Consider the following 57153-nt stretch of genomic DNA (forward strand, 5'->3'; position numbering starts at 1 on the left):
CCGCGCGCGGCCCCCGCGACGCGCAGCCCCGGCGGGCCGTCGGGCCCCGGCACGAAGGCCGCCAGGTCCGCATCCCACACCGGCCGCCCCCGGTGATGGGCGGCAAGCTGCACGTTCGGGTTCCACCCGCCTGCGACACCCAGCACGCCGCAGTCCAGCCAAGCCGTGCCGCCCGGTCCCGTCACCGCGATCGCCCTCAGCCCCTTGCGTCCGCGCGTTCCCGTCACGACATGCCCTGCCCAGGTCCTGTAATCCCCAAGGCTTGTGGCCCCGGCGCGCGTGTCGATCACGCCAAGACACGGCACCCCCCGCGCCAACAGCGACATCGCCGTGCGGTGCCCGTCATCGTTGTTGGTGAAGATCGCCACCGGGTCGCCCGCCCGCGCCTGCGGCGTCACCCCCCAACGGTTGGCATAGGCGCGCAGCGCACCGGCCAGCAGGACGCCGGGCCGGTCGTTGTCGGCAAAGGGGATGTGTCGCTCCGTGGCCCCCGCGCACAGCACCGCATGCCGCGCCGTGATCCGCCACAGGGTCTGGCGCACGCGCGTGCCGGGGTCGGGCAGGTGGTCCGACACCCGTTCCACCGCGCCGAAGATGCAATGGTCATAGGTGCCGAACACGGTCGTCCGGGTGAGCACGCGCACGTTGGGCAGCGCGGCCAGTTCCGCCGCGACCGCCGTCACCCAGTCGGGCGCGGGCCGGTCATTCAGCGCGATCCCTTCGCCCAGAAGTCGCCCGCCGAGGCGGAAATCCTCGTCCGCCAGCACGACCTGCGCACCCGCCCGACCTGCCGTCAGCGCGGCCATCAGCCCCGCCGCCCCGCCACCGATCACCAGAAGGTCCGGGTGCAGATAACCGCGGTCATAAGCGTCGGGGTCGGGCAGCCCCGACAGCGCGCCAAGCCCCGCCGCGGCCCTGATCGCGGGTTCATAGAGCCGCTCCCAGAAGGCGCGCGGCCACATGAAGGTCTTGTAATAGAACCCCGCTTTCAGCAGCGGCGCCACCAGGTCGTTCACCGCCATCAGGTCGTGGCGCAGCCCGCCCAGATGGTTCTGGCTGGTCGCCTCCAGCCCGTCGAACAACTCCGCCACGGTCGCGCGCGTGTTCGGCTCGGCCCGCGCGCCGGTCTGCAGCGTTACCAGCGCGTTCGGCTCTTCCGGCCCTGCCGCGAACACCCCGCGCGGGCGGTGATACTTGAAGCTGCGCCCGACAAGCTGCACGCCGTTCGCCAGCAAGGCCGAGGCGAGCGTGTCGCCGGGATGCCCCGTATAGCTGCGCCCGTCGAATGTGAAGCCCAGCGTGACGCTGCGGTCCACCAGCCCGCCCGCGATCCGGGTCATGGGCGGCCCCCGCGCACCACGTCGCGCGCCAATTCCGCGCCGAGGATCTCGTGGGTCACCGTATCGCGCGTCACCACCAGCCACGACCGGTCGCCCTGTTCGTGGAACCACAATTCCCGGTGCACGCCCGCCGGGTTGTCGCGCAGGTAGACATGGTCGCTGAATGCGTCCTCCGCGTGCTCCGCCATGCCGTCGGGCCGCGCCAACAGCGATGCATCGCCGAGATAGGTGAACTCCTGCGCGTCGCGCGGGCCGAGCAGCGGGTGGGGGATCAGCATGGGGTCGCCTTCAATGCAGGTTGGGCTGGGCGCCGACGCCCTTTTCGTCGATGACATGGCCGCGCGCGAAACGGTCCAGCCGATAGGCCGCGGCGGTCGGGTGCGGATCGCCCGTCGCCAGCAGATGGGCGAAGGCGTGGCCCGAGGCCGGGGTCGCCTTGAACCCGCCGTAGCACCAGCCCGCGTTGAGGTAGAGCCCGCCTACATCGGTCCGGTCGATGATGGGTGAGCCGTCCATGGACATGTCCATGACGCCGCCCCATGACCGCAACAGCCGCGCCCGCCCGATCATCGGCATCAGCGCCATGCCGCCTTCGATCACGTCCTCGACCACCGGCAGGTTCCCGCGCTGCGCGTAGGAATTGTAGCCGTCGATATCGCCGCCGAACACGAGGCCCCCCTTGTCGGACTGGCTGACATAGAAATGCCCCGCTCCGAAGGTGATGACACCGGGGATCACGGGCTTCAGCCCCTCGGTGACGAAGGCCTGCAAGACGTGGCTTTCGATGGGCAGGCGCATCCCCGCCAGCGCCATCACGCGGCTGGTGTTGCCCGCGACCGCCACGCCGACCTTGCCCGCCGCGATATACCCGCGCGTGGTGTCCACCCCCCGCACCGCGCCGCCTTCGATCCTGAAGCCGGTCACGGCACAGTTTTGGATGATGTCCACCCCCAGCCGGTCGGCGGCGCGGGCATACCCCCACGCCACCCCGTCGTGCCGCGCCGTGCCGCCGCGCGGCTGCCACAACCCGCCCTTGATTGGGAATCGCGCGGCGTCGAAGTTCAGGAACGGCGCCATGGCGCGCACCGCGTCGCGGTCCAGCAGCCGCCCCCCCGCGCCGGTCAGGTGCATCGCGTTGCCCCGCCGGCGGTAGGCGTCGCGCTGCGCATCCGTGTGGAACAGGTTCAGCACGCCGCGCTGCGAGACCATCGCGTTGAAGTTCAGCGTCTGCTCCAGCCCCTCCCAGAGCTTCATGGAAAACTCGTAGAACGGCTGGTTGCCGGGCAGCAGGTAGTTCGACCGGATGATCGTCGTGTTTCGCCCGATGTTGCCGCCACCCAACCAGCCCTTTTCCAGCACGGCCACCCTGCGCTGCCCATAGACGCTGGCAAGGTAGAAAGCCGTGGCCAGCCCATGCCCGCCGCCGCCCACGATCACGATGTCATAGGCGGGGTCCGGGTCCGGGTCGCGCCACATGGGTCCCCAGCCCGTGTGGCCGCGCAGCGCCTCGCGCAGCAGTCGCATCCCTGAAAACCGCATGCTTCCGCCTCTCGCCGTTTCGGGGTGTTCTACCCGGCGCGATGGCGCTACGCTTTCATGAAAGCGTCATTTTCTTGCAGGTATATGCCATGCCCCGCCGCATCGGCTTCGTGCTGGTTCCCGGTTACGCGCTGATGAGCACCGCCGCCGCGATGGAACCGCTGCGGGCAGCGAACCTGTTCGCGCCCGCGCCGCTTTACGACATCGTGCCGCTGTCGGTCGCGGGCGGGCCGGTGCGGTCCTCGCTGCCCGCGCAGATCGACACCGCGCCGCTGTCGGCGGGGCCGTTCGACATCGTCTTCGTGGTGGCGGGGGGCGATCCACTTGCCCACAGGGACCGGCGGCTTGACGATGCACTGCGGCGGCTGGCCGGGCAGGGCGTGGCGCTGGGGGGCATTTCCGGCGGTGCGGCGCTACTCGCGCGGGCGGGTTTGATGGAGAACCGCCGCTTCACGGTGCATTGGCATCACCTCGATGCCGTGCGCGCGCTGCGGGGGCCGTTCGCGGTGGACCGGCGGCTCTACGTCATCGACCGGGACCGCTATACCTGTGCCGGGGGGACTGCGCCGCTCGACATGATGCACGCCATCATCGCGGCGGATCATGGCGCCGGGATGGCGCGGCGCGTGGCCGAATGGTTCATCCAGACCGAGATCCGCGCGCCCGACGCGCTCCAGCGCGCGCGCGCCGATCATGGCCCCCTGTCGCCGCCGGTGCGCGATGTGCTGGAGCTGATGGACAGTCATCTGGCCGATCCGCTGGACCTTGGGCAACTGGCGGCGCTGGCCGGCCTGTCGCCGCGCCAGTTGCAGCGTCGCTTCCGGGCGGAGACGGGCGCGACGGTCATGGCCCGGTATCGGGCGCTGCGGCTCGACCGTGCGCGGGACCTGCTGACGGGGTCGCGGCTGCGCGTGGGCGACATCGCCGCAATGACCGGCTTCGCAAGCCCCGCACATTTGTCGGCGGCCTTCGCCGCGCGTTTCGGCGTGCCGCCGCGGGCGGCACGGGCCTGATGCCGGATCGGCCCCGGGCAGAGGCCCCGGCGCAAGGCCGGGGCGGCGGTGCGCGGTGTGTCGTCGGCGCGTCAGGCCAGCAGCGCCGCAACCTCGTCCCGCGACGGGATGGATGCCGCGGCCCCGCGCCGCGTGGTGGACAGTGCCGCGGCGGCGGCGGCGAAGTGCAGGGCGGCGTCCATCTTCTGCCCCTCGGCCAGTGCCGCGCCAAGCGCGCCGTTGAAGCAATCCCCGGCGGCCACGGTATCGACCGATGCGACCCGGAAGACTGGCACCACCCCGCGCCCGCCATCGCGGGCCTGCCAGACCAGCCCTGCCGCCCCGCGCTTGACCACCGCGGTTACGGCGCCGCGATCTAGCAGGGCCGCTGCGGCGGCGAAGGCACTTGTTTCGTCCACCGGGGCGATGCCGGTGAGGGCCTCGGCCTCGGTCTCGTTCGGGGTGACGATATCCGCCGCCGCGATCAGTGCGCCGATATCCGCCGACGGAACGGGCGCGGGGTCGAGGATCGTCACGGCCCCCGCCGCGCGCGCGGCCCGCAACGCGGCCCCGGTCGCGGTCAGGGGCGTTTCTAGCTGGAACAGCGCCACGGCGTTGCCCGCGAAGACCGCCGGGTTCGGCCCCGCCGCGTTCCAAGTGCCGTTCGCCCCGGCGATCACCGTGATGACGTTCTGGGCATCGGTATCCACATGGATCAGTGCCATGCCCGTCGCTTCGCCCGCGACGGTCACGAGATCGCCGGTCCCGACCCCGTAGCGCGCCAGTTCCGCCCGCGCGAGATCGGCGAACCCGTCATCGCCCACGGCCGCCACGAAGCGCACCGGCCCCCGCGCCAGCCGCGCCGCCGCCACCGCCTGGTTGGCGCCCTTGCCCCCCAGCCCGGTGGCGTGGCCCGTGGCATGGGCGGTCTCGCCGGGCCGGGGCAGGTGGGGCACATAGGCGGTCAGGTCGATATTCACCGATCCGAAGACGGTGACGGCGGGGCGGGCGGTTGTCTGGGGCATGGCCGGTCCTTGGCGTGTGTCTTGGGCGTGACCGACCCTATCGCGCCCGCGCGGCGTGGACTATACCCCACGCCACGCCCGGCACCGCGACACGACCGGGCCGCGATACCAACGGGAGGAAACCCATGAAACTCATCCGCTTCGGCGAAAGGGGCGCGGAACGCCCCGGCGTGATCGACGCCACCGGCACGATCCGCGATCTGGCGGGCGTCGTGCCCGACATCGCGGGGCCCGTCCTGTCCGATACAGGGCTTGCGGCGCTGCGCGAGATCGACACGGACAGCCTGCCCGCGGTGCGCGACGGGGTGCGCGTCGGCCCCTGCGTCGGTGGGGTGGGCAAGATCATCGGCATCGGGCTGAACTATTCAGACCATGCCGCCGAAGCCGGGATGCCCGAACCCGCCGAGCCGATCCTGTTCATGAAGGCGGCATCGTCGCTTTGCGGCCCGAACGACCCGACGCCGCTGCCGCCGGGGTCCGAAAAGCTGGATTGGGAGGTCGAACTGGCCATCGTGATCGGCACGACCGCGCGGAACGTGACCGAGGCCGACGCGCTGGCACATGTGGCGGGCTATGCCGTGTGCAACGACGTGTCGGAACGGGGCTGGCAGCTGGGCGGCACCGGGCAATGGGTCAAGGGAAAGAGCTTTGACAATTTCGCGCCGCTGGGGCCGTGGCTCGTGACGCGCGACGACGTGCCCGATCCGCAGGACCTGTCGCTCTGGCTCGATGTGAACGGGGTGCGCGCGCAGACCGGCAGCACGGCGAAGATGATCTTTGGCGCGGCGCATCTTGTCAGCTACGTGAGCCGCTTCATGACGCTGCATCCGGGCGATGTCATTACCACGGGGACGCCGCCGGGCGTCGGCATGGGCATGAAGCCGCCGCGTTATCTGAAGGTCGGGGACGTGGTGGACCTGGGGATCGACGGTCTGGGCGCACAGCGGCAGGAGATCGTGGCCGACCGGGTGGTGTGATATGTCCGGTTCGCGACGGCTGCATCATTCGCCTCAGCCGCGCACAGCGGAACCCGAACGGGCGCGATGATCCGGCCCGTCTCAGTGCGAATGTTCGCCACAAGTACGCAAGCAAAACGCCTGTCCGGAAGAACCGGGCAGGCGCATGTCGTGGCGGTATCAGCCGACCAGTCCGCCGTCTTCGCGCCAGACGGCGATGACGCTGGAGCGGGGCAGGCCCTCGCCATCGGGGAAGGATCCGCCCGGGTGCTGGATGCCCACGAACATGGTCTTGCGATCCGCCGACCAGCACAGGCCCGTCACCTCGGACCCGTTGGGGCCGGTCAGGAAGCGTTCGATCTGCCCCGACACCGGATCGCCCACGAGCATCTGGTTGTTGCCCATGCCCTCGAACTCGCCCTCGTTGCTGTCGTCGCCATCGGTCTGGATCCAGACCAGTCCGGCGCTGTCGAACATCATCCCGTCAGGCGAGTTGAACATGTTGCCCGGGTTCACGTTCGCCGACCCCTTGTAGGCGCCTTCCGCGGTGACCGGGTTGCCCGCCATCACGAACAGGTCCCAGCGGAACGCGGCAGTCCCGTGGTCGTCATTGGCCGGGAACCAGCGCACGATCTGGCCGTAATTGTTGGCCTCACGCGGGTTGGGGCCGTTCACCGGGGTCGGGTCGCCGCCTGCATTGGGCTGCACGCCACGATTCTTGTTGTTCGTGAGCGCCGCATAGCCTTCGGCCGCCAGCGGGTTGACCTGCACCCATTCCGGGCGGTCCATTGTCGTGCCGCCCGCGGCCGAAGCGGCCATGCGGGTGAAGATCAGGATCTCTGCCGCGTCCATGCCGGTCGTCTCCGGCGTCAGGGCTAGCCATTCGCCCGTACCGTCCGCGTGGAACTTCGCCACGAAAAGCGTCCCATCGTCGAGCAGGTGATCGGTGGCACCGCCGGGTGTATAGACCCCGTTTGATACGAACTTGTAGAGATACTCGCCCCGCTCGTCGTCACCCATATAGACAACCACGCGCCCGTCGGGCGCCAGCGTCACGGCGGTGTTCTCGTGCTTGAAACGCCCCAGTGCCGTGCGCTTGACCGGGGTCGAGGTCGGGTCGGACGGGTCGATTTCCGTCACCCAGCCCTGGCGGCGCGGTTCGGCGGGGTTCTTCGAGATGTCGAAGCGCGCATCGAACTTGTGGTAATCGTAGCCCCAGCCGTCATGGCCGATGCCGTAGCGGTCAAAGTCGTCCGGCAGCGCCGCCTCGGGATCGGTCGACCCGAAGTAGCCGTTGAAGTTTTCCTCGCAGGTCAGGTAGGTGCCCCACGGCGTCGGGCCCGACCCGCAGTTGTTCATCGTGCCGAGCGGGGCCATGCCTTCGGGGTCCGCGTCGGTCTTCAGCAGGTCATGCCCCGCCGCCGGACCGGCAAAACGCATCGGCGTGTTGTGGTCGATGCGGCGGTTCATCGGGCTGTCCACGACGATCTCGTACCCGCCGCCGTCCTTTGGGGCCACTTCCATGATCGTGACGCCCTGGATGCGCTGGAGCATCAGCACGTCGTCGGCGGATTGCGGCACGCCGTCGGACGCGGGCAGGTTGGTCTTGAGATTGGCGTATTCGTGGTTGACCGCGATCACCTCGCGCCCGTCGACCTTGAACAGCCACATCCCGTCGGTGTTTTCGCCGAAGATATGCTGTGCGGTTTCCGCGTCATGGCCCGACGCGGGATCGAAGCCGTTGCCGCCCGATGTCAGCGGATCGCCCCAGCGTGCCACGGTGGACCATGCGTAGCCTTCAGGGACGTGGACGGTGAAGTCTGTCGCGATCCCGATGGGCGTGAAGGCGAAGCGCGAGGCCGCCTGCGCCTGTGCCGAGGTGGAGGACATGAGGTTGCCCACCCCCATCACAGCCGCACCCGACCCGAAGGCGAGCACGCCGCCGAGGAATCCGCGCCGCGAGATCGCTTCTTCGACGACCTGGTCGAAATCGTTGGTCTCAGGGCGGGGATATTTCAGTTCGTCCCACTCGTCCGCGGAAAGTTCGCGGGGATCGATGTCTTTCATGGCTGGTTCTCCCACTGGCTACGTTACCCCCGGAGCGTAGTGCGCCCACATGGCAATCTTGTGATGGTCGGGAATGAAACCGCACACTCCCGCAGGAAGTGTGCATGCCATGCCGCAAGATCGGCAAGAGAATTCGGCGCCGCACCCGTTCCGGGCCGGGGGTGCGTCACGGCACCAAGGACGGGCCGTCGGAAACGCGGACGGGCGTGGGTGCCGCCCGCCGCAAGGGGCAGGCGGCAGCGATGTCAGGCGAAGGTCTTGTCCATCGCGGCCGTGACCGCGGCGACGATCTCGTCAGCCTCGTCCGTGGTCAGGCACAGCGGCGGCGCGAAGCCTGCAATGTCGCCTTCGGGCATGGCGCGGGCGATCACGCCTTCCGCCAGAAGGTTCGACACGAAGCGCGCGCCGATCTTCTCGCTCGCGTCGAAGAACCGGCGGCTGTCGCGGTCGGCCACGAACTCGATGGCGGCCAGCATGCCCTCGCCGCGGATCTCGCCGACGTTGGGGTGCTCGCCGACGGCCTCGGTAAGGGCCTTGCGGAAATAGGTGCCCGTGGTGCCCGCGTTCCACACCAGCCCCATGTCATCGATCAGCTTCAGGTTGGCGATCCCAGCCGCGGCCCCGATCGGGTGCGCCGAATAGGTCCAGCCATGTCCCAGCGGGCCGTTCTCGTCGCAGCCCTTCACCAGCACGTCCCACATGCCCTCGGCCACGATGGACCCCGACAACGGCGCATAGGCCGAGGTCAGGCCCTTGGCGATGGTGATGAGGTCGGGCTTCATCCCGTAATGCTCGGACCCGAACATGGACCCGAGCCGCCCGAAGCCGGTCACGACCTCGTCCGCCACCAGAAGGATGTCGTGGCGCTTCAGCACTTCCTGGATCTTGTCCCAGTACCCGGCGGGCGGCGGCACGAGGCCGCCGGTACCCAGCACCGGCTCCCCGATGAAGGCGGCGATGGTGTCGGCGCCCTCGCGCGCGATCAGCGCCTCCAGCTCGGCCACGCAATGGTCGGTGAAGGCTTCTTCCGACATCGAAAGGTCAGGCCGGCGGTAGTAGTACGGCGCCTCCGTGTGGATCACCTGGCTCAGCGGCAGGTCGAACTTGTTGTGGAACGCCTTCAGCCCCGTGAGCGACCCCGTCACCAGACCAGAGCCGTGATAGCCGCGCCAGCGCGAGATGATCTTCTTCTTCTGCGGACGCCCCAGGATGTTGTTGTAGTACCAGATCAGCTTGACGTTGGTTTCGTTGGCGTCCGACCCGCCGAGCCCGAAATAGACCTTGGACATGCCCTCGGGCGCGCGGTCGAGGATCATCTTGGACAGGGTGATCGACGCTTCGGTGCCGTGCCCGACATAGGCGTGGTAATAGGCCAGCTCGCGCGCCTGTGCGGCGATGGCCTCGGCGATCTCCTGTCGCCCGTAGCCCACGTTCACGCAGTAAAGCCCCGCGAAGCCGTCCAGCAAGCGGTTGCCGTCGCGGTCCTCGATGAACACGCCGTCGCCGCCCTGGATGATGCGGGCCATGGATTCGCCGCGCACATGGGTGCCGAGATGGGTCGAGGGGTGGAAGAAATTCTCGCGATCCCACTTGCCGAGCTGGTCGTTGGTCAACATGGTTCGTCCTTTCTGGTGTCTGGTCTGCGGGCGGGTTCAGGCCCAGTCCCGGCACACGTACTTGATATCGGTGAAGGCTTCCAACCCGCTGCGCGCCCCTTCGCGCGCAAGGCCGGACTGTTTCATGCCGCCGAACGGGATCGGGGCGCCGGTGACCTTGGTGCGGTTGACCGCGACCATGCCGAATTGCAGCGCCCGGCTGAGCCGGAAGATCCGGCGCGGGTCCCCGCTGTGGACATAGGCCACGAGCCCGTATTCGGTGGCGTTGGCGCGGGCGACCGCCTCGGCCTCGGTGTCGAAGGGGGCGATGGCGGCGACGGGCCCAAAGGTCTCTTCCGCAAAGATCTTCGCGTCGGCGGGCACGTCCACAAGCACCGTGGGTTCATAGAAGAGCGGCCCAAGGGCCGACCGTTTGCCGCCCGCCACGCAGCGCGCGCCAAGGGCCAGCGCGTCGGCGACGTGGTCTTCCTGCTTTGCGACGGCGTTCTCGTTCATCAGCGGGCCAAGGTCGCAATCGTCCATGCCTGGACCAAGCGTCAGGGCCGCAACCCGGTCGGCGAAGCGCGCGCAGAACGCTTCATAGACGGACCGTTCGACAAGGAAGCGGTTCGCGCCAAGGCAGTCCTGCCCGGTGGTGGCGAACTTGGCCTTCACGGCCTCGTCCACCGCGCGGTCGAGATCGCAATCGGCGAACACGAGGAACGGCGCATGCCCGCCCAGTTCCAGAACAAGCCGCTTCACCGTGTCGGCGGAGCGGCGGTAAAGATGCCGCCCGACTTCCGTCGAGCCGGTGAAGGACAGGGCGCGGACGCGGGGGTCGGTTAGCCATGGCTCCACCACCTCGGGCGCGTGTCCCGTCACCACGTTGAACACACCGGCAGGCAGGCCCGCGCGGTCGGCAAGCTCGGCCAGCGCCAGCGCGGAATAGGGCGTTTCGGCAGATGGATGCACGACCACGGTGCAGCCCGCCGCCAGCGCCGCGGCGGCCTTGCGGGTGATCATGGCCGAGGGAAAGTTCCACGGCGTGATGAGGGCCGCAACGCCCACGGGTTCGCGCCACAACTCCATCTCTGCATCGGGCAGGTGCGAGGTCACGCCTTCGATGTTCGGGCGGCGGGCTTCCTCGGCATAGAATTCGAGGAAGGAGGCGGCATAGCCGATCTCGCCACGCGCTTCCGACAGGGGCTTGCCCTGTTCGGCCACCATGATGAGCGCGAGGTCCTCGCAATGAGCGATCATCAGGTCATGCCAGCGGCGCAGGGCGCGCGCGCGGTCCTGCGGCAGCATCACCGACCAGGCGTCGAACGCCGTCTGCGCCGCGTCCACGGCGGCCGCGCTCTCGGCCTCGGACAGGCGCGCGACATGGCCGATGCAGGCGCCGTCGGCGGGATCGGTGACGGGGAAGGTCGCACCGGACGCCGCGGCCACCCAGCGGTTGCCGATATAGGAAAACGACCGGATCAGTTTCGGATCGGAAAGGACGACGCCTTTCGGGCGGCCAAGCCGTTCGATCATGCTCATGGGGGCTGTCCTGCAGATGGTGTTGCGATGGACGCAGCCTACACCGCGGCGGGCAGAGGTTTCGTCCGAACACGGGCCCGCGCGCCGAAGCTTCCTTCGGAAGTTTCCGCCTTGCGGATCAATCCTTCTGGAGACCGAGCAATTGTGCCAGCGGCAGGTCGCCCGACTTGACGTGCTTCGTGACGACATAGGTGAAGTAGCGCGCCATCCCGATGGGGGATTCGAGCAGCGTGTCGATCAGGCGCTGATAGCTGTTGATGTCGGATGTCACGACCTGCATCAGGTAATCGACCCCGCCGCCGATGGCCCAGCAGCCGACGATCTCGTCATGGCGGGCGACCGCGGCCTCGAACAGCCGGAAGCTCGCGGCCTTGTGGCTGTCCAGTTCCACGACGACGAATACCACGACATGGGCCGACACCAGCGACAGGTCGATATCGGCGCGGTAGCCACGGATCAGCCCCGCGTCCTCCAGACGTTTCAGCCGTTCCCAGCAGGGCGACGCGGACAGGTTCACCCGCCGCGCAAGCTCGGTCTTGGAGATACGCCCCTCGGACGCGAGGACGCGCAGGATCTGGATGTCGCGAGGGTCAAGCTGCACAGGCACAGGTCCGGTTACGGTCGGCGGAAATCCTTGTCAAACCTATCCGCGCGCGCGACATTGTGCCATGTCAATTTGGCCGCCAGATCCGTCGACGCTGGAACGCCCCGCCTATCACTCGCTCGCCATGTGCCTGATGCGCGCGATCGACGCCGACGAATTGCGCCCGGGCACACGGTTGCCCACGCAGCGCGCGCTGGCGTTCGAGCTGGGCCTGAGCGTGCAGACCGTCAGCCGCGCCTATGAGCAGCTTACCCGGCTGGGCATCATCACCGGTCATGTCGGGCGGGGCAGTTTCGTCGCGGCCCGGCAGACCGACGCGTCGCTGCCATGGCAGCGGCCGCCGGGCACCGATGCGCTGATCGACTGCGCGATGCTCACGCCGGTGCTGGGCGCGCCGCAGGCGGCGGCCATGTCACGGACCCTGCGCGACATGGGCGGCGATATCGGCGAAGGCGTGCTGTTCTCGTTCCGTCCGCGGGAAACCCTGCGCGACCATTGCGCCGCTGTGCTGCCATGGCTGGCGCGCTGCGGACTGGACCTGGACGGGCCGGAGCGCGTCTTGCCCACCAACGGCAGCACCGCGGCGATGACCTGTGCGCTGATGACGGCGCTGAAACCGGGCGATCTTCTGGTGGCCGACGCGATGGGGCACCACACCTTGCCGTCACTCGCATCCGCGCTGGGGCTGAAGCTGGAGGGGCTGGACGGCGACGCGCAGGGTATCCTGCCGGACGCCTTCGCGCGGATCTGCCGCCAGACGCGGGTGCGGGCCATCTATCTGATGCCCGCCGGTCTTGGCCCGACCGCCACGCCCATGGATGGGGCGCGGCGGCAGGCCATCGTGGACATCGCGCGGGCGGAGAACGTGTGGATCATCGAAAACGATGCCTGGGGGCCGCTCGACCCCGACAGGGGTCCGCCGATCGCCGGGCTCGCGCCCGAGCGGACGTTCTATTTCACCGGCCTCACGAAATGCCTGCTGCCGGGCCTGCGGATCGGCTGGCTGGTGACGCCCGACGGCATGATCCATGCCGCGCGGACCCGGCATCTCGTGTCGAACTGGATGGCGACGCCGCTGATCGCCGATATCGCCACGCGTTGGATGACGGATGGCACGGCGGCGGCGCTGCTCGATTGGCAGCGGGCGCAGCTTGCGCAGCGCAAGGCACTGGCTGCGCGGCTGCTGGCCAACGTCGCGCACCGGGTTTCACCCGCCGGGATGCATGTCTGGCTGCCGCTGCCCGACCGCTGGCGCGAAGATGGCTTCGTCACGCTGGCGCGCACCAACGGGGTCGGTGTCGCCGCCGGGGCCAATTTCGCGGTGCCCGGCACCGTGCATCTGCGCGGCGTGCGAATCTGCCTTGGCGCGGGGTCCGAAGCGGATATCGATACGGCGCTGCGGATCGTCGCGCGCCTCGTCGATGTCGCGCCCGAGGACGCGTTGCTGGCAATCTGAGCGCTTCTGTATCGGCAGCGGTCGTGCAGACCGTGCAGATTGTCATGGTTCAATATTCCAATTGACTTGATTCAAGTCGTTTCAGACGGTTTGCGGATGACGGGCGGGCTGCCGATTTTGCGTGAAAGGCCCGGGGCGTCGCGGCTGTGACCGGCTTCCGGTGCGGGCCTGCGTTCGACCGGCACAACCGCTGAGACACGGCAGACGCCGCCCGCGACAACAGGAAAGGTGCGTTCGATGAAACGATCAAGTCTGCTGGCGGGAACCGCCGCCGTTGCGATGCTGGCCGGTGCGGCCGCGGCCGACACGTGGCGCTATGCCTTCGAGGAGTCGCTGCAGGAGGTGCAGGGCCAGTTCGCGCAGAAGTTCAAGGAACATGTCGAGGCGAATTCGGATCATACCGTCCAGCTCTTCCCCTTCGGCACGCTGGGCGAATCCGCCGACATCATGGAACAGGCGCAGGCGGGCATCCTGCAATTCGTGAACCAGTCGCCCGGCTTCACCGGCGCGCTGATCCCCGAGGCGCAGGTGTTCTTCGTGCCCTACCTGCTGCCCACGGACCAGGAACACCTCGCCGCCTTTTACGAGGAAAGCAAGGCGGTCAACGAGATGTTCCCGCCGCTCTACGAAGAGCAGGGGCTCGAGCTTCTGGTGATGTATCCCGAGGGCGAGGTGGCGATGACCACCAAGGAACCGGTGCAGACCTGCACCGATCTCGACGAGGTCAAGTTTCGGGTGATGACCAACCCGCTGCTGGTGGAAAGCTACCGGGCGTTCGGTGCCACGCCGACGCCGCTGCCATGGGGCGAGGTCTATGGCGCGTTGCAGACCAACATCATCCAGGGGCAGGAGAACCCGACATTCTTCCTGTATTCCACGAAGATGTACGAGGTGACGGACCACATCACCTATACGGGCCACAACGTGTTCACGACCGCGCTGATGGCGAATGACGATTTCTACGAAGGGCTCGGGGACGAGGACCAGCAACTGATCCAGGACGCGGTAGAGGTCGCCTATGACTTCATCGTCGAATACCAGGAAGGACTGGCCGAGCAGGAGCTTGCCAAGATCAAGGAAGCCAAGCCCGAGATGACCGTCACGGTGCTGTCCGAAGAGGAACGCGCCTGTTTCGTGGAGGCTGCGGCCGACGTGGAAGCGACCTTCATCGAGATGACCGGCGACAGCGGCGCTGCGATCCTCGAACAGATGAAAGCGGATCTGGAAGCCACGGCACCCTGAGCCAGACCCGTCCGCGCCCCGCCGGTTCTGTCGGCGGGGCCACCTCAACGCCCGTGCGAAAGGACCCGCCGTGGCCGAAAAGTCGCCCAGTGACCAGACCAGTGACGAACACGCGTCGAGCCTTCCGGGTATCCTCGGCACGATCGACAGCCTGATCTCGCGCGTGGAATCGGTGATGCTCGCGGTCGGCGTCCTGCTGATGGCGACGAATACCATCGCCAACGTGATCGGGCGCTTCGTGTTCCAGAGCAGCCTGTTCTTCTCGGAAGAACTGAACCGCATCCTGATCATCCTGATCACCTTCGCGGGCATCAGCTATGCCGCGCGGCAGGGCCGCCACATCCGCATGTCGGCGATCTACGACGCGATGCCGCCCGCCACGCGCAAGGCGATGATGGTGGTGATCGCGCTGGTGACCTGCGTGTTCATGTTCGGGCTGTGCTATTTCTCGGCAGCCTATATCGGCACGCAGGCCAGCCGGGGGCGGCTGTTGCCATCGCTCCAGATCCCCGTGTGGTGGACGCTGGTGTGGGTGCCTGTGGGGTTCTTCATGACCGGGATGCAATACCTGCTAACTGCCATCAAGAACCTGACGCAGAAGGACATCTACCTGTCCACGCGGGTCCTGGAAGGATACGACAATGACGAAATCGAGATCTGAGGGGACCGCACCATGGCACTGACGATCTTTTCGGTCATGATCGTTCTTCTGCTCCTCGGGTTTCCGATGATGATCCCTCTCATCACCGGGGCCTTCGTGGGCTTCTACACGATGCTGGGCGGTTTCTCGCAGATGGAAACCATGGTGCAGCAGTTCATGGCGGGGATCCGGCCGGCCTCTCTCATCGCCGTGCCGATGTTCATCTTCGCCGCCGACATCATGACGCGCGGGCAGTCCGCGGCCCGGCTGATCGACATGGTCATGTCCTTCGCGGGCCACCTGAAGGGCGGGCTGGCGATTTCCACCGCGGCGGCCTGCACGATGTTCGGCGCGGTGTCCGGGTCCACGCAGGCGACCGTGGTCGCGGTGGGCGGGCCGCTGCGTCCGCGCATGCTCAAGGCGGGCTACAAGGACAATTTCGTTCTGGCGCTGATCGTGAACGCGTCGGACATCGCGTTCCTGATCCCGCCCTCCATCGGCATGATCATCTACGGGGTCGTGTCCAACACCTCGATCTCGGAACTGTTCATCGCCGGGATCGGGCCGGGGCTGCTCATCCTTGTGCTGTTCTCGATCTACGCGGTGATCTACGCCATCCGCAACGACGTGCCGACCGAACCGAAGTCGACATGGGGCGAACGGTTCGCGGCGATGCAGCGCGCGGTCTGGCCGCTCGGGTTCCCGGTCATCATCATCGGCGGGATCTATGGCGGCGTGTTTTCCCCGACCGAGGCGGCGGCGGCTTGCGTGTTCTACGCGCTCCTGCTGGAGGTCGTGGTCTTCCGGTCGATCAGCCTGGCCGATGTCTACAGGACGGCGCAATCCACGGGGCTGATCACGGCTGTGGTCTTCATCCTCGTGGCGGCGGGTGCCGCGTTTTCCTGGGTGATCTCCTTCGCGCAGATCCCGCAGGCGGTGCTTGGCGGGATCGGGATCGACGAGATGGGCCCTTACGGCGTGCTGTTCGTCATCTCCATTGCGTTCTTCGTGGGCTGCATGTTCGTGGACCCGATCGTCGTGATCCTCGTGCTGGTGCCGATCTTCGCGCCCGTGGTCCAGAGCGTGGGGCTCGACCCCGTGCATGTGGGTATCATCATCACGCTGCAGGTCGCTATCGGGTCGGCCACGCCACCCTTCGGCTGTGACATCTTCACCGCCATCGCCGTGTTCAAGCGCCCCTACATGGAGGTGGTACGCGGCACGCCGCCCTTCATCCTGATCCTGTTGAGCGTGGCGGTGCTGCTGATCTTCTTCCCGCAGATCGCGCTGTTCCTGCGCGACCTCGCCTTCCCGCAGTGACGGAGGAGACGATGTTCAAGCATATCCTCGTCCCCGTGGACGGATCGGACAACGCGCTGCGTGCACTGGACAAGGCCGTGGAACTTTGCGGGATCGTCGGGGCGCGGCTGTCGCTCATCACCGTCTACCGGCATTTCTCGCTGCTGGAGGCGTCGTTTTCCATGGTGCGGCGCGAAGACCCCGGCCCGATGGACGACATCATGCGCGACTACGCAAAGGAAGTGGCCGAGCACGCCAAGGCCCATGCCATCGCGGCGGGCGCCGCGGATCCGCATGCCTTCGTCAAGAACGGTCCCGTGGCGCGCAGCATCGTGGGTTTCGCGCGCGACCACGACGTGGACCTGATCGTGCTGGGCGGGCGCGGCGTCGGATCGACGGAAAACTACCTGCTGGGCAGCGTGTCGCACAAGGTCACGGGCACGTCCCCGTGCCCGGTGCTGGTGGTCTAGGGCGATGGATCGTCACGGTGCGGTCACGCCGTCCGAAGTTGCCGTGGCACTCGATCCCGCGGACGCGGTGGCACGGCTGGGCCTGATCGTGCTGTCCACCGACCTGACAACCGAACGGGACGCGGCGCGGATCGTGCCGCCCGACCACGCGGCGGTGCATGTCGCGCGGGTGCCGTTCCAGAACCCCACGACACCCGAGAACCTGCGCCGCATGGCGCCGCTGCTGACGCGGGCGGCGGATTTGATCCTGCCGGGCGAACCGCTGGCGGGGATCTACTATGCCTGCACATCCGCGTCGGTCGTGATCGGCGATGCCGAGGTGGGCGAAGCGATCCACGCCGCGCGCCCCGGTGTGCCCGTGGTCACCCCCACGGCGGCAAGCCTCGATGCCTTCGCCGCGCTCGGGGTGCGCCGGATCGCCCTGGTCACGCCATATCTGCCCTGTACCACCGTCCCGATGGTCGGCTATTTCGAACGCGGCGGGCTGGAGACCGTGTCGGCCCATTGCCTGGGGATGGAGGACGACCGCGACATGGCGCGCGTGTCGGCACAGACGATCATCGATGCGGTGCTGGCCGCCGACAGCGACGCGGCGGAGGCCGTGTTCCTGTCCTGCACGGCGCTTCCGGCGCTTGGGGTGATCGACACGCTGGAGGCGCGGCTGGGCAAGCCGGTGGTGACGTCGAACCAGGCGGGCCTTTGGCGGATGCTGCGCCATGCCGGGCTGATGGCGGATCGCGCGCCGGGGCGCATCTTCGCCACACCGCTGGGGGTGGCATGAGCGACCTGCGCGACCGGACGGTCACCATCGACGACATCGACGCGGCGCAACGGCGGCTCGCGGGCACGATCCGGCACACGCCGGTGGACCCCTCGCCGTCGCTGACCGAGCTGGCGGGCGTGCCCGTGCACCTCAAGCTCGAACACCACCAGCGGACCGGCAGCTTCAAGTTCCGCGGCGCATCGAACGCCGTGGCGCAACTGACGGAAGCGGAGCGCGCGGCGGGGGTCGTCGGCGTATCCACCGGCAATCACGGGCGCGGGCTGGCGCGGGCCTGTGCCGACGCGGGCGTGCGCTGCATCATCGCAATGTCGGAACTGGTTCCGGCCAACAAGGTGGACGCGATCCGCGCGGAAGGTGCCGAGATCCGCATCGCCGGTCGCAGCCAGGACGAAGCGCAGCATCTGGTCGATGACCTTGTGGCGCAGGGCATGACCATGATCCCGCCCTTCGACCATCCCCAAATCATCGCCGGGCAGGGCACCTGCGGGCTGGAAATGGCGGATGCCATGCCCGACATGGCCTGCGCGCTGGTGCAGCTTTCGGGCGGCGGGCTGATCGCCGGTGTCTCCGCGGCGCTGAAGGTCCGCGTGCCGGGCGTGAAGGTCATCGGCCTGTCGATGGAACGGGGTGCCGCAATGCATGCGAGCCTCCATGCCGGACGCCCGGTCGAGGTCACGGAACTTCCTACCCTCGCCGACAGCCTTGGCGGCGGCATCGGGCTGGGGAACCGGTATACTTACCACATGGTCCGCGACCTTGTGGACGAGGTGGTGCTGCTGACCGAAGCCGAGATCGCGGCGGGCATCCGGCACTGCTATTGGCAGGAACGCCAGATCGTCGAAGGCTCGGGCGCGGTGGGCGCCTCGGCTCTTTTGTCGGGCAAGGTCGTGCCGGATGGGCCGACCATGGTGCTTCTGAGCGGCGGGAACATCGACATGGGCCTGCACCACCGGATCGTGTCGGGCGAGGACGTGGACCTGATGGAGGCCCACACCTGATGCCTGCCATCGCCGTGCTGACGGAACCCGACCTGCGCCGGATCGTGCCGCTGGACCTTGCCGCGGTGGACGTGGTGGAGGGCGCCTTTCGCGCGCTTGCGGGGGGTAAGGTCGTGATGCCGCCCGTGCTGTCCATGGCAATCGCCGAGTTCAATGGCGAGGTGGACGTGAAGACGGCTTATGTGCCGGGGCTGGACGCCTTCGCGCTGAAGGTGTCGCCGGGCTTCTTCGACAATCCCAAGCAGGGTCTGCCGTCCACATCGGGCCTGATGATCCTGTTTTCCGTGCGCACCGGCCTGTTGCAGGCGCTGCTGCTCGACAACGGCTACCTGACCGATATCCGCACCGCTGCCGCGGGCGCCGTGGCTGCGCGGCATCTTGCACGGGCGGATGCGACCCGGGTGGCGGTGCTGGGCGCGGGCACGCAGGCACGGATGCAGGTGGAGGCGCTTTGCCGGGTCCGTCCCATCGCCAGTGTGCGGGTCTGGGCACGCAGTTCCGACGCCGCGCGGCGGCTGGCGGCGGGGCTGTCCGCGGATCTCGGGCTTGGCGCGGTGGCGCGTGTGGACGCGCGGGATGCCGTGGCCGGCGCCGACATCGTCGTGACCACCACGCCCGCGACGGTACCCATCCTGATGGCGGACTGGCTGGAACCCGGCCAGCATGTCACCGCCATGGGCTCCGACCAGCACGGCAAGGGGGAGCTTGACCCCGCCTGCCTGACCCGCGCGGATCTCTATGTGCCCGACCGGCTGGAACAGACCCGCATCATGGGCGAGTTGCAGGGCGCAATCGCTGCCGGATTGGTCGCACCCGACGCATCCTTCCCCGAGCTTGGCGCGGTAATCACCGGCACAGCGCCGGGCCGCACCAGCCCGCACCAGATCACCGTGGCCGACCTGACCGGCACCGGGGTTCAGGACACCGCCATCGCCACCCATGCCCTCGCCCGCGCCAGAAACGCGGGTCTGGGCACCACTTTCGAAAGCTGATCCATGGCCATCGTCGATACCTTCCGTTTCTCGGACGCCGAGTATGAATCCCGTCTTTCCCGCGTGCGCGCCGCGATGGAGGCGAAGGGGATCGACACGCTCATCACGTCGGACCCGTCGAACATGGCGTGGCTGACGGGGTATGACGGCTGGTCCTTCTACGTCCACCAGTCGGTCATCGTGGGGCCTACGGGCTACCCGGTGTGGTTCGGGCGCGAACAGGACGCGCAGGGCGCGCTGCGCACCGTCTACATGGAAGAGCCCGACATCATCGGCTACCCGGACTATTTCGTGCAGTCGTCCGAACGGCACCCGATGGATTACCTCGCGGCCAAGCTGACCGAACGCAACTGGCACACCGGCCGGATCGGCGTGGAGATGGACAATTACTGGTTCTCGGCCAAGGGGTACGCGGCGCTCAGCGCAGGGCTGCCGGATGAACTGGTGGACGCCACGAACCTCGTGAACTGGCTGCGCGGCCCGAAATCGCCCGCCGAGCTGGACCGGATGCGCAAGGCGGGCAAGATCGTGGAACGGATGCACCAGCGCATCGTCGACAAGGTCGAACCGGGGATGCGCAAATGCGATCTGGTGGCCGACATCTACGACGCCTCGCTCCGCTTCGACGAGGAATGGGGCTTCGGCGGCGACTATCCCGCCATCGTGCCGCTGCTGCCGTCGGGCGCCGATGCCGCCGCCCCGCACCTGACATGGGACGACAAGAAGATGGCCACGGGCGAGGGCACGTTCTTCGAGATCGCGGGCTGCTTTCGCCGCTATCACTGCCCGCTGTCGCGCACGATCTTCCTCGGCAAGCCGACGCAGGCGTTCCTCGATGCGGAAAAGGCTGTGCTGGAAGGTATGGAGGCGGGTCTGGAGGCCGCGAAGGCCGGCAACATGTGCGAGGATATCGCCATCGCCTTCTTCAACGTGCTCCAGAAATACGACATCGTGAAGGACAACCGCACCGGCTATCCGATCGGGCTGTCCTATCCGCCGGACTGGGGCGAACGGACCTGTTCGCTGCGACCCGGCGACCGGACGATCCTCAAGCCCGGCATGACCTTCCATTTCATGACCGGGTTGTGGATGAACGACATGGGGTTCGAGATCACGGAAAGTATCGTGATCGGCGAGGACGGGCCGGAATGCCTGGCGAACGTGCCGCGCAGGATGATCGTCAAGGACTGAGGTCCGCGGATGCGGCGCCCGCGTGCCGTACGTCAATCGGCGGTGGCGCGGGCGGCGATGGCGTCGAAGCGCGTGTCCAGATCCGCCGCGATGTCGGCCAGCGCAGAACCCCCTTCGTCCTGGTAGGGCGCGAAGACGAAGCTCGGTTCCTTCCAGCTCAGCGTGGCGGTGCCGTCTTCGCTCTCGGTCACGTAGAACCGTATCGGGGCCTCGATCATGGCGGCCGTGCTCAGCCCGAGGATGCGCACGGCGAAGTCGTTGTTGAACACGCCCAGCACGCGGTTTTCGGGGATCTCGATACCGCGTGCCCGCGCCGCGCCCGTCGGTCCTGCCTCGGTCACGATGCCCATCCCCTCGGCGGTCACGGCGGCGCGCAGCCGGTCGAGCAGGTCGGCATGGGCAAGGTCGGTGTCGATGACCCGCCAGCCAGCGCGGGGTGCGAGGTCCGCTGCCGCGCCCCCCGACGCCATAGCGACGACGGCGGTGCAGGCGGCAAGCGCCTTCAGGACGTTTCTGAACATGCGTGTCGGTCCTGGGTCATTGATGCGGCCCCACCTCTAGCACGGGGCAGCCGGTCGCCATGCCCACACCCGCGTGATGTCGCGCCCATGTGATCGTGGGCGGGCGGCGGATCAGTCGAGCAGCCCCCCGATATCGACGCCGAACAGCCAGACCGCCAGCGGCACCGGGGCCACGGCGCACAGGATGGCGATGACCGTCGGGACAGGCAGGAACAGGCGGCTGAGCCCGGCGGTGAACAGGATACCCCCGCCGCCGCCGATCACCGAACTGCCGGGCATGTTGACCAGCAGGGCAAGCAGAACATAGCGGAACCGCGTCGCCAGGGGCCGCAGCCATGCGGGTGTCCGGTCGCGGAGGGCATCGATCCGCTCCGCGCGGCTGAGCGGTTCGACGGCCGCGAGCAACCGGCACGCCCCGGTCATGTGGAGATCCGCAAAGAGCCGGTGCAGCCGCGCATAGGGAATCCACTCCCCCGCCGCGTAGGCGAGGCACAGCCCGGACACCGTGGCGAGGTAGATCACCGGCGCGATCGATGGCCCTTCGAGCGCCATCAGCATCAGCCCGATCTCGAGCCCCGGTACGAACGGCACCGCGATCAGCACGGCATAGGCCACCAGAAACGCCACCAGCATTCCGGTCCGCACCCGGTCGTCGGCGAAGGGATCGTGGGTCGATACCCAGTCCATAAGAAGATGCAGCCCGTAAGCGATGGCGCCCAGCAGGCACAAACGCATCGTGACGCGGAAAACGGCACGGCCACGGGCCCGCCTGGTGACGGGTGGCCCGGCCACGGGGTGGGGGCGCGGACCATCATCCATGCGCCGCGTCCCTCCGCCATATCCGCCCGCGTCCGGCAGGCGCGTCGCCGGGGATGGTCATGGTGTCACCCGTGTTCGAACCACATGCCGCGACACTAGCCGGTCCGGCGTGCAGCTACAAATCGCAGCGCCGCCGGGTCGCATGCCGCCGGCGACGCTCCGGCGCCCGCCACCGCGCGCATGCGGTCCTGCCCAAGATCGGGCACTGGCGGGACGATGGGGTCACGGGCGCTCTCGGGGTCGTGCCCGCATGCTTCCCGGATCGGGGGGCTGCCATCCACTTTTCACGAGCTGGTGAAGGACGCGATGCTGGCCATTGCCGCCGCGATGCGCCACCCTCATGCCATGGGAAACCGTGCACGCGCGCCTGCGGCACGAACGAGGGGGTATTCCATGATCCGCATCCTGTTCTGCGCCGCGGTGGCGGTCGCCGCATTGCCCGCCAGCGCCGAGACGTTCCGTTGGGCATCGACCACCGACCCGCAATCCATGGACCCCCATTCCACAAGTTCGACCCCGGTGCTCGGGTTTCTCAACAATGTCTACGAGGGCCTCGTGCGGCGCGGACCGGACATGGCTATCGAACCGTCGCTCGCCACGGCGTGGGAACCCATCGACGGCGGCGCGGGCTGGCGGTTCACTCTGCGCGAAGGCGTGACCTTCCACGACGGCGCCGCGTTCACCGCCGAGGATGTGCTGTTCTCCTACGATCGCGCGGCGTCCGAGGCATCGGACGTGCGCAGCTGGTTCGCGCCGGTGTCCGAGGTCGTGGTGGTGGACGACTACACGGTCGAGATCATGACGACATCGCCGCAGCCCCTGTTCCCGGACAGTATCGCCAACTGGATGATCATGGATGCCGACTGGGCGCAGGCGAACGGCGCGGAGCTGCCCGCGCGGGACACGGAAAACTTCGCCACCCGCAACGCAAACGGCACCGGCGCCTTCCGGCTGGTGGACCGTCAGCCGGACCTTCAGACGGTGCTCGAACCCTTCGACGGCTGGTGGGGAGATGCTGCGGATCACGGGATCACGCAGGCAGTCTTCACGCCGATCCAGAATTCGGCCACGGCGGTCGCGGCGCTGCTGTCCGGCGAGGTGGACATGATCGAACCCGTCCCGGTGCAGGATGCCGACCGGGTGGATGCGAATGACGGCACGCGCGTCGTGCGCGGTATCGAAAGCCGCGTCATCATGCTGGGCTTCCCTCATGACCACGACACCCTGCGCAGCGGGGCGGAAAACCCGTTCACAGATGTCCGCGTGCGCCGGGCCGTCGCCCACGCGATCAACGTGCCCGCAATCCTCCAGACCATCATGCGCGGCTCGGCGGAACCGGCGGCGCAGCTCGTGGCCGCGGGCACGAGCGGCTATTCCCAGCCCCATGACGCGCGCCCGGCGTACGATCCCGAAGCCGCGCGGGCACTGCTGGCCGAGGCGGGCTATCCCGACGGGTTCGCGTTCGACCTGTCCTGCACGAACGACCGCTACCTGAACGACGAAAGCGTCTGCCAGGCCATCGTGGGGATGCTGGCGCAGGTCGGGCTGGAGGTGACGCTCGACGCGATGCCCGTATCCAACTACTGGCCGGAGCTGCGCGAGGACAATTTCGACATGTTCCTGCTGGGCTGGTCGCCGGGCACCTTCGACGCGGAACACCCGATCCGGTTTCTCGTGCACACGGCGGGCGACCGGCTGGGCACGTGGAACTTCGGCGGCTATTCCAGCGCGCGGATCGACGAATTGCTGCCGGTGATGCAATCCGAGATCGACCCGACAGTGCGACAGGCAGCGATGGAAGAGGCCGCGGGCATCATCCAGGACGACATGGTCTACGTCCCGCTCTACGTGCAGCCGCTCCTGTGGGGTGTGCGCGAAGGGGTGGAGGTCACACAGCGCTCCGACAACTTCCTGATCCTGCGCTGGGTGCGGATGAACTGATATGATCGGTCCGGGTCCAGGGCTTGCGGTCCTGGCCAAGACGGGCGCGTTGTCGGCGGCGCCCGCAGAGGGTGAAGTTACATAAGTCCGGTTACGCCGTGCGCATCCCGGCAGGATCGCGCAACGGGTGACGTCACCTTTCGCAGGGTCCAAGTCGCGCGGGACCACCCCGGCCCTGCGGCCGGATCGGGCGCACGCCGCGCCGTGCCGGACCGGCCTGCACGCAGCACCTGGCTGACGGAATGTCAGCGCAAATGCCCGCCGGTCAAGCGCGGCTCGCGGATGACCGGGCTGTGCCCGAAAGCGGCAACACGACCCGGGCCGAAAGCCCGCCCGTGGCTCTGGTGGCCAGCGTCACGTCCCCGCCATGGGCGCGCAGGATGGCCCGCGCGATCGGCAGGCCCAGACCGATCCCGCCAGTGTCGCGCGACCGCGACGCTTCTAGCCGGGTGAACGGATCGAACACGCGCGCGCGATCCGCTTCCGGAATACCCGGACCGTCATCGTCGATCCGTATCTCGGCATGTTCACCCGTGCCCGCGACAGAAACCCGCGCACCACCGCCATAGCGTTGCGCGTTGTCGATCAGGTTGCGCAGGGCGCGGCGCACCGCCATGCGGCGGATATCTGCCAGCACCGGCGCCGGGGCGTCGACGGCGATCGGCGGTCCCGTTTCCGACAGCTCCCGTCCAAGATCGCGCGCGAGCGCCGCGAGGTCGGTCCGCTCCATCGGCTGGTCGGTGGACAGGCCGCGCGCATAGGCCAGCGTCGCCTCGACCATCTCCTGCATCTCGTCCAGCGTGGCGACCATCCGGGCGCGGGTCTCTTCATCCTCCACCATCTCGGCGCGCACCCGCAGTGCCGTGATGGGCGAACGCAGGTCGTGCCCCAACGCCACCAGCATCCGCGTGCGCCCCGCCACCATGTCGGCCAGCCGCGCGTGCATCCGTCCCAGCGCGTCCGACAGGGCACGCACCTCGGCGGGGCCCTGCGTCGGCAGGTCGGGTGCGGGACCGTCCAGCCCGAAACGCTCGGCCGCAGCGGACAACTGGCGCAGCGGATCGGTAATCCGCCGCAGCCCGACCCAGAGCGCGCCCAGCACCAGCACGAGCGACAGCAACGCAGCCCCCGCGAAGGCCGGCCGGGCCTGAAGATCCGGCCGCAGCAGCCGGGCCTGCACGTTCAGCCAGCGCCCGTCGGCCAGCGGCAGGGACAGGCGGTACTCCGCGGGGCCGGCGCGGCGGTGCATGCTGTCCATGGCGTCGCGCGTGCCGTGTGGACGGTCACCCGGGCGCAGACCCGCCGCCCCGCCTTCGGCCACCAGCGGCGCGGGCTCGACCCGGAAACGCACCAGCCGCGAATTCACCGCCGCGAGGATATCGCGGTGGCTGTCGCGCGGCGTGCTGTCGAGCGCGCGGGCCACGGCGGTCGCGCGTTCCGCGGTGCCCGCCCGCTGCGCAGCGCGGATCGCCGCGCCGCGCTCGTCGGCAAAGATCCACGCGGCGATGATCTGCGCCGCGATGAACGCGGCCAGGATCAGAAGCGCAAGCTGCCCCGCAAGGCTGCGCGGCACGACCCGCATCACGGCACCGCCTGCACGTCGGCGGCAAGGCTGTAACCGCCCGCGCGGATCGTGGCGATGATGCGCGGGCGGGCTGGGTCGTCCTCGATCTTGCGGCGCAGGCGGCTGACCTGGTTGTCGATGGTGCGGTCGAACACGTCCGCCGCCCTTCCGCTGGTGATGTCCAGAAGCTGGTCGCGCGACAGCACGAAGCGCGGGCGTTCCAGGAACGCGGTCAGCAGCTTGAATTCGGCGGTGGTCAGCGTCACGTCTCGGCCGTCCTTGTGGGCCAGCGCGCGGGTGTCGGTGTCGAGAACCCAGCCCGCGAAGGCGTACCTGCGCCCGTCAAGCCCGCCCGCCAGCGGCTCGGGTCGGTCGGACCGGCGCAGGATCGCCTTGATCCGGGCCAGCAATTCACGCGGGTTGAACGGTTTCACAAGATAATCGTCGGCACCTACCTCCAGCCCTACGATCCGGTCCGTATCCTCGGACAAGGCGCTGAGCATCAGCACCGGCGGCCCGTCGCCGGTGGCCAGCCGCCGTGCCGCCGACAGCCCGTCCTCGCCCGGCATCATCACGTCGAGCACGACGAGATCGAAGCGGCCCGCGCGCAGGGCCGCGTCCATTTCGGGGACGTCCCGCGCGGCGGTGGCGCGCATGCCGTTGCGATCGAGATACCGCACCACCGCGTCGCGGATTTCGCGGTGGTCGTCCACGACAAGGATATGGGGCGCGCGTGCGGGGTCGGTCATGGGGTCTGCATACCGCGGAAAAAGTCCGCAGGGACAAGGTATCGCGTCGCGGCCTGTCGCGGGCAGCGGCGCTTGCGACAGAACGATACAATTCTGGTGGCGGTCCGGCAATCTTCTGCGACACGGGTCCCCCATCTCTGGCGCACCGAAACACGGACCGAAGAGGAAAGACCATGACACGCAAGACAATCCTGATGCTTGGCGCCGCCGCCATGATCGCTGCCACCGCCATCGCCGCAAGCGCGCATGACGATGGCCGCGCCCGCGGCGGCCCCGGGCACATGATGCAGGGCGAACACGCGCCGGGCATGCCGGGACACGGCGGGCCAGGCATGAAGCGGCGCGGCGCCGGTGGACCGATGGGCATGGCCGACAGCCCCGTCTTCGGGGCCTTTGATGCCGATGCCGATGGCCGGGTCAGCGCGGCCGAGGCCGAGGCGGGCCTTGCCGGGCTGCTGGCGACCCATGACGCGGATGGAGACGGCAGCCTGTCGCGGGACGAGTTCGACGCCGTCTTCGCCGCGTTCACCCGTCATCGTGCCGCGCGGCCCTTCGCCATGCTCGACGCCGATGAAAACGGCCAGATCGATGCAGAGGAGATCCGGTTCCCCGCCGAGATGATGGCCCGCCGGGAACGGATGCACGATGCCCTGCCCGATGCGGGCGGCGCGCGCCAGTAACGGCCGTGCATCTTTTTTGCGCATGGGGTCGGGGCCGGGTGTCGGCCCGGCCCCGACCAGCACCAAGTCAGTTCCGGGTAACTCAGATGGCGAGGTATTCGGCGCGCATCTCGGCGTTGTCCAGCACTTCGGCCGCGCTGCCGTCGAACACGATCTGCCCGCCTTCGAGGATGATCGCGCGGTCGGCCAACTCCAGCGCGCGCACCGCGTTCTGTTCCACCAGCACGGTGGTCATGCCCTGTTCCTTGATGTGCTTCAGCGTCTTCTCGATCTCGTCCACGATCACCGGCGCCAGGCCCTCATAGGGTTCGTCCAGCAGCAGCACCTTGATGTCGCGCGCCAGCGCACGGGCGATGGACAGCATCTGCTGTTCGCCCCCCGACAGGGTCGTGCCCTCCTGCCGGCGGCGTTCGCCCAGCCGCGGGAACAGGTCGTAGACCCGGTCGATGGACCAGCCGATGGGCGGCGCGATCTGCGCCAGTTGCAGGTTCTCCTCCACCGTCAGGCCGGGGATGATGCGTCGATCCTCGGGCACGAGGCCGAGGCCCGCCACCGCGGCCTCGTGGCTGGTCATCTTGTGCAACGCCTGGTGGTCGAGCCAGATCTCGCCATGGGTGACGGCGGGGCTGCCCAGCCGCGCGATGGACCGCAGGGTCGATGTCTTGCCCGCCCCGTTGCGTCCCAGCAGGGCGAGGATCTCGCCCTCGTGCACGTTGAAGCTGATGCCCTGCACGATGTAGCTTTCGCCATAATAGGCATGCATGTCGTAGACCGACAGGAAGGCGGGCGCGGTCGCTGCCCGGTTCGCATTCTTCGAGAAATCCGTCTTGGCGTTCATGGTGTCGCTCCTGTCGGGCGCGGATGGGGTCATGTCACGCGGCATGGCCGAGATAGGCTTCCTGCACCTTGGGATGGCCCTTGATGTTCTCGGGCACGTCTTCCACCAGCGGCGATCCCTGCGCCAGCACGGTGATCCGCTCGGCCAGGCTGAACACCACGTGCATGTCGTGTTCGATGATGACCATGGTGATCGGACGCGACTGCTTGATCTGGCGCAGCAACTCGATCGTGTTGTTGGTGTCGGCCCGCGCCATTCCGGCGGTCGGTTCGTCCAGCAGCAACAGGCGCGGCTGCTGCACGAGGCACATGGCCATTTCCAGCCGCCGCTTGTCACCCCGCGACAGGGATGCGGCGTGCATGTCGCGCTTGTCGGTCATGTTGACCTCGTCCAGCATCGCGGCGGCCTGTGCCACGATATCGGCCTCGTCCATCATGTGTTCATAGGCGTGCATCCGGAACGGTCCGTCGCGCTTGGCCAGACAGGGGATCATCACGTTCTCGAACACGGTCAGGTCGCCAAAGATCTCGGGCGTCTGGAAGACGCGGCTGATCCCCATCTGGTTGATCTCGTGCGCCTTGCGTCCCAGCACGCTCTGGCCGTCGAACAGCACGGACCCGGTATCGGGGATCAGCTTGCCCACGAGACAGTTCAGCAGCGTGGACTTGCCCGCCCCGTTCGGCCCGATGATCGCGTGCACGCTGTTTTCCGCGATGGACAGGTTCACGTTGCCGAGCGCCTGTAGACCGCCGAACCGCTTGTTGACGTCCTTGACTTCGAGAATTCCCATGGGGTGCGCTCCTTATTCGCCCGGATGGGGGCTGGGCTGCGGGCTGCGACGGTCGGAATCCGGGCCGCGTCGGGCGGGCCGCTTGCGTCGGAACAGGCGGGCGATGCGTTGGCCGCCTTCGACAAGTCCGCCGGGCAGGAAGATCACGACGAGCATGAACATCAGGCCCAGCGTCAGCAGCCAGCCGTCACCCACGAACATCTGCGCCACCGCCACCGCCGCGCCCTGCAGGCCGTCGGGCAGGAAATCGAACATGGCGTTCAGGTCGCGTTCGTTGAGGCGCGAGAAGATGTTCTCGAAATACTTGATCATGCCCGCGCCCAGCACTGGGCCGATCAGGGTGCCTGCCCCGCCGAGGATCGTCATCAGAACGACCTCGCCGCTCGCGGTCCAGAACATGCGGTCGGCACCGGCCAGCGGATCGACCGCCACCATCAGCCCGCCCGCGAGCCCTGCGTACATCCCCGAGATCACGAAGGCCGCGAGGGTATAGGGCTTGGGGTTCAGGCCTGTATAGTTCATGCGCTGCTGGTTCGACTTCACGGCCCGCAGCATCATCCCGAAGGGCGAGCGGAAGATGCGGATCGACAGGTAGAACGCCACCAGCATCAGCGTCGCGCAGAAATAATAGCCGAAGTTGAAGGTGAAAACCCAGCCGCCCATGGCCCAGTCGAACCCGTCGCGCATGGTGATACCGAAGAAATTCACCGCCGGGATGGAATTGCCCGCGGCGCCGTCCAGGATGCGCGGATCGCTCAGCGACAGTTGCAGACCGCTTTCGCCCGCGGTGATCGGCGTCAGCACCGAATACGCGAGCGCGAATGACATCTGCGCGAAGGCCAGCGTCAGGATCGAGAAATAGATCCCCGACCGGCGCAGGCAGATGAACCCGATCACCAGCGACGCCAGTCCCGCGATGACGGTCGACGCGATGATCGCCGGCACGATGTTCACCGTCAGCAGTTTCATCATCCAGACACCCGCATAGGACCCGATCCCCAGGAACGCTGCATGCCCGAAGGACAGGTAGCCGGTCAGCCCGAACAGGATGTTGAAGCCGATGGCGAAGATCCCGAAGATCACGAAACGCTGCATCAGGTCCGGGTAGCCCGCGTTGAAGCGTGCGAGTCCCGACGCATCTGGAAATGGGTTCAGCAGGAAGGGCGCGAACACCACCAGCCCCAGCACGACGAGGAACAGGGTCAGGTCCTTGCGGTTCAGTCCGAGCATGGGTCAGTCCTCCATCACGCCCTTGCGGCCCATCAGCCCGCGCGGCCGCACCAGAAGCACGATGATCGCCACGAGATAGATGATGACCTGGTTGATGCCCGGGATCAGTGCGATCACGGCGCCCATGGATGCGAAGCTTTCGATGATGCCGAGCAGGAACCCGGCCAGCACCGCGCCCGGCAGACTGCCCATGCCGCCCACAACGACCACCACGAAGCTGAGCACGAGGAAATTCATCCCCATGTCGTAGTTCGGGGCGACGATGGGCGCGTACATCACCCCGGCAAGCCCCGCGACCACGGCCGCCAGCCCGAACATGATCGTGAAGCGCCGGTCGATGTTGATGCCCAGCAGCCCTACGGTCTCCCGGTCGGCCATGCCGGCGCGCACCACCATTCCGAATGTCGTGAACCGGAGAAACGCGAAGATCCCCCCGATGATGACCGCGGCGAAGCCGAAATAGACGAGCCGCCAGTAGGGGTAGATGATGGTGAACGGGTCGAACCCCAGCATCACGCCGAAATCGAACGACCCGCGAAACGCGTCGGGTGCGGGCACGGGGATCGGGTTGGCGCCGAAGAAATACTTGATGATCTGCTGCAGCACGATGGCCAGCCCGAAGGTCACGAGGATCTGGTCGGCATGGGGCCGCTTGTAGAAATGCTTGATGAGCCCACGTTCCATGACGATGCCCACCACGGCCATGACGGGGATCGCCAGCAGGATGGCCAGCGGCACCGACCAGTCGATCAGGACACCGCCCACCGTCTCGCCGAACCACGCCTCCACATAGGGCACCTCGACCTTGAGCGGATTCCCAAGGAAATCGGTCCGCGACTCGTCCACCGTGGAAAAGGAGGCCGAGAAAAATGCCTGCAGCGTCACGGCGCAAAAGGCCCCCAGCGCGAACAGCACGCCATGGGCGAAGTTGACCACGCCCAGCGTGCCGAAGATCAGCGTGAGCCCGAGCGCGATCAGCGCATAGGCCGACCCTTTGTCGAGCCCGTTGAGCACCTGAAGGATTATCGCGTCCATCCTTGCCACCTTTTCGAAAATAGGCCCGCCGACCCCGTGTCGCGGGGGCGGCGGTACGGTTGGCACGCTCCGGGGTGCGTGTCCGGAGCGTGACGGATCGGATCGGGGTCAGGCGCCCGGGTTGCACTCGCCCAGCTGGCCGCCCGCGAATTGCGGGTGGTCGGGCTCGTACCAGACCTGTGCGACCGGGGTGACCTCGACGACCTCGAGCAGGTCGAATTCCGATTCCGGCTCTTCCTTGCCGCGCACCACGAGCACGTCCTTGAAGCATTGGTGATCTGCGGCGCGGTAGAGCGTCGGGCCGTTGCCGAGCCCGTCGAAGACGAACCCGCGGTTGGATGCCGAGTCGATGCCGGGCAGGCTGTCGTCGCCTTCCAGCGCCTCCACGACCGCGCAGGGGTTGAACGACCCGGCCCGTTCCACGGCGTCGGCATAGAGCAGCGTCTGGCAATAGACCGTGTGCGCGGCCTGGCTCGGCGGGAAGCCGTACTTGGTGCCGAAGGACCGGGTGAAGACCTGGCTCGCCTCGTCGGGCAGCGACCAGTGCCAGTTGGTGGACCCGAAGATGCCCTTGATGTTCTCACCCGCGCCGCGCGCCATCAGCCGCGAGAAGAGCGGCACGACGATCTGGAAGTCCTTGCCGTTGGCCTGTGCCTCGCGCAGTCCGAACTGCACCGCATTGGTCAGCGAGTTCACCATGTCGCCGCCGTAATGCACCAGCACCAGCGTATCGGCGCCGGATCCCAGCACCGGCGTCAGGTAGGACGAGAAATCCCCCTGCCCCAGCGGCGTCAGCACCTTGTTCACGGTTTCCCAGCCAACGCCCTCGGTCGCCTCGGAAATCGCCTGCTCGGTGGTGTAGCCCCAGTTGTAGTCGGCGGTCAGGTAATACGCCTTGCGGTCGGCCCCGTAGGCATTCGCCAGCACCGGCGCCAGCGCCGCGCCCGACATGTAGGAATTGAAGAAATGGCGGAAGCCGTTGGCGCGGCGATCCTTGCCGGTCGTGTCGTTGGCGTGGGTCAGGCCCGCCATGAACATCACGCCCGCCTCCTGGCACAGCGCCTGCACCGCCACCGCGACGCCCGAGGACGACCCGCCGGTGATCATCACCGCGCCGTCCTTTTCGATCATCGACCGGGCCGAGGCGCGCGATGCGTCGGTGTTGGTCTGTGTGTCGCCGGTGACATATTCGACGCGCTTGCCGAGGATGCCGTTGCCGGTCAGGACCGTGCGCGACCCGTCCGCGTAGCGGAAGGTTTCCAGCATGCCGTTGTCGGCCCCGGTGCCGTTCAGATGCTCGACCGCAAGCTCGTAGGCGCGCAGCTGGTCCGCGCCCTCGTCGGCATAGGCGCCCGATTGCGGCACGTTGAAGCCGAGCATGACGGTGTCGCCCGTCGGTTCGTTGGTAAAGGCGTGCGCCCGGCTGGTGAAGATGGTCGGCAGCGCGAGTGCGCCACCAGCGACCGCGCTTGTCTTCAGCAGACGGCGGCGGGTGAAGTTGGACATGGTCGACCTCCCTGGGTTCTCGTTGTTCGTATCAACCCCTTCGCCCCGACCACGGGGCTGATCACAGCGTCCGCGGTTTGGTCAATTCACACAACAAATCCTTTGAATGGCTTGCATTTTTTGTAAACGAATGAACTGCCGTGGCCGATTTCTTGTAAAAGTCTTTTTGTCGCAGTGCAGAATGTGCGACGCTGCGCCGCAGCTTGCCCTTGACCGGAAACGCGGAATCGGCGCAGCGCGATGCGCGGGAATTCAGGGTCCGGGCGGCATCCGCGACTCCCAAGGGCGCCACGCATGGCCGGGTTCCACACGTCTGGCGGGAATGCGGGGGGCAGGACGCCAGGAACGCGGGCCACCGGTCGCAGAATCGGCAGGTCGGTACGGACGGCGGTCCACGGCACGGCGGCCCGTGTCACGGTTGCCGCACTGCCGCCGCAGGGATCGCACGGCCCGCCTACCGGTGCCCCGCGTGCCCGGCCTGTGGCCGCCCGCGGTGCATGGCGGCAAGGTCCGCGCCTCTGCCAGTCCTCCGCGCGTGCGATCGCCCCGCGCTCCGCCCGGCCGTCATGTTGGCGCAGGGGCCGTCCGCCGACTTGCGCCGCGCCGTGGCGCCCTCTTGCGCGCGGATCACCGCACGGGGATGCGCACCCGCAAGACCCCGAGCGACAGCTCCATCCGGAGACTGTCCGTGGTGACCCCGTGCGATACCGGCAGTCGCACGACGAAGTCGTGGCGGTCGTCGTCGCGCTCGGCCTGACGGCGTTCCGCGCGTTCGTCGCCCTGCCCGGCCGCATGCGCCACCTTGCCCTCGATGTGGATGAACCCGTCCTCGACCCGTGCCGACAGTTCCTCTTCCCTGAATCCGGGCACGTCGAGCCGAATGACGATAGCCTGGTCCGTCTCGAATACCTTCACCTTCGGCAGATCACCGTCGAGCCGGTCTGCGTCGGCCCGCAGGTCGGCATAGAGAGAGGCCCAGAAATTTTGATCACCGGTGTCGGTCGCGCACATCTTCTTAGGCCCTTGCTTTAATGGTTCGCTGCCCGCAACGCCGCGACGTATACGGGGCCGAAAGACCGCCATCACACCCGCGGACGCGGTTGCCCGACCGGTGCCAACGGGCGCAGGGCGCTATCGCTCGACAGCAGCAAGATTACTATCTCAGGCCGCGGCACTCCAGCCACAACGACCTGCCAAGATCATTCGCCGCAGCGGCAACAGAATCCTGCCCCCGTGCAAGCCCAATCTTGCACCGGTCTCGCCGCGACTCCGTCTGTCTGCGGCGCGCCATGGTCGGACCCGGTGTCCGCGCCGCCCCATCGCTGCCGGGCGACTCCGCTGCGCCCGGTTGCGGCCCGCCCCTTCGGTCCGGCGAGCCGTTCCCGAAAGGGTTGCACGGACAAAACCGCCGCGCAATAACCGTGCAGATGTGATGCAGGGGACACGAGTGGCGGCCTGGGACGATCATGCCGATGCCGGCGAGAAGCACTTCGTCGTTGCGATAGGCGCGTCCGCCGGGGGGCTCGATGCGCTGGAACGGTTGTTCCAGGGGATGCCGAACGATACCGGCGCAGCCTTCGTCGTCATCCAGCACCTGTCGCCCGACCACAAGAGCATGATGGCCTCGCTTCTGGCGCGGCACACCGCGATGCCGGTCGTCACGGTCGAGGACGACATGCCGCTTGCGCCGAACACGGTGTTCCTGATCCCGCCCGGCGCGATCATGAAGGTCGAAGGCCGCCAGTTGCGCCTGACGCCCAAGGCACCGCGCGTCCTGACCTTGCCCATCGACGAATTCTTCCATTCGATGGCCCCGCATTACGGCGATCATGCGGTCGGCGTGGTCCTTTCGGGCACCGGGTCCGACGGCACGCGCGGTGCGGGTGCGATCAACGAGGCGGGCGGTTTTCTCATCGCCCAGGACCCGGCCGATGCCCGGTTCGACGGGATGCCCCGCAGCGTGATCGCCACCGGGCTCGTGGATGCGGTGCTGCCGGTGGACGGCATCGGCGAACGCCTGACGGCGCATCTGACCAGCCAGCCGGTCCAGATCCGCGCAGGCGACGCCCCGCATGTGGACGATTACGACGGGCCGGACGATCCCATGTCCGGGATTGTCCACCTGTTGATGCGCTCCGGCCACGTCAATTTCGAGGACTACAAGCCCGGCACCGTCAACCGCCGGATCGAACGGCGGATGTCGGTGCGCCAGACAGCCGATCTCGACGGGTATTACCGGCTTCTTCAAGCCGATCCCGACGAACAGCGCCTGCTGAAACGTGAGCTTCTCATCCCGGTGACCCGCTTTTTCCGTGACCCGGACGCGTTCGAAACCCTGTCGGAAAAGGTCGTTCAGCCGCTTGTCGCGGGCAAGGCGAGCGGGGATGCCATCCGCATCTGGTCCGTTGGCACGTCCACGGGCGAAGAAGCCTACAGCATCGCGATGATGTTCCTCGAAGCCTTCGATACGGCCCGGAAATGGCCACAGTTCAAGGTCTTCGCCACGGATGTCGAACAGGCCAACGTGGATCTCGCCGCGGCGGGCATCTACCCCGCCTCGATCGAGGCCGAGATCGGGCCCGGCCGGGTCGACAAGTATTTCCTGCGGCGCGGCGACCAGCTTCAGGTGCGCCCGGATCTGCGCCAGTCCATCGTGTTCGCGCGGCACAATCTTCTGGCCGACCCGCCCTTCACGAAGCTCGACCTGGCGATCTGCCGCAACATGCTGATCTATTTCAAGACCGCGGCGCAGGACCGCGTGCTGCGCAAGCTGCAATATGCGCTGCGGATGCAGGGCTTTCTGTTCCTCGGCTCGTCGGAAACGCTCGGCGCGGCACAGGGGGATTTCGGCACCGTCTGCCAGCGCCACAGGATCTGGCAGAAGCAGCGGGAATCCCGGATCCCGCTGCGCGACATCGCCTCGGATGCGGCGCCGCGGTCGGGCCAGGGATCGTACAGGGCCACCGCCCCGGTGACGTTCAACCGCGTGCCGAAATCCGCCGTCGAGCTTGGGTACAAGTCGCTGATGGACGGGTTCGGACCGCCGCCCGCCGTGCTGGTGAACGAGCGGCAGGAAATCGTCCATTCCTACGGAAAGGTGCAGCAATTCCTGCGGGTGCGCGAAGGCGCGGCGCGGCTCGACCTCAGCCGCATGTTGCCGACATCGCTCGTGCCCGTCGCGTCGGCGGTGCTGTTCAGGCTGGCGCGGACCCGCGAAAGGACGGCGTCGGACCCGGTGCGGTTCGAGGACGAGGACGGGAACCGCCAGCGCGTTCGCCTGCATGCCGTGCCCGCCGGCGAACGCGACGGCGAAACGCTGGGCCTGCTGGTGTTCGAGGAATTGCAACCCGACGGCGCCGGAACGGGCAGCGATCCCGTCAACGTGATGGACGAGGCCTCGGAGCGCGTCGAGATCCTCGAGAACGAGCTCGCCGCCACGCGCGAAAACCTCCAGGCCACCATCGAGGAGCTTGAAGCCTCGAACGAGGAATTGCAGGCCACGAACGAAGAAATGATGGCCTCGAACGAGGAACTGCAAAGCTCCAACGAGGAATTGCAATCGGTCAACGAGGAACTGAACACGGTCAATGCCGAGTACCAGGAAAAGATCCAGATCCTGAACCGGCTGAATGCCGATCTCGACAACCTGACGCAGATCGTGTCGACCGGCGCGATCTTCGTGGACGCAGACATATGCGTGACGCGGTTCAGTCCGGGCACGGCCGGCATCTTCAGCCTGCGCGACACCGATATCGGCCGGCCGCTCGGGGAACTGAACCACACGCTCGATTACCCGGCGCTGATGTCCGACCTGCGCCGGACACTGCAGTCGCATTTCGAGATCGAGACCGAGGTCACGGGCGCGGCGGGCCGGACATTCCTTGTGAAGATGATCCCCTACAAGGTGCCCTCCTCCAGCGAATACGGGGCGGTGCTGACGCTCCTCGACACGACCGACATGCGCGCCCGGCTGCGGCTTCAGGCCGTCATCGACAGCCTGGCCGAGCATATCGCGGTGCTGGACTCGCAGGGCACGATCCTCATGGTCAATCACGCTTGGAAGGAATTCGGGCGCAACGCGGGCGATCCGGGCGAGCGGTACGAGGCGGTCGGCGTGAACTATCTCGATGTCTGCCGGGTCGAACAGGGCGCGCCCGACAGCACCTTCGCCGAAAAGGCGCGAACCGGGCTCGGGGATCTGCTCGCGGGAAAGATATCCGAGTTCTCGCTCTTCTATCCGTGCCACGGGCGGGACGAACGGGCGTGGTTCGTGATGAATGCGCGCCCGCTCGGTGGCGATTTCGGTGGCGCGGTGGTCAGCCACGTGGACGTCACGGAGTGGCAGAAAGAGAACCCCGCGTGACCAGCGTCCCGGACGGGGGGGATGGCGGGGACGGCGACGCGCCCGCCATCCTGCACCGGCTGCGCGGGGTGCTGGCGCGGGCGATGCTGGACGAGCGGGACAGGCAGGCGGTGCCGCATCTCCTGGACCGGCTCGCGGTGCATCTGGACGAACAGCGGGCAGCACTCGACGATATCCTCCAGGTGCAGACCGAAGCGCTCGCCGCGCTGTCGCTGGACGCGCTCGTCTTTCGCAAGCTCCCGCTGCCGGCCGTCCGGGTCACCCTGGATCTCCATGTGCTGGAACAGAACGACCGGGCGGCCGCCCTGTTCGGGCCGCCGCGCAATCCGGGGCTGCCGCGCAATATCCTCGCCACGGCCATGACGCGGCAGGATTTCGACATGCTGCGCCGCACCATGGCACGGGCCGAACGGGACAGCGCCGCGGTGACGGCGCCCTTCGCGCTGACCGGCACGGTGCCGCAGGCGGGTGCAGCCGGTGCCGTGTCCGGGCCGGTGCGTGCCCATTGCCTCTGCGTGCGGCTGCGCGACGATGACAGGCGTCTCATCGTCTTCGAACCCAGCCGCAACGACACGCAGCACGAGGTCGAAACGCTCCGCCTGCTCATCGACCGGACCGAGATGCTGACCTGGGTGACCGACCCCGCGGGCCATTTTACGCAGGCGAGCACCGCCTTCGCCGCGTCGGTCGGACACAGTCCCGACCAGGTCGTGGGCCAGCCGCGTCTTGCCGTGCTGCCCGCAGAAGAGGCGGTGTTCCACGAGAACTGGGACACCCGGATCGCCCGCACGGGCAAGGCGGTGCGTTTCCGCGAAAGCCGCCATTGCATCGCCGCCAGCCAGCCCGGCGCGCACCCGCTGCGGCGCGTGTTCGAGACGACGAAATTCCCAATCGTCTCCCCCGGTGGCCGGATCACGGGGATCGCCACGATCTCCGCCGACATCACGCGCACCGTGGAAGAGGCGAAGATGCGCCGCCTGAGCGAACAGGTCTTCGAACAATCCTCCGACGGGATCGTGCTGCTGGACGCGGATCTCCGGATCGAGATGGTGAACCCCGCATTCGAGCGGATGATGGGGTTCCGCGCCGACGGCGTGAAGGGCCACCACATCGACGGCTTCCTGCTCGAACGCGAAAGCCGTAATGTCCTGCGCAAGATCCGCTCGGGCCTGAACCTCCACGGCAAGTGGGCGGGCGAGGTCATGCAGCGGGCCGCGTCGGGCCGCGATGTCGTGGTCTGGTTCTCGATCAATCAGCTCAACGACGCTGCGGGGCAGCGCGCCGGGTACGTGGCCGTGCAGACTGACCTGACCCATGTGCGCGAGATCGAGAGCGAGAACATGCGGCTCGCCCATTTCGACCATCTCACCGGGCTGCCCAATCGCGTCGAGCTGATGGACCAGATGGCCGACCTGATCGCCTTCGCGCGGGTCGGGTCCCGGTCGCTCGGTGTCGTGTTCATGGATCTCGATCGGTTCAAGGCGATCAACGACAGCCTGGGCCATACCGCAGGCGACCGGCTGCTCAAGACGCTGGCGGGGCGCCTTTCCGCGATCCTGCGCGGCGACGACCTGCTGGCGCGGATCGGGGGCGACGAATTCGTGCTGCTCCTGCCCGGCCTGACGGCGGCCCATGCTCATGAAACCGTCGCCCGCTTCGCCGAGGCCGTGCGCCGCCCCTTCGATCTCGACGGGCTCGCCGATTACCAGGCCAGCGCGTCCTTCGGGGTCGCGCTCTATCCCGATCACGGCACGACGGTCGAAGACCTGCTGCGCCACGCCGACACCGCGATGTACAGCGCCAAGGCTTCCGGCCGGGACCGTATCGCCCTTTACGACCCGAAACTGGGCGAACAGGCCGCGCAGTCGCTGAACATGCGCAACGCGGTGGTGCCCGCGCTCGGCAATGGCGAGATCGAGCTGCATTACCAGCCCATCTTCCGGCTTCACGACAGGCGCGTCTGCGGGGCCGAGGCGCTGGTGCGCTGGAACCGCCCCGGCTTCGGCCTGATCCAGCCGGGCGAATTCCTGCCCTCCATGGAACTCGGGGGGCTGATCGCGCAACTGGATCATTTCGTCCTGCAGGAGGCGATCGGCACCCTTGCGGACTGGCAGCGCCGGGGCCTGTGCCGCGACGGCTGGACCATGTCCGTCAACCAGACCGCCGTCGACATCACCGCGGCCAACTGGTCCGGCAGGCTGCGGCAGATGATGGTGCAGGCGGGGCTTGTGTCCGCACCGCGGGGCGGGGGGCCCGACGCAGTCGCGCTTCAGATCGAACTGACCGAACAGCACATGGCGCAGCCCAGCGACACGGTTTTGCGCAACCTGCACGCGCTGGCCGGGATGGGGGTGTCGCTGGCCGTGGACGATTTCGGAAAGGGTTACAGCAACATGTCCTACCTGCAATCCCTGCCGATCACGACGCTCAAGCTGGATGCGGCCTTCGTACGCGCGCTCGACATCGACCCGGATGCCAACGTGCTGGTGGAAGCGATGGTGGGCCTCGGCAAGCGGCTTGGCTACCTGACCGTGGCCGAAGGCGTCGAAAGGGACAGCCAGGTCAGGATCCTGTCCGGCATCGGCTGCGATATCGGCCAGGGTTTCCTCGTGTCAGGGGCCTTGCCCAAGGTCGAATTCGAAACCCGCTTCCTGAACGGCTGACGGACGTTGCCGCGCCGCAGGGGGGGCGGATCGCCCCCCGGTTGCATCGACGGCGCCCCGCCGCCGCGGGTCAGGCCGAGTAGTTGGGGCTTTCCCGCGTGATCTGCACGTCGTGGACATGGCTTTCCTTCAGCCCCGCCCCGGTGATGCGCACGAACTGGCAGTCGCGGCGCATCTCCTCGATCGTCGCGCAGCCGGTATAGCCCATCGCCGCGCGCAACCCGCCCACAAGCTGGTGGATCACCGCCGCCGCAGGCCCCTTGTAGGGCACCTGCCCCTCGATCCCTTCGGGCACCAGCTTGTCGCTGGCGGCATCCTTCTGGAAATAGCGGTCCGCCGACCCGCGCGCCATCGCCGCAAGGCTCCCCATCCCGCGATAGGACTTGAACTGCCGGCCCTGGTACAGGATCACCTCGCCGGGGCTTTCATCCGTGCCCGCCAGCATCGATCCGATCATCGCGCACTGGGCCCCCGCCGCGATGGCCTTGGCGAAATCGCCCGAGAACTTGATCCCGCCATCGGCGATCACCGGCACGCCCGCGGCTTCGGCGGCGCGGGCGCAATCCATGATCGCGGTCAGTTGCGGCACGCCGACGCCCGCGACCATCCGCGTGGTGCAGATCGACCCCGGCCCGATCCCGACCTTCACCGCGTCCGCGCCGGCATCGATCAGCGCGCGGGTGGCGTCGGCGGTGGCGACATTGCCCGCCACCACCTGGACCGAGTTCGACAACATCTTGATCCGGCGCACGACATCCGACACGGCGGCGGAATGGCCATGGGCGGTGTCCACCACCACCATGTCGATCCCGGCATCGATCAGCGCCTCGGCCCGTTCATACCCCGCATCGCCCACGCTGGTCGCCGCGGCCACGCGCAGGCGGCCAAGGTCGTCCTTGCAGGCCTGCGGGTTCAGGACCGCCTGCTCGGTATCCTTCAGCGTCAGAAGGCCGGTCAGCTTGCCGTCGCCATCCACGACCAGCAGCTTCTCGATGCGGCGCGCCTTCATCAGGTCGCGCGCCTCTTCCAGCTCCGCCGGTTCGCGCAGCATCGCCAGCCGGTCCGATGTCATCATCACCCGCACCGGCGTCGCGTCATCGGTGGCGAAGCGCATGTCGCGGTTGGTCACGATCCCGACGACCCGGCCCGCGTCATCGACCACGGGAAACCCCGTGACCTTGTAGCGCGCGGCCAGCGCCTTGGCGTCGGCCAGCGTCTGGTCGGGGGTCAGCGTGACGGGGTTGTAGACGATGCCGGATTCGAACCGCTTCACGCGCCGAACCTCGTCGGCCTGTTCCTGCACCCCGAGATTGCGGTGGATCACCCCGATCCCGCCGACCTGGGCCACGGCGATGGCCATGCGGCTTTCCGTCACCGTATCCATGGCCGAGGACATGATCGGCACGTTCAGCCGGATAGACCGCGTCACCTGCGTCCCGGTATCCGCCTGCGACGGCATCACCGAGGAAGCGGCGGGAAGAAGCAGAACATCGTCGAAGGTCAGCGCCTCGCGAATCTCCATAGGGGTCTCCTGCGGGATGTATCGGTTGGCGCGTCCCTATCGCATGGAAGCGGCAGGGGCGAAAGAGCCAATCGCCCCTACAGGTAGTGCAGTGATGTCCCCTTGTGGAACAGATGCAGCTTTTCCGGCGCCGCCGTCAGGGCCAGCTTGGTGCCCCGCTCGACATGCACGATGCCCGGCAGCTTGGCGACCATCTGCTTGCCTTCCGCGCCGCCGGTGTTGGAGTACATCACCGTCACGTCGCCCAGCCGTTCCGAGATCTCCACGTCGAAGGGCACGAAACCCGGCGCGCCGTCCTCCGCCACCACCAGGTCCTCGGGCCGCACGCCCAGTTTGACCTTCGCCCCCATCAGGTTGTCGGCCGACGGCACATGCGCCGTCACCTCGCCCCCGGCGGTGCGGACGGTGGTGTGCTGGCCCGTTCCCGTCACCTCGGCATCCATCAGGTTCATGGCGGGCGAGCCGATGAACTGCGCCACGAACGTGTTCTGCGGGCGTTCGTACAGGTCCAGCGGCGTGCCGACCTGGCTGATCCCGCCGCCCGCCAGCACCACGATGCGCGTGGCCAGCGTCATCGCCTCCACCTGGTCGTGGGTGACGTAGATCATCGTGCTGTCGGGCATCGATTCCTTCAGCTGCGCGATCTCGATCCGCGTCGCCACCCGCAACGCGGCATCGAGGTTCGACAGCGGTTCGTCGAACAGGTACACCTTCGGATCGCGCACGATGGACCGCCCGATCGCCACGCGCTGGCGCTGCCCGCCCGACAGCGCCTTGGGCAACCGGTCGAGATACGGCTCCAGTTGCAGGATCTTCGCGGCCTTGTTCACCGCCGCGTCGATCTCGTCCTTGCTCTTCTTGGCGATCTTCAGCGCGAAGCTCATGTTGTCGCGCACCGTCATGTGCGGATAAAGCGCGTAGGACTGGAACACCATTGCGATCCCGCGTTGCGCGGGCGGCACGTCGTTCATCACCTCGCCCTCGATCTCCAGCGTGCCGCCGGTGATCTTCTCCAGCCCCGCGATCATCCGCAGCAGCGTGGACTTGCCGCAGCCCGACGGACCGACGAAGACGATCAGCTCGCCCTTCTCGATGTCGAGATTGATGTCGCTCAGCACCCTGACCTCGCCATAGGCCTTCGCGACATCCTTCAGGTTCAGTTCGGCCATGTTTGTCCCTCCCTCAATGCCCGCGCTCAGGTCTCGTCCGTGCGGCGCAGCGCGAACACGGCCTGCCATGCGGGCAGGCGAAGCCCCCCCGCGGTCTCTTCCACGCGGAACGGTGCGCCGCGGTCGATGGTCCAGTCCCCGTCCGGCAGCGCCACGTCCTGCGGCTTGTCCGACAGGTTGAAGGCGCAGAACACCTCCTCACCGTCATGGTCGCGGACGAACGAGATCGCATCATCCTTGGCGGCGACGATGGTCATGCCGCCCTTGCGCAGCGCCGCGTGCGCCTGCCGGAAACCCAGCATCGCGCGATAGAACTGAAGCATGCTGCCCGGGTCGCGCTCCTGCTTCGATACCGCATGGCCCAGATGCTCCATCGCCACCGGCAGCCACGGATGCGCCTCGGTAAAGCCGCCATGGGCGGCGTCCGCCGACCACGGCATCGGCGTGCGGCAGCCGTCGCGCCCCTTGAACTTGGGCCAGAACCGCTTGCCATAGGGGTCCTGCAGATCCTCGTAGGCGACATAGGCCTCGCCCAGTCCCAGTTCCTCGCCCTGGTACAGGCACACCGAGCCGCGGATCGACATCAGAAGCCCGGCATAGGCCCGCGCCGCGGCATCGCCAAGCCCCCAGCGGGTCGTGTGCCGCACCACGTCATGGTTGGAATAGGCCCAGCAGGCCCAGCCCTCGGTCACGATCCGCATGTAGCGTTCCAGCACCTGCGCCACCTGCCCGCCCGACGGATAGACGTTCGACAGGAAGTCGAAATCGTAGCACATGTGCAGCAGGTCGTCCCCGGCGGTGTATTCCGCCTGCACCTGCGTGCCGCGCTGGCTTTCGCCGACCTCGCCCACGCTGGTGGTGCCGGGATAGTCGTCCATCACCGCGCGCAGACGCCGCAGGAAGCCGATATTCTCGGGCTGGGTCTTGTCGTACAGGTGATCCTGGAAATTGTAGGGGTTCACCGCGGGCGCCGTGTTCTCGTTGCGATCCTCCGGCGCAAGCGGCGGGTTGTCCCGCAACTGCCGGTCATGGAAATAGAAATTCACCGTGTCCAGCCGGAATCCGTCGACGCCCCGGTCCAGCCAGTAGCGCGATATCCGCAGCATCTCCTCCTGCACGGCCGCGCAATGGAAGTTCAGGTCCGGCTGCTGGGTCAGGAAGTTGTGCAGGTAATACTGCATCCGCTCCCCGTCCCATTCCCACGCGCTGCCGCCGAAGATCGACAGCCAGTTGTTGGGCGGGCTGCCATCGGGCTTGGCGTCGGCCCAGACATACCAGTCGGCGCGCGCATTGTCGCGGCTCGACCGGCTTTCCTTGAACCACGGGTGCTGGTCGCTCGTGTGGCTCATGACAAGGTCGATCAGCACCTTCAGCCCCAGCCCGTGCGCCCGGTCGATCAGCGCGTCGAAATCGCCCAGGCTGCCGAACATCGGGTCCACGTCGCGGTAATCCGACACGTCATAGCCGAAATCCAGCATGGGCGACCGGAAGAAGGGCGAGATCCAGATCGCATCCACGCCCAGCTTCGCCACGTGTTCCAGACGGTGGATGATGCCCGCCAGATCGCCGATGCCGTCATTGTTGCTGTCCTGAAAGGACCGGGGATAGATCTGGTAGATCGCGGCGCCGCGCCACCAGTCTGGATCGACGGGCCCGGCGGGCCGATGGGGCGCCGGGCGGGGTTCGAGATGAACCATGGAATCGTACTCCGGTTACTTGTCAGTCACTTCACGGACCCGGCCAGCAGGCCGCGCACGAGGAACCGCTGCATGGTGAAGAACACGACCAGCGGCACGGCGATGGACACGAAGGCCGCGGTGGCAAGGATGCCCCAGTCGCCGCCGCGCGACCCCAGCAGGTCGTCGGCGATCTTGACGGTCATCACCTTGGCGTCGTCGGACGACGGCAGGAACACCTTGGCCACCAGCAGGTCGTTCCATGTCCACAGGAACTGGAAGATCGAGAACGCGGCGAGCGCCGGCAGGCTCAGGGGCAGCACGATCTTGGTGAAGACCTGGAAATCCGTGGCCCCGTCCACCTTGGCGGACTCGATGATGTCGCGCGGCAAGCCGACCATGTAGTTGCGCAACAGATAGACCGCGAGCGGCATGCCGAACGCCGTGTGCGCGAACCATATGCCAAGAAAACTCTGCCCCACCCCGATGGAATTGTGGAAATTCAGCATCGGCACCAACGCCAGCTGCAAGGGCACGACCAGCAGCCCGACCACCGCGGCGATCAGCCAGCCGCGCCCCGGAAAATCCATCCACGCCAGCGCGTACGCCGCGAAAGCCGCGATCAGGATCGGGATGATCGTCGCGGGGATCGTCACCGTCATCGTGTTGATGAAGGCGCGGTCCATGTTGTCAGCGGTCAACACCTGCCGGTAATTCGCCAGGGTGAACTGCGGCGGCGTCTTGGCCGCGAAATAGATTCGCTGGGTGCCCGATGGCTCCTCCGCGCTGACCAGCCGATAGGTCCCGTCCGGGTTGACGGTCAGCATGGCCCCGTCGCGGGTCTCGATCTCCGTGCCCGCGACCGCCGCGCGCGGATCGAAGGCCGACACGCTGAACGCCGTGACCTGCCCTGCGCCGCTGCCGAAGGTTTCCTGCAACTCGGGATCGTCGAAGATGTTGCCGCTCAGCACCCAGTCCCCGTCGATCTGCGCGGCATCCCCGCCCGCCGCGGTGCGGAAGGTCAGTTCCACCGAGAACGGCGCCTGCCACCAGCCCGAGGCCGAGATCTGGTCGCGGTCGCGGAACGACGACACCAGCAACCCCACCGTGGGGATCAGCCAGATCAGCACCAGCGCCAGCACCGACAGATGGGTGGCGATGGAAAGGCTCGATTTCTTGCCTGCGATATTGTCCATGTTCCCGACCTCCTCAGCGCATTTCCCGGCGCGCCTGGACGATGTTCCAGACCATCACCGGCAGCACCACGACCATGATGACGAAGGCGACCGCGGTCGCGCGCCCGTCGTCGCGGAACATGAAGCTCATCATGTAGCTGGGCAGGATCTCGGTCCCGAAATTGCCGCCCGTCATGGCATAGACGATGTCGAAGACCTTCAGCACCAGCACCGTGACCGTGGTCCACACGACGACGATTGTGGGCATGATCTGCGGCACCTTGATCTTGAAGAACACCTGGAACGGGTTGGCGCCGTCGATGATCGCGGCCTCCACCGTTTCCTCGGGGATGCCGCGCAGCGCGGCGGACAGGATCACCATGCAGAACCCGGTCTGGATCCACACGAGGATGAACATCAGGAAGAAGTTGTTCCAGAACGGGATCTGGAGCACGTCCACCGGTTCGGACCCGAACAGCGCCGCGCGGATCGCGTTGATGAGCCCGATATCGCCATCCACCGCGTAGACGAATTTCCAGATCAGCGACGCCCCGACGAAGCTGATCGCCATCGGCATGAAGATCAGCGACTTGGCGATGTTGCCCCAGGACAGCCGGTCGGTCAGCTGCGCCGCGATCAGCCCGAAGAAGGTGGCGGCGGCGGGCACGAAGATCACCCACAGAAGATTGTTCAGGAACGCCTGCCGGAACGCCTCGGACCCGAACAGGGTGGCATAGTTGCCAAGCCCGATGAATTCATCCCCCGCCCGGTTATAGAGCGACCGCAGGAACGACCCCACGACGGGATAGACCAGATACAGCCCCAGCACGAAGATCGCCGGGAACAGGAACAGCCACGGCCGCCACTGGTTCGCGCGGTTGATGTTGTGCCCCGCGCGCGGCCCCTGGGCCGGGAAGATCACCTTGTCGAGAACGAGGTTCGAGAAATAGAAATACGCGACGCAGCCGCCGACCCCAATCAGGATGGTCACGATACCGCTCAGGAATGGATGCATGCCGCCCCCTCCAAGGCTCTGGGTGGTCGCGCGGGTCCTGCGCTGTCGTGCTTGCGCGGACCCGCGCGCCTCGGTCTCGGGCGGGCCCGCGTGCAGGCCCGCCCCGTGTCACGTGGCCGGGGCGCTCAGTTGATGTCGTCCCAGCGCGCCTGGATGTTCGACGCGACCTCGCCCGCATCGGTCCCGGACACGTAATCCACCATCCCCGTCCAGAACGCGCCCGCGCCGATCTCGCCGGGCATCAGGTCCGACGCATCGAAGCGGAAGGTCGTCGCGTTGGTCAGGATCTCGTTCAGCGCCCGCTGCGAATCGTTGGCGAAGACATCCACATTGGCCGCGGTATAGGGCGTCAGGAACCCGGACTGCGCCATCCAGATCTCGTGCGCCAGCGGCGTCTTCAGGAACTCGATCAGCCCGTGCGCCACCGGCGCGTCGTTGGTGATGGCAAAGAGCGTCCCCGCCCCCAGCACCGGCTGGCCCAGATCCTCGCTCTCATAGGCGGGGAAGTAGAAGAAATCCACGTCCTCCCCCATCTGCGTCCCTTCCGGGAAGAAGGTCGGGATGAAGGTCGCCTGCTTGTGCAACAGGCACTCGGGCGGGAAGTTGAACAGGCCCGCCGGGCTGTCGCGGAAATCCGTGGTCGCCACCGCCTGACTGCCGCCGGACACATACTCTTCGTTGCGGGCGAAATAGCCGAACTCCTCGATGGCGTTCACCACCGCCGGATCGTCGAACGGCATGTCGTTGGACACCCACTGGTCATAGACCTCGGGCGGCTGCGTGCGCAGCATCATGTCCTCGACCCAATCCGTGGCCGGCCAGCCGGTCGCGGCGCCTGATCCCAGCCCGATGCACCACGGGGTGCCGCCGTCGGCCACGATCTGGTCGGTCAGCGCCTTCAGCTCCTCCATGGTCTGCGGCACCTCGTAGCCGAACTCCTCGAAGATCGCGGGGACGTACCAGACGAGCGACTTCACATCGACCTTGTAGAAGAAGCCATACAGATCGTCCTCGCCGTCCGGCCCCGCATAGGTGCCCAGATCGACCCAAGATTGCCCGGCCGCGTAATTGTCGAGAACCCACTGCCCGGTCCCGTCCGCCAGCGGCGTCAGCGCCCCGCGCCGCGCCAGGTCCGATGCCAGCCCCGGCTGCGGGAAGATGCCGATATTCGGCGCCGATCCCGCCTGTACGGCGATCACGATGTCCTGCTCGAAGCTTTCGGACCCGGAATAGTTGATCTCCGCCCCGGTCGCGTCCGCGAAATAGGCCAGCACGGAATTGACCAGCCGCGCATCTTCGCCTGTCCAGGGCCCGGTCAGCGACAGCGCCTGCCCCGAATAGTCATGCTCCGCCGCAAAGGCTTCCAGACTATCCCAGTTGAAATCGCCTTCGCCTATCGGGAATTGCAAATCCTGCGCGAACGCACCCCCGGCGGCAAACGCGATCACCGCGGCGCCGGCACAAAGCCTCTTGGTCATCAGAACCTCCCAGTTCCCTGTTGTCTCGTGCCCACCGTCTTAATGCGTGACCCGGCCCGAGTCAAAGCACATTCAAAGCGCTTTGGTCAGCACAGGGTCGCCCATCGCGCCGCCCCTGTCAATCCCGCCCGCATGGGGAGCCCTTGTTAATCTGTCACATTCAGACCGCGTCACGCCGCAGCGCAGAATATGGCCTTCGTTGACCTTGCACGGGACAGGGCTTAGCGTGAGTTCGATTTGAAAGCGTTTTGGAAGCCGTCCGTCGATGAATCTCAAGGATCTGGCCGCCAGTCTCGGCCTGTCTCAAACCACCGTCAGCCGCGCGCTGAACGGCTATCCCGAGGTGGCGCAGGCCACCCGGCAGCGGGTGCTTGCCGCCGCGCGGGCGCATAACTACAGCCCCAACACCCGTGCCAAGGCGCTCGCCACGGGCCGGGCCATGGCGATCGGCCATGTCATCCCGCTGGCGACCTCGACCGAACTCGTGAACCCGGTCTTCGCCGATTTCATCGCCGGGGCGTCGGAAACCTACATGCGCCATGGCTATGACATCGTGCTGTCCGTGATCGGCGACGACGACGAGGATCGCGTCTACCGCGACATGGCGGCGAAACGCATGGTGGACGGGGTGATCCTGCAATCGCCGACCACCGACGACCGGCGCATCGCACTCCTGCGCGACCTCGGCCTGCCCTTCGTCGTCCATGGCCGCGCCACCGACCTGCCGGACGACTATCCATATGTCGACGTGAACAACCGCCGCGCCTTCAAGCGCGCCACCGAATTCCTGATCGATCTCGGGCACCGGCGCATCGCGCTCGTCAACGGGCGCTCGCAACTCGGCTATGCCGTGCGGCGGCAGGCGGGTTTCGTCGAAGGCATGGCCGCGCGCGGGCTGACCCCCGATCCAGACCTGCTGCTCGCCGACGAAATGACCGAAGGCTACGGCCATGCCGCCATGCGCACCCTGCTCGCCCGCCCCGACCCGCCGACGGCCGTGCTGGCCGCGTCCACCATCATCGCCTTCGGGATGCGCCGCGCGGCCGACGACGCGGGCGTGCGGCTGGGGCGCGACATCTCGCTCATCACCTATGACGACGACCTGTCCTATTTCCGAAATGGCGGCGCCGAGGCGGTGTTCACCGCGCTGCGCTCCTCGGTGCGAATGGCCGGGCGGCGCGCCGCGGAACTGCTGGTGGACCTGATCGAACGGCCCCATGACGCCGCCGGCCTGCCGCGGCAGGATCTGCTGGAGGCCGAACTGATCGTCGGGCGCTCCACCGGCCCCGCCCCGTCCGCCTGAACGCGCCGCCGCCGCACGCCACCACCCGGTGCGCCTTGGCACGGGCCGCACGACGGCTTACACGGAACCGATAGCGCTCACCGACAGGACCATCCCGATGACCACGCTTGTCGCCGATATCGGCGGAACCAACACGCGGCTGGCACTTTGCGACACGCCCGACACCCCGCGCGAGGTCGCCCGCTTTCGCAACGCGGAATTCCCGTCGCTGGACGCCGTGCTGGTCCATTATCTCGATGGGCTGGGCCGCCCCGATGTGGCCGCGGCCTGCGTCGCCGTGGCGGGGCCGGTGCGCGGCGGCGTGGGTCGGATGACGAATCTCGACTGGGCGATGGACCCGGCCACGTTGCGCAATGCCACCGGGGCGGCGCGCGGCCATGTCATAAACGATCTCGAAGCACAGGGCCACGCGCTCGACGATGTGCCGACCCGGCGGCTGATGGGCCCCGCCCCGGACCGCGAGGCCGGGCCGCGCCTTGTCGTGGGCCTGGGCACCGGGTTCAACGCGGCCCCCGTTCATGCCGCGGCGCGCGGTGCGCCCGTCCACGTGGTGCCCTCGGAATGCGGTCATATCAGCCTGCCCGTGCGCGACGATGCCTCCCATGCCCTCGCCCTGTCGCTGCAAGCCGCCCATGGCTTCGCCTCGGTCGAAGAGGCTTTGTCGGGCCGCGGCCTTCTGGCTGTCAACGCCCATGTGGCGGGGGACGCGGCGCACACCACGACGCAATCCCTGCTCGCCGCGCTGAACGACGCGCCCTCGGACACGGACCGCGCCACGGCGGACCTGTTCTGCGCGACGCTGGGCCGGGTGCTGGGGGATCTCGCGCTGGTGCATCTGCCCTGGGGCGGCATCTATCTCATCGGCGGTCTGGCCCGCGCGATGTCCCCGTTCTTCGATGCCCACGGCCTGCCGGACGCGTTCCACGACAAGGGCCGTTTCGGGCCGTTCCTGCGCGATTTCTCGCTGCTGATCGTCGAAGACGATTACGCCGCGCTGACGGGCTGCGCCCGCTACGCCCTGCGCCACGGCTGAACCGAAAGCCGCACGCAGGGTCCTACGGGAGTCCTACAAGAGTCATACAGGAATCCTACAAGATGCGATCGGTTCTCAATCGCCGCTGCCCGGCGGCGCGAACAGATCGCCGTCTTCCTCCGATCCGTCGGTTTCTTGCGCCTCGCCCTCGGCTGGCGGCGGTCTGTTGTCCAGCAAGCCCGCCGCGCGCAATTCCTTGAGCCCCGGCAGATCCCGCGCCGATTCCAGCCCGAAATGGTCGAGGAACGTTTCTGTCACCACGAATGTCACCGGCCTGCCGGGCGTCATACGCCGCCGCCCCAGCCGCACCCAGTCCATCTCCAGAAGCTGGTCGATGGTGCCCCGGTTCACGCCAACCCCCCGGATTTCCTCGATTTCCGCGCGGGTGACGGGCTGGTGATAGGCGATGATCGCCAGCGTCTCGATCGCCGCACGGCTCAGCTTGCGGGTCTCCACGACCTCGCGGCGCATCAGGAACGACAGGTCCGGCGCCGTCCGGAACGCCCACGCGCCCCCGACCCTCACCAGCCGGACCCCCCGCCCTTCGTATCTTTTCTCCAGCAGCACCAATGCCTTGGCGGGATCGCTGCCATGTGGCAACCGTGCCGCCAGCTCCTTTTCCATCACCGGTTCCGCCGACGCGAACAGCACCGCTTCCACCATCCGCTCCTGCTCAGCCAGGGGCGGCGCGTCGAACAGGCTGTCATTCGGCAGATCGTCAGGGGCTTGTGGCGTGTCGTTCATGCCTTGTCCCGCGTCGCACGCAGCCGAATCGGCGCAAAGTTCTCGGCCTGATCCAGCTCCAGTTGCCCCGCCTTGGCAAGCTCCAGCGCCGCCGCGAAGGTCGATGCCAGCGCAGACCGCCGCCGCAGCGGGTCGGCCGTCCAGCCATCGGGCAAATAGCTCGCAAGATCAGTCCACTCGCCGGCATAGCCGATCAGCGGGCGTAGCCGCGCCAGCGCCTCTTCCATGGTTAGGATCGCGTTGCGGTCCATCACGAAGGGCCGGAAATCGTCCTTGGTGCGCAGCCGCGCATAGGCCTGCATCAGGTCCAGCAGCGATGCGGTGAACTGCGCGCGCCGCACCCGGCCCACGGTTTCGGGCTGCCCGCGCGCGAAGACATCCCGCCCCAGCCTGTCCCGCCCCATCAGCCGCGCCGCGGCATCCCGCATCGCTTCCAGCCGTTCGAGTTGGAACGCCAGATGGGCCGCCATGTCCTCGCCCGACGGACCTTCGTCGGCGGGGTCGGGCGGCAGCAGCAGGCGCGATTTCAGATAGGCGAGCCATGCCGCCATCACGAGGTAATCCGCCGCCAGCTCGATCCGCAGCTCGCGCGCCTTGTCAACGAAAACAAGGTATTGCTCGGCCAGCGCCAGCACGGAAATCCGGCGCAGATCGACCTTCTGCGTGCGCGACAGCGACAGCAACAGGTCGAGCGGCCCCTCGAACCCGTCGACATCGACGATGAGCGCCTCGGCCGCGCGGCGCGCGTCGATCTCGGTCACGTTGCCGGTTTCGGGTGTTTCAGACATCGCACGCCCAGCCCGTCAGGTCGGCCAGTTCCGCCGCCATCGATGCCAGATCTGCCGTGTCCGGCGCGTGGCGGCAGGCCAGCGCGTGCGCCGCTCGTGCCGCACCGTCCGCATCCATCCGCCCGGCCCCGGCGACGGCGCCCTCCATCTCTGCCCGGTCGCCGTTGCAGTGCAGGACGATATCGCAGCCCGCCACCCGTGCCGCCGCCGCGCGCGCCGCCATGGTCCCCGACAACGCGTGCATCGACAGATCGTCGGTCATCACCAGCCCGTCGAAACCGATCCAGCCGCGCACCTCGTCCATCGCTGCGCGCGACAGCGTGGCCGGTGCGTCCGGGTCAAGCGCCGGGAACACGATATGGGCTGTCATGCCCAGCGGCAGGTCCGACAGCGCGCGGAAAGCCGCGAAATCGCTCCCGCGCAGATCGTGCAGCGTGGCCTCCACCACGGGCAGATCCTTGTGGCTGTCCGCCTGAGCACGCCCGTGGCCCGGCATATGCTTGACAACCGGCAGCACGCCGCCTGCCATCAACCCGTCCGCCGTCGCCCGCGCGCAGGCCACAACATCCCTCAGCCCCGTCCCGTAGCAGCGGTTGCGCAGGAATGGGTGCGTGCCGTCCCCGGCGATGTCCGCCAGCGGCGCGCAGTTCCCGTCGATCCCCGCGCGGCGCAGATCGTCCGCGATCAGCCGCGCGCGCAGATACATCGCCCGCGCGCCCCCGGTCTGCGCCATGTCCAGTGCGGGCGGCCAGTCGCGCCAGTCCGGCGGGCGCAGCCGGGCGACGCGCCCGCCTTCCTGGTCCACGAACACCGGGGCATCGCGGCCCACGGCATCCCGAAGGTCGCCAGTCAGGGCGCGCAACCGGTCGGGCGTGTCAACGTTGCGGGCAAAGAGGATGAAGCCCCAAGGGTCCGCATCGCGGAAGAAATCCCGTTCTGACGGTGCAAGATCCGGACCTGCGCAACCGAGGATCGTGGCACCGCTGGCCGCGGCATCTGATTGGGCATCGGGCGGGGTCTGTCCTGTCATGGACGCGATCCTAGGCAGGTGCGGCCCCTGTGCAAACCGCTATCTCGCTCAGCGCTTCACCGTGGCCACGCAGGCATCGCCGTTCGCCTCCAGCACGGCGCAGAAGGCCCGCGCGGACGCAACGTCGTCGAAGCCCTGGGCCTGAAGGCGATAATACGTCCCACCGTCGCCCGGCAGTTCCTCCACCACGGGCGTGCGGGTGGCAAGATAGGCCCCGAACCGCGCGTCGAGTTCCGCCCAGGAGGCAAAGGCCGCATCGCGCGATCCGAAACGGCCCAGTTGTGCAAGACCCGTCCCCGGTGGGATGGACGCCGCGTCCTTCACCTGAAAACTGGCGAGCACGGGCAGCCCCGCATCGGGCGCCGCACGCGTGACGATATCCGGGTCCGGGCGCGGCGTCGGGCGCGGCAACTCCACCGCCGGACTCGCGGCCGGGGCCGGTGCGGCGCCGTCGCCCGCGATGGGCTGTTCGCCAAGCACTTCGCTCAGCGCACCGTCGATGGCATTGCGCAGGACATCCGCCGGATCGGCGGGCGCGGCGGCCGTTGCCGCCGGTTCGTCGTCTTGCGGCGAGATATCCTCGGGGGCAGGTCCAACGGGTTCGGGCGCCAGCACGATCCGTTCGCCCACGGGTGGGGCGGGGGCTTCGGCGGGGACACGGTTCAGGGCAAGCCCTTGGTGCGCGGCCTCGAACCCGCCGGGATCGTCCGGGGCCACCCGTGCCGGTCCATCCATCGCCCGCACGACGGGCACGTTTCGCACGTCGCGCGTGGCCAGATCGTGGACCCAGACCACAAGCCCCGCCATCAGTGCCGCCGAGGACAGCGCGCCCAGCCAGCCCATCAGCCGCGGCGCGACGGATCCTGCCGTGGCCGCAGCCTCCGGGTCATTCCCGAATGCGTCCGGATAAGCCATGTTCGCCCCAATTCATCGCCGGTGGACCCGCTGGGACGCACCGAACCGCCTGCTCGTGCCCCTGGCGATGCGTCGTGACTTAGCGCATTTCTTCCAAAGGCTTGACGCCAAGGATACCAAGTCCTGCCGAAATGACAACGGCCACGGCGCGCGGCAGGGCGATTTTCGCCGGATCGCCCCGGTCGTCGTCGGACAGGAAGCGCAGGTCCGGTTCCGCGTTGCCGCGATGCCAGAGCGCATGGAACGCGCTGGCAAGATCGTAGAGGTAGAAGGCCACCCGGTGCGGCTCTCCGGTCTGGGCTGCGATATCCACGAGGCGGGGCCATTCCGCGAGCTTGCGCACCACGTCGAGTTCTGCCGGGTGGGACAGCCCCGACAGGTCCGCCGCGGCCAGCGCCGCATCGTCGGGCACCGTGCCTGCGGCGGCGGCCTTGCGCATCACGGAACACACCCGCGCGTGGGCGTATTGCACGTAAAAGACGGGGTTGTCCTTGGACTGCTCCAGTACCTTGTCGAAATCGAAATCCAGCGGCGCGTCGTTCTTGCGGGTCAGCATGACGAAGCGCGTGACGTCCGCGCCCACCTGGTCGACCACGTCGCGCAGGGTCACGAAGGTGCCGGCGCGTTTCGACATCTTCACGGGCTCCCCGCCGCGGGTCAGGCGCACGAGCTGGATCAGCTTGACCTCAAGCGGCACGCGCCCATCCGACAGCGCGGACACAGCTGCCTTCATGCGCTTGACATAGCCGCCATGGTCGGCCCCGAACACATCGACCAGCATGTCGAAGCCACGGGAAACCTTGTCATAATGGTACGCGATATCGGGCGCGAAATAGGTCCAGCCGCCGTCGGATTTCTTCACCGGGCGGTCGACGTCGTCGCCATGGGCGGTGGAGCGGAACAGGGTCTGTTCGCGCGGTTCCCAGTCTTCGAGCGTCTTGCCCTTGGGCGGTTCCAGCACGCCCTGGTAGATCAGCCCCTTGGCATCGAGATCGGCCAGAGCGGCCTCGATCCGACCGGTGCCATAGAGCGACTTTTCCGAAAAGAAGCTGTCCATCCGCACGCCGAGCGCGGCAAGGTCTTCGCGGATCAGCGCCATCATGGCGTCGGTGGCAAAGGTTCGGACCTCGGTCAGCCAGACGGATTCGGGCTGTCCGACATAGGCGTCGCCCACCTTGTCCTTCAGCGCGCGGCCCACGTCGATCAGGTAGTCGCCGGGATAGGTCCCGTCCTCGAACGCGACCTCCTGCCCATGCGCCTCAAGATACCGCAGATAGACCGACCGCGCGAGCACATCGACCTGCGCGCCGCCATCGTTGATGTAGTATTCGCGCGTCACGTCATACCCGGCATGGGCCAACAGGTTCGCCAGCGCGTCGCCGAAAACCGCGCCACGGGTGTGGCCGACATGCATCGGTCCGGTCGGGTTGGCCGATACGTATTCGACATTCACCCGCTTGCCCTGCCCACGGGTGACGCGGCCATAGTCGGCCCCCGCGGTCAGGATACCCGCGACCAGGCGTTGCCAGACGCCGTCGGCGAGCCGCAGGTTGATGAAGCCCGGCCCCGCGACCTCGGCCTGAGCCACGCGAGCGTCGGCGGTCAGCCGATCCACCAGCGCCAGCGCGATGTCGCGCGGCTTGAGACCCGCAGGTTTCGCCAGCACCATCGCGGCATTGGTCGCCATATCGCCATGGGCCGGGTCGCGCGGGGGTTCGACCGTGACATTGGCGAAATCGAGCCCCGCCGGAAGCGTGCCGTCGCGGGTCAGCGCGTCCAGCCCGTCCAGCACAAGCGCCTTGATGTCGTCGAAGAGATTCATGTCCATCCCCGTGTCCAATGCGCGCTCGTGTATCACGTAGGCGAGCCGGTGCAACGCCCGGAGGGTCGCGGCGGGGCTGGACGGACGCGCGCCGCTCGCCTAGCACACAGGCAGCAGGGGGAGCACGCCATGAAGATCGCCACCTTCAACATCAACGGCATCAAGGCGCGCATCGGCGCGCTGACCGACTGGCTGGACGCGGCGCAGCCCGATGTCGCCGTGTTGCAGGAGATCAAGTCGATGGACGACGCCTTCCCGGCCGAGCATTTCCGCGACATGGGCTACATCGTCGAAACCCACGGGCAGAAATCGTTCAACGGCGTGGCGATCCTGTCAAAACTGCCGCTGGAGGACGTGCGCCGCGGCCTGCCCGGTGACGAGACCGACGAACAGGCCCGGTTTATCGAGGCGACGGTGATGGGCGACCGGGCCGTGCGGGTCTGCGGGCTTTACCTGCCCAACGGCAACCCCGCGCCGGGGCCGAAATACGACTACAAGCTGGCGTGGATGGCGCGGCTGGAAGACCACCTGCGCGACCTGCTGGCGCTGGAGGAACCGCTGGTGGTCTGTGGCGATTACAACATCATCCCCCAGTCCGAGGACGCGGCCCGCCCGGATGCATGGGCCAAGGACGCGCTGTTCCTGCCCGCGTCGCGCGCGGCGTTCCGGCGGATCGTGGCGCTGGGTCTGATCGACGCGTTCCGCGCGGTGCATCCGCATATCCCGCCGCAACCCGCGCCGGGGCATTACAGTTTCTGGGATTATAAGGCAGGGGCGTGGAACCGCAACGACGGCATCCGCATCGACCACCTGCTGCTGGGGCCGCAGGCCGCCGACCTGCTGATCGACTGCCAGATCGACAGCGCCGTGCGCGGGGGCGAGAAGCCGTCGGACCACGTGCCGGTGTGGGTGTCGCTCGCGGCGTGATCCGCTACGGCGCGGTCTGCGTCACGTCGTGGCGATACAGCCAGTCGAACCGTTTCAGCGGCGCATCGGGCGCCAGCGTGCCGCCCAGCCGAAGCGCGGCATGGGCCAGTCCGCGGACAGGCCCGCGCAGGTGATAGGCGCGTGCGTTGCCGTTTGCCGCCGCCACGATCCGCATACATCGGGATCGGCGCGCAAGCTGATATGCGGCGAACGCATCCTCCGCCCGGTCGTGATGGGCAAGCGACGCGGCCAGCACCCACGCGTCTTCCAGCGCCATGCAAGCGCCCTGCGCCAGGAAGGGCAGCGTCGGGTGCACCGCGTCCCCCAGCGCCACGAGCCGGCTGGCATGCCATTGGGTGGCGACCGGGTGCCGGAACAGCCCCCACAGGAACACGTCCTGCACGTCGTCGAGCAACGCCCGCACGGGGGCTGCGAAATCGGCGAAGGCCGAACGCAGGTTCGCGGGGTCGTCGGGCTGCGTCCAGCCCTCGGCGGCCCATTCCTTGCGTTCCTGCACCGCGACCACGTTCATCACCCGCCCGTCGCGCAGCGGATAGGCCACGAGATGCCGGCCCGGCCCCATGTAGACCCGTGCCTCAGGCGGTGTGCCGCGGGGCGCCGGGACCAGCGCGCGCCACGCCACCTGCCCCGTGAACCGCGTGGCCGTGACGGGCCCGAGACCCGCGCGGACCACGGACCGCACGCCATCGGCCCCGATCGCCAACGGCGTCGTCCGGGTCGTGCCGTCCCACAGGTGCAGGGTCACGCGGTCATCCCCGGGTTCGACGGACGCGACCGGTTGCCCTGTCCGCAGTTCGACCCCGCACGCGACCGCGGCGTCGGTCAGCACCGCCAGAAGATCGGCCCGGTGCACGAACAGCCAGTCCCCCGGCAACGCCGCGATATCGAGCCGCAGCACATCCGCCCCGGATCGCCCATCCATGAGCCGGACCGCTTGGCCCGGAACCGACCTCGCCCGCAGCGCATCGCCCACGCCAAGCGCATCCAGCACGGCCATCCCGTTGGGGCTGATCTGGACGCCGGCCCCCAGTTCGCGCAGGGTGTCGGCGCGTTCCAGCACCATCACCCGTGCGCCGCGCCGCGCGCAGGCCAGCGCCGCAGCCA

The 57153-nt window shown here is 67.7% G+C and carries 48 protein-coding genes (1 of these 48 only partly in view); 18 read left to right on the top strand and 30 right to left on the bottom strand.

Annotation, left to right across the window (positions count from 1 at the left end; translation table 11 throughout):
• From DDE13_RS07540 to DDE13_RS07550, 3 genes are all read right to left on the bottom strand, one after another.
• A partial coding sequence (locus DDE13_RS07540) for a 2Fe-2S iron-sulfur cluster-binding protein (protein ID WP_162630907.1) occupies positions 1–1340 on the bottom strand: 1340 nt, incomplete at its 3' end.
• The gene (locus tag DDE13_RS07545) at positions 1337–1618 is read right to left on the bottom strand and encodes a sarcosine oxidase subunit delta (protein WP_111403050.1); all 282 of its coding nucleotides are present in this window, start codon (positions 1616–1618) and stop codon (positions 1337–1339) included. The genes DDE13_RS07545 and DDE13_RS07540, both read right to left, overlap by 4 nt.
• Before the next feature lie 10 nt (positions 1619–1628).
• Positions 1629–2879 (bottom strand): sarcosine oxidase subunit beta family protein, encoded by a 1251-nt coding sequence (locus DDE13_RS07550; protein WP_111403052.1) that lies wholly within the window; start codon positions 2877–2879, stop codon positions 1629–1631.
• An 89-nt stretch (positions 2880–2968) separates the two neighbouring features.
• On the opposite strand from DDE13_RS07550, the gene DDE13_RS07555 reads away from it, so the two are divergent.
• Positions 2969–3892, top strand: coding sequence for a GlxA family transcriptional regulator (locus DDE13_RS07555; protein ID WP_235868631.1), 924 nt, complete (start codon positions 2969–2971; stop codon positions 3890–3892).
• Positions 3893–3963: 71 nt separating this feature from the next.
• Here DDE13_RS07555 and DDE13_RS07560 read toward each other — a convergent pair whose 3' ends face one another.
• Positions 3964–4896, bottom strand: coding sequence for a ribokinase (locus DDE13_RS07560; protein ID WP_111403054.1), 933 nt, complete (start codon positions 4894–4896; stop codon positions 3964–3966).
• A gap of 125 nt (positions 4897–5021) precedes the next feature.
• Here DDE13_RS07560 and DDE13_RS07565 point away from each other — a divergent pair, with 125 nt between their 5' ends.
• The gene (locus DDE13_RS07565) at positions 5022–5873 is read left to right on the top strand and encodes a fumarylacetoacetate hydrolase family protein (RefSeq protein WP_111403056.1); all 852 of its coding nucleotides are present in this window, start codon (positions 5022–5024) and stop codon (positions 5871–5873) included.
• Between the two features lie 159 nt (positions 5874–6032).
• Here the strand turns inward: DDE13_RS07565 and DDE13_RS07570 are convergent, their stop codons facing one another.
• From DDE13_RS07570 to DDE13_RS07585, 4 genes are all read right to left on the bottom strand, one after another.
• Positions 6033–7919: a PhoX family protein gene (locus DDE13_RS07570; RefSeq protein ID WP_111403058.1), complete on the bottom strand. Its 1887-nt coding sequence runs from the start codon at positions 7917–7919 to the stop codon at positions 6033–6035.
• A gap of 245 nt (positions 7920–8164) precedes the next feature.
• Entirely contained in the window at positions 8165–9535 is a 1371-nt protein-coding gene (locus tag DDE13_RS07575) for an aminotransferase (protein WP_111403060.1), read from the bottom strand.
• Between the two features lie 36 nt (positions 9536–9571).
• The gene (locus DDE13_RS07580; RefSeq protein ID WP_394340290.1) at positions 9572–11056 is read right to left on the bottom strand and encodes an NAD-dependent succinate-semialdehyde dehydrogenase; all 1485 of its coding nucleotides are present in this window, start codon (positions 11054–11056) and stop codon (positions 9572–9574) included.
• A gap of 118 nt (positions 11057–11174) precedes the next feature.
• Positions 11175–11657: an Lrp/AsnC family transcriptional regulator gene (locus tag DDE13_RS07585; RefSeq protein WP_111403062.1), complete on the bottom strand. Its 483-nt coding sequence runs from the start codon at positions 11655–11657 to the stop codon at positions 11175–11177.
• Positions 11658–11724: 67 nt separating this feature from the next.
• Here DDE13_RS07585 and ehuR point away from each other — a divergent pair, with 67 nt between their 5' ends.
• The 9 genes from ehuR (at position 11725) to doeA (ending at position 20732) form a co-directional block, all read left to right on the top strand.
• On the top strand, positions 11725–13116 hold the full coding sequence (gene ehuR, locus DDE13_RS07590; protein ID WP_222626052.1) for a MocR-like ectoine utilization transcription factor EhuR: 1392 nt from the start codon (positions 11725–11727) through the stop codon (positions 13114–13116).
• Positions 13117–13353: 237 nt separating this feature from the next.
• Positions 13354–14358 (top strand): TRAP transporter substrate-binding protein, encoded by a 1005-nt coding sequence (locus DDE13_RS07595; RefSeq protein WP_111403064.1) that lies wholly within the window; start codon positions 13354–13356, stop codon positions 14356–14358.
• Positions 14359–14428: 70 nt separating this feature from the next.
• On the top strand, positions 14429–15019 hold the full coding sequence (locus tag DDE13_RS07600) for a TRAP transporter small permease (protein ID WP_235868632.1): 591 nt from the start codon (positions 14429–14431) through the stop codon (positions 15017–15019).
• A 12-nt stretch (positions 15020–15031) separates the two neighbouring features.
• Positions 15032–16318 (top strand): TRAP transporter large permease, encoded by a 1287-nt coding sequence (locus DDE13_RS07605; protein ID WP_111403066.1) that lies wholly within the window; start codon positions 15032–15034, stop codon positions 16316–16318.
• Positions 16319–16329: 11 nt separating this feature from the next.
• Positions 16330–16767, top strand: coding sequence for a universal stress protein (locus tag DDE13_RS07610; RefSeq protein ID WP_111403068.1), 438 nt, complete (start codon positions 16330–16332; stop codon positions 16765–16767).
• Positions 16768–16771: 4 nt separating this feature from the next.
• Entirely contained in the window at positions 16772–17548 is a 777-nt protein-coding gene (locus tag DDE13_RS07615) for an aspartate racemase/maleate isomerase family protein (RefSeq protein WP_111403070.1), read from the top strand.
• Positions 17545–18549, top strand: a complete 1005-nt coding sequence (eutB, locus tag DDE13_RS07620; RefSeq protein ID WP_111403072.1) for a hydroxyectoine utilization dehydratase EutB — start codon at positions 17545–17547, stop codon at positions 18547–18549. Before DDE13_RS07615 ends, eutB begins: the two co-directional genes overlap by 4 nt.
• The gene (gene eutC / locus DDE13_RS07625; protein ID WP_111403074.1) at positions 18549–19541 is read left to right on the top strand and encodes an ectoine utilization protein EutC; all 993 of its coding nucleotides are present in this window, start codon (positions 18549–18551) and stop codon (positions 19539–19541) included. Before eutB ends, eutC begins: the two co-directional genes overlap by 1 nt.
• 3 nt (positions 19542–19544) lie before the next feature.
• Complete coding sequence (doeA, locus tag DDE13_RS07630; protein ID WP_111403076.1) at positions 19545–20732, top strand: ectoine hydrolase DoeA; 1188 nt, start codon at positions 19545–19547, stop codon at positions 20730–20732.
• 32 nt (positions 20733–20764) lie between these two features.
• Here doeA and DDE13_RS07635 read toward each other — a convergent pair whose 3' ends face one another.
• Together DDE13_RS07635 and DDE13_RS07640 are read right to left on the bottom strand one after the other, a co-directional pair.
• Complete coding sequence (locus DDE13_RS07635; protein ID WP_222626053.1) at positions 20765–21253, bottom strand: DUF302 domain-containing protein; 489 nt, start codon at positions 21251–21253, stop codon at positions 20765–20767.
• Between the two features lie 111 nt (positions 21254–21364).
• Entirely contained in the window at positions 21365–22072 is a 708-nt protein-coding gene (locus tag DDE13_RS07640; protein WP_111403078.1) for a hypothetical protein, read from the bottom strand.
• 393 nt (positions 22073–22465) lie between these two features.
• On the opposite strand from DDE13_RS07640, the gene DDE13_RS07645 reads away from it, so the two are divergent.
• Complete coding sequence (locus DDE13_RS07645) at positions 22466–24013, top strand: ABC transporter substrate-binding protein (RefSeq protein WP_111403080.1); 1548 nt, start codon at positions 22466–22468, stop codon at positions 24011–24013.
• A gap of 265 nt (positions 24014–24278) precedes the next feature.
• On the opposite strand, the gene DDE13_RS07650 is transcribed toward DDE13_RS07645, so the two are convergent.
• Together DDE13_RS07650 and DDE13_RS07655 are read right to left on the bottom strand one after the other, a co-directional pair.
• Positions 24279–25595: an ATP-binding protein gene (locus DDE13_RS07650; protein ID WP_222626054.1), complete on the bottom strand. Its 1317-nt coding sequence runs from the start codon at positions 25593–25595 to the stop codon at positions 24279–24281.
• Positions 25595–26326 carry a response regulator gene (locus tag DDE13_RS07655; protein ID WP_111403084.1) on the bottom strand — a complete coding sequence of 244 codons (732 nt, stop codon included), beginning with the start codon at positions 26324–26326 and terminating at the stop codon, positions 25595–25597. Before DDE13_RS07655 ends, DDE13_RS07650 begins: the two co-directional genes overlap by 1 nt.
• Positions 26327–26499: 173 nt before the next feature.
• On the opposite strand from DDE13_RS07655, the gene DDE13_RS07660 reads away from it, so the two are divergent.
• A complete protein-coding gene (locus tag DDE13_RS07660; RefSeq protein ID WP_111403086.1) occupies positions 26500–27006 on the top strand; it encodes a calcium-binding protein in 507 nt (168 codons plus the stop codon).
• An 82-nt stretch (positions 27007–27088) separates the two neighbouring features.
• Here DDE13_RS07660 and DDE13_RS07665 read toward each other — a convergent pair whose 3' ends face one another.
• The 6 genes from DDE13_RS07665 to DDE13_RS07690 form a co-directional block, all read right to left on the bottom strand.
• Positions 27089–27844, bottom strand: coding sequence for an ABC transporter ATP-binding protein (locus DDE13_RS07665; RefSeq protein ID WP_111403163.1), 756 nt, complete (start codon positions 27842–27844; stop codon positions 27089–27091).
• A 34-nt stretch (positions 27845–27878) separates the two neighbouring features.
• Positions 27879–28634 carry an ABC transporter ATP-binding protein gene (locus DDE13_RS07670; protein WP_111403088.1) on the bottom strand — a complete coding sequence of 252 codons (756 nt, stop codon included), beginning with the start codon at positions 28632–28634 and terminating at the stop codon, positions 27879–27881.
• 12 nt (positions 28635–28646) lie between these two features.
• Positions 28647–29864: a branched-chain amino acid ABC transporter permease gene (locus tag DDE13_RS07675; protein ID WP_111403090.1), complete on the bottom strand. Its 1218-nt coding sequence runs from the start codon at positions 29862–29864 to the stop codon at positions 28647–28649.
• Positions 29865–29867: 3 nt separating this feature from the next.
• Entirely contained in the window at positions 29868–30899 is a 1032-nt protein-coding gene (locus tag DDE13_RS07680; protein ID WP_111403092.1) for a branched-chain amino acid ABC transporter permease, read from the bottom strand.
• A 108-nt stretch (positions 30900–31007) separates the two neighbouring features.
• Positions 31008–32405: a substrate-binding protein gene (locus tag DDE13_RS07685; protein ID WP_111403094.1), complete on the bottom strand. Its 1398-nt coding sequence runs from the start codon at positions 32403–32405 to the stop codon at positions 31008–31010.
• A 627-nt stretch (positions 32406–33032) separates the two neighbouring features.
• Positions 33033–33416 (bottom strand): Hsp20/alpha crystallin family protein, encoded by a 384-nt coding sequence (locus DDE13_RS07690; protein WP_162630908.1) that lies wholly within the window; start codon positions 33414–33416, stop codon positions 33033–33035.
• A gap of 421 nt (positions 33417–33837) precedes the next feature.
• Here DDE13_RS07690 and DDE13_RS07695 point away from each other — a divergent pair, with 421 nt between their 5' ends.
• Both DDE13_RS07695 and DDE13_RS07700 read left to right on the top strand, forming a co-directional pair.
• On the top strand, positions 33838–36768 hold the full coding sequence (locus DDE13_RS07695) for a chemotaxis protein CheB (protein ID WP_111403098.1): 2931 nt from the start codon (positions 33838–33840) through the stop codon (positions 36766–36768).
• Positions 36765–39431 carry a putative bifunctional diguanylate cyclase/phosphodiesterase gene (locus DDE13_RS07700; protein ID WP_111403100.1) on the top strand — a complete coding sequence of 889 codons (2667 nt, stop codon included), beginning with the start codon at positions 36765–36767 and terminating at the stop codon, positions 39429–39431. Before DDE13_RS07695 ends, DDE13_RS07700 begins: the two co-directional genes overlap by 4 nt.
• Positions 39432–39501: 70 nt before the next feature.
• Here the strand turns inward: DDE13_RS07700 and guaB are convergent, their stop codons facing one another.
• From guaB to DDE13_RS07730, 6 genes are all read right to left on the bottom strand, one after another.
• Positions 39502–40953 carry an IMP dehydrogenase gene (gene guaB / locus DDE13_RS07705; protein ID WP_111403102.1) on the bottom strand — a complete coding sequence of 484 codons (1452 nt, stop codon included), beginning with the start codon at positions 40951–40953 and terminating at the stop codon, positions 39502–39504.
• A 77-nt stretch (positions 40954–41030) separates the two neighbouring features.
• Complete coding sequence (locus DDE13_RS07710) at positions 41031–42122, bottom strand: ABC transporter ATP-binding protein (RefSeq protein WP_111403104.1); 1092 nt, start codon at positions 42120–42122, stop codon at positions 41031–41033.
• A gap of 26 nt (positions 42123–42148) precedes the next feature.
• Positions 42149–43819 carry an alpha-amylase family glycosyl hydrolase gene (locus DDE13_RS07715; RefSeq protein WP_111403106.1) on the bottom strand — a complete coding sequence of 557 codons (1671 nt, stop codon included), beginning with the start codon at positions 43817–43819 and terminating at the stop codon, positions 42149–42151.
• A 26-nt stretch (positions 43820–43845) separates the two neighbouring features.
• The gene (locus DDE13_RS07720; RefSeq protein ID WP_111403108.1) at positions 43846–44994 is read right to left on the bottom strand and encodes a carbohydrate ABC transporter permease; all 1149 of its coding nucleotides are present in this window, start codon (positions 44992–44994) and stop codon (positions 43846–43848) included.
• Between the two features lie 13 nt (positions 44995–45007).
• A complete protein-coding gene (locus tag DDE13_RS07725) occupies positions 45008–45988 on the bottom strand; it encodes a carbohydrate ABC transporter permease (protein ID WP_111403110.1) in 981 nt (326 codons plus the stop codon).
• Between the two features lie 125 nt (positions 45989–46113).
• Positions 46114–47466 carry an ABC transporter substrate-binding protein gene (locus DDE13_RS07730; RefSeq protein ID WP_111403112.1) on the bottom strand — a complete coding sequence of 451 codons (1353 nt, stop codon included), beginning with the start codon at positions 47464–47466 and terminating at the stop codon, positions 46114–46116.
• A 265-nt stretch (positions 47467–47731) separates the two neighbouring features.
• On the opposite strand from DDE13_RS07730, the gene DDE13_RS07735 reads away from it, so the two are divergent.
• Both DDE13_RS07735 and DDE13_RS07740 read left to right on the top strand, forming a co-directional pair.
• Positions 47732–48769 (top strand): LacI family DNA-binding transcriptional regulator, encoded by a 1038-nt coding sequence (locus DDE13_RS07735; protein ID WP_111403114.1) that lies wholly within the window; start codon positions 47732–47734, stop codon positions 48767–48769.
• Between the two features lie 97 nt (positions 48770–48866).
• Positions 48867–49802, top strand: coding sequence for a glucokinase (locus tag DDE13_RS07740; RefSeq protein WP_111403116.1), 936 nt, complete (start codon positions 48867–48869; stop codon positions 49800–49802).
• A 75-nt stretch (positions 49803–49877) separates the two neighbouring features.
• On the opposite strand, the gene scpB is transcribed toward DDE13_RS07740, so the two are convergent.
• From scpB to argS, 5 genes are all read right to left on the bottom strand, one after another.
• Positions 49878–50546, bottom strand: coding sequence for an SMC-Scp complex subunit ScpB (scpB, locus tag DDE13_RS07745; RefSeq protein ID WP_111403118.1), 669 nt, complete (start codon positions 50544–50546; stop codon positions 49878–49880).
• On the bottom strand, positions 50543–51334 hold the full coding sequence (locus DDE13_RS07750) for a segregation and condensation protein A (protein WP_111403120.1): 792 nt from the start codon (positions 51332–51334) through the stop codon (positions 50543–50545). The genes scpB and DDE13_RS07750 overlap by 4 nt, the downstream gene beginning before the upstream one ends.
• Positions 51327–52364: a glycoside hydrolase family 3 N-terminal domain-containing protein gene (locus DDE13_RS07755; RefSeq protein ID WP_111403122.1), complete on the bottom strand. Its 1038-nt coding sequence runs from the start codon at positions 52362–52364 to the stop codon at positions 51327–51329. The genes DDE13_RS07750 and DDE13_RS07755 overlap by 8 nt, the downstream gene beginning before the upstream one ends.
• Before the next feature lie 48 nt (positions 52365–52412).
• A complete protein-coding gene (locus tag DDE13_RS07760; RefSeq protein ID WP_111403124.1) occupies positions 52413–53279 on the bottom strand; it encodes an SPOR domain-containing protein in 867 nt (288 codons plus the stop codon).
• Positions 53280–53358: 79 nt separating this feature from the next.
• Entirely contained in the window at positions 53359–55101 is a 1743-nt protein-coding gene (gene argS / locus DDE13_RS07765) for an arginine--tRNA ligase (RefSeq protein ID WP_111403164.1), read from the bottom strand.
• A 129-nt stretch (positions 55102–55230) separates the two neighbouring features.
• On the opposite strand from argS, the gene xth reads away from it, so the two are divergent.
• A complete protein-coding gene (gene xth, locus DDE13_RS07770) occupies positions 55231–56028 on the top strand; it encodes an exodeoxyribonuclease III (RefSeq protein ID WP_111403126.1) in 798 nt (265 codons plus the stop codon).
• Positions 56029–56032: 4 nt separating this feature from the next.
• Here xth and DDE13_RS07775 read toward each other — a convergent pair whose 3' ends face one another.
• Positions 56033–57153, bottom strand: partial view of an FAD-dependent monooxygenase gene (locus tag DDE13_RS07775; protein WP_111403128.1) — the 3' portion only. It continues 49 nt past the right edge of the window; 1121 of the gene's 1170 nt are visible here — the last part of the coding sequence; the start codon falls outside the window, past its right edge; its stop codon occupies positions 56033–56035.

Origin of the sequence: Meridianimarinicoccus zhengii (assembly GCF_003254465.1) — a bacterium.
GTDB lineage: Bacteria > Pseudomonadota > Alphaproteobacteria > Rhodobacterales > Rhodobacteraceae > Meridianimarinicoccus > Meridianimarinicoccus zhengii.

What these genes read in the sequence shown, in the direction of transcription:
- DDE13_RS07645 (WP_111403080.1), top strand. Translation starts at nt 22,466, where the DNA reads ATGATCCGCATCCTGTTCTGCGCCGCGGTGGCGGTCGCCGCATTGCCC.
- DDE13_RS07695 (WP_111403098.1), top strand. Translation starts at nt 33,838, where the DNA reads ATGCAGGGGACACGAGTGGCGGCCTGGGACGATCATGCCGATGCCGGC.
- xth (WP_111403126.1), top strand. Translation starts at nt 55,231, where the DNA reads ATGAAGATCGCCACCTTCAACATCAACGGCATCAAGGCGCGCATCGGC.
- DDE13_RS07635 (WP_222626053.1), bottom strand. Translation starts at nt 21,253, where the DNA reads ATGTTCAGAAACGTCCTGAAGGCGCTTGCCGCCTGCACCGCCGTCGTC.
- DDE13_RS07615 (WP_111403070.1), top strand. Translation starts at nt 16,772, where the DNA reads ATGGATCGTCACGGTGCGGTCACGCCGTCCGAAGTTGCCGTGGCACTC.
- DDE13_RS07740 (WP_111403116.1), top strand. Translation starts at nt 48,867, where the DNA reads ATGACCACGCTTGTCGCCGATATCGGCGGAACCAACACGCGGCTGGCA.
- DDE13_RS07675 (WP_111403090.1), bottom strand. Translation starts at nt 29,864, where the DNA reads ATGCTCGGACTGAACCGCAAGGACCTGACCCTGTTCCTCGTCGTGCTG.
- DDE13_RS07655 (WP_111403084.1), bottom strand. Translation starts at nt 26,326, where the DNA reads ATGACCGACCCCGCACGCGCGCCCCATATCCTTGTCGTGGACGACCAC.
- DDE13_RS07690 (WP_162630908.1), bottom strand. Translation starts at nt 33,416, where the DNA reads ATGTGCGCGACCGACACCGGTGATCAAAATTTCTGGGCCTCTCTCTAT.
- doeA (WP_111403076.1), top strand. Translation starts at nt 19,545, where the DNA reads ATGGCCATCGTCGATACCTTCCGTTTCTCGGACGCCGAGTATGAATCC.
- DDE13_RS07610 (WP_111403068.1), top strand. Translation starts at nt 16,330, where the DNA reads ATGTTCAAGCATATCCTCGTCCCCGTGGACGGATCGGACAACGCGCTG.
- argS (WP_111403164.1), bottom strand. Translation starts at nt 55,101, where the DNA reads ATGAATCTCTTCGACGACATCAAGGCGCTTGTGCTGGACGGGCTGGAC.
- DDE13_RS07660 (WP_111403086.1), top strand. Translation starts at nt 26,500, where the DNA reads ATGACACGCAAGACAATCCTGATGCTTGGCGCCGCCGCCATGATCGCT.
- DDE13_RS07605 (WP_111403066.1), top strand. Translation starts at nt 15,032, where the DNA reads ATGGCACTGACGATCTTTTCGGTCATGATCGTTCTTCTGCTCCTCGGG.
- DDE13_RS07640 (WP_111403078.1), bottom strand. Translation starts at nt 22,072, where the DNA reads ATGGATGATGGTCCGCGCCCCCACCCCGTGGCCGGGCCACCCGTCACC.
- guaB (WP_111403102.1), bottom strand. Translation starts at nt 40,953, where the DNA reads ATGGAGATTCGCGAGGCGCTGACCTTCGACGATGTTCTGCTTCTTCCC.
- DDE13_RS07595 (WP_111403064.1), top strand. Translation starts at nt 13,354, where the DNA reads ATGAAACGATCAAGTCTGCTGGCGGGAACCGCCGCCGTTGCGATGCTG.
- DDE13_RS07730 (WP_111403112.1), bottom strand. Translation starts at nt 47,466, where the DNA reads ATGACCAAGAGGCTTTGTGCCGGCGCCGCGGTGATCGCGTTTGCCGCC.
- DDE13_RS07560 (WP_111403054.1), bottom strand. Translation starts at nt 4,896, where the DNA reads ATGCCCCAGACAACCGCCCGCCCCGCCGTCACCGTCTTCGGATCGGTG.
- DDE13_RS07545 (WP_111403050.1), bottom strand. Translation starts at nt 1,618, where the DNA reads ATGCTGATCCCCCACCCGCTGCTCGGCCCGCGCGACGCGCAGGAGTTC.
- eutC (WP_111403074.1), top strand. Translation starts at nt 18,549, where the DNA reads ATGCCTGCCATCGCCGTGCTGACGGAACCCGACCTGCGCCGGATCGTG.
- DDE13_RS07670 (WP_111403088.1), bottom strand. Translation starts at nt 28,634, where the DNA reads ATGGGAATTCTCGAAGTCAAGGACGTCAACAAGCGGTTCGGCGGTCTA.
- DDE13_RS07565 (WP_111403056.1), top strand. Translation starts at nt 5,022, where the DNA reads ATGAAACTCATCCGCTTCGGCGAAAGGGGCGCGGAACGCCCCGGCGTG.
- DDE13_RS07580 (WP_394340290.1), bottom strand. Translation starts at nt 11,056, where the DNA reads ATGAGCATGATCGAACGGCTTGGCCGCCCGAAAGGCGTCGTCCTTTCC.
- DDE13_RS07570 (WP_111403058.1), bottom strand. Translation starts at nt 7,919, where the DNA reads ATGAAAGACATCGATCCCCGCGAACTTTCCGCGGACGAGTGGGACGAA.
- scpB (WP_111403118.1), bottom strand. Translation starts at nt 50,546, where the DNA reads ATGAACGACACGCCACAAGCCCCTGACGATCTGCCGAATGACAGCCTG.
- DDE13_RS07750 (WP_111403120.1), bottom strand. Translation starts at nt 51,334, where the DNA reads ATGTCTGAAACACCCGAAACCGGCAACGTGACCGAGATCGACGCGCGC.
- eutB (WP_111403072.1), top strand. Translation starts at nt 17,545, where the DNA reads ATGAGCGACCTGCGCGACCGGACGGTCACCATCGACGACATCGACGCG.
- DDE13_RS07555 (WP_235868631.1), top strand. Translation starts at nt 2,969, where the DNA reads ATGCCCCGCCGCATCGGCTTCGTGCTGGTTCCCGGTTACGCGCTGATG.
- DDE13_RS07760 (WP_111403124.1), bottom strand. Translation starts at nt 53,279, where the DNA reads ATGGCTTATCCGGACGCATTCGGGAATGACCCGGAGGCTGCGGCCACG.
- DDE13_RS07725 (WP_111403110.1), bottom strand. Translation starts at nt 45,988, where the DNA reads ATGCATCCATTCCTGAGCGGTATCGTGACCATCCTGATTGGGGTCGGC.
- DDE13_RS07720 (WP_111403108.1), bottom strand. Translation starts at nt 44,994, where the DNA reads ATGGACAATATCGCAGGCAAGAAATCGAGCCTTTCCATCGCCACCCAT.
- DDE13_RS07710 (WP_111403104.1), bottom strand. Translation starts at nt 42,122, where the DNA reads ATGGCCGAACTGAACCTGAAGGATGTCGCGAAGGCCTATGGCGAGGTC.
- DDE13_RS07575 (WP_111403060.1), bottom strand. Translation starts at nt 9,535, where the DNA reads ATGTTGACCAACGACCAGCTCGGCAAGTGGGATCGCGAGAATTTCTTC.
- DDE13_RS07715 (WP_111403106.1), bottom strand. Translation starts at nt 43,819, where the DNA reads ATGGTTCATCTCGAACCCCGCCCGGCGCCCCATCGGCCCGCCGGGCCC.
- DDE13_RS07665 (WP_111403163.1), bottom strand. Translation starts at nt 27,844, where the DNA reads ATGAACGCCAAGACGGATTTCTCGAAGAATGCGAACCGGGCAGCGACC.
- DDE13_RS07735 (WP_111403114.1), top strand. Translation starts at nt 47,732, where the DNA reads ATGAATCTCAAGGATCTGGCCGCCAGTCTCGGCCTGTCTCAAACCACC.
- DDE13_RS07650 (WP_222626054.1), bottom strand. Translation starts at nt 25,595, where the DNA reads ATGCGGGTCGTGCCGCGCAGCCTTGCGGGGCAGCTTGCGCTTCTGATC.
- ehuR (WP_222626052.1), top strand. Translation starts at nt 11,725, where the DNA reads ATGTCAATTTGGCCGCCAGATCCGTCGACGCTGGAACGCCCCGCCTAT.
- DDE13_RS07680 (WP_111403092.1), bottom strand. Translation starts at nt 30,899, where the DNA reads ATGGACGCGATAATCCTTCAGGTGCTCAACGGGCTCGACAAAGGGTCG.
- DDE13_RS07550 (WP_111403052.1), bottom strand. Translation starts at nt 2,879, where the DNA reads ATGCGGTTTTCAGGGATGCGACTGCTGCGCGAGGCGCTGCGCGGCCAC.
- DDE13_RS07755 (WP_111403122.1), bottom strand. Translation starts at nt 52,364, where the DNA reads ATGACAGGACAGACCCCGCCCGATGCCCAATCAGATGCCGCGGCCAGC.
- DDE13_RS07685 (WP_111403094.1), bottom strand. Translation starts at nt 32,405, where the DNA reads ATGTCCAACTTCACCCGCCGCCGTCTGCTGAAGACAAGCGCGGTCGCT.